Raw genomic sequence first — 48,403 nt, 5'->3', positions numbered from 1 at the left:
CGGCGGCAGCAGGCACTGAGACGCGGGGGGTTCGTCGCTCAGAAGGAGCCCTGCCGCACACATAGAGGGTGAAAGCACCCCTCTGAACAAGGACCGAGAATGCCTAAAGCCCCCGCCCTTCCTCCCCAGCCGCGCAAGGCTGCAGGAGCAGCGGCTTCCACCGGCGGACAGTTCGATAACCGCACCCACGCCGAACCCGGACTGACCCTCACCGGCCCGGCCGTCACAGCCGAAAACTACGAGGAATCGGTCGCCCGCGCCCTCTCCGCAGCACGCGCGTACGAGACCACCGACGTCGAAGAAATGACCGACGCGGAGTTCGACCGCCTCCAGGCAAACATCCTCAGCTACGAGGAAACCAACGGCATCAGCGCCGACCACGGGCTGCACACCGCTGTTGGCCACGGCGGCGCCGCGGGCGGAGACATCGAGCACGCGACCCTGGCCGGCTCCCTGGAGAAGCCCGGCGAAGAGAAGGTCATCGAGTTCGCCGCGAAGCACCCCAATGCGGTCATCGAGCCGAAGATCGACGGCATGGCCATCATCGTCCGCTACGAGAACGGCCGAATGGTCTCCGCTGCCAAGCGCGGTGACGGCTACACGGGCGAGAACGTCACGGAGAAGGTTCGCGGTGTTGAAGGCCTGCCCGAGGTGGCCGGCGACGGTGATTACGAAGTCCGCGGCGAGCTGTACCTGAACGACGAGAACAAGGACAAGGCCAACGCGATCCGCGTCGCCGCCGGCAAGGCGCCGTTCAAGAACGCCCGCAACGGCGTGGCCGGAATGCTCAACAAGGACGATTCGACCTACGCCGGGCTCTTTAGCTTTGCTGCTTATTCAACAACCATCAGCAGCGGTGCCGACCACCTTGAAACGATGGACGAACTGGCCGGCATGGGCTTCACCACCGCCCGGTCGCTGCTTCCCCAGTCGGTGCTGGACGCTGAAGATCCGATGTCCGCCATCGCAGCCCTGGGCGCTGAGCGCAAGGGACTGGACTTCCTGATGGACGGTGCCGTGCTGAAGGTTCCGACCGCCGCCGAGCGTGAAGAACTGGGTGAGGGAACCCGGGCGCCGAAATGGGCTGTGGCCTACAAGTATCCGCCGGTGGAAGAGCCGACCGTCATCGAGGACATCGAATACGAGATCGGCAAGACAGGCCGCCTCTCCATCCGGGCGCGGTACACCCCCGTGGATGTTGACGGATCCACCATCGAGTACGCCTCCCTGCATAACGTGCAGGACCTCCTGAAGAAGGACATCCGCATCGGGGACACCGTCATGGCCTACAAGGCGAACGACATCATCCCCCAGGTCCACCTTCCGCGAGCCGATCTGCGTGATGCCTCCTCCCAGCCGTGGCAGCCGCCCGCGGCCTGCCCCAAGTGCGGCGGCGAGTTCGATAAGTCCACGGAGCTGTGGCGCTGCACGAACCCCGAATGCTCCGTCTCGGGTCGCATCTCCTACGCCGTCTCCCGCGACGCCGGCCTGGACATTGAAGGTTTCGGCGGCTCCACCGGTGACGCCCTCATCGAAGCGGACCTGGTCCAGGACGTCTCGGACATCTTCCACCTGACCGAGGACCAGCTGGCCAACCTGAAGCTGGGCACCACCGATTCCGGCGCCGACCGCGTCCTGGGCGAGAAGAACGCCAGGAAGATCATGGCGGAGATCGAGAAGGCGAAGGCCCAGCCGCTGAACCGGGTCATCACCGCCCTGTCCATGCGCTTCACCGGACGCACCTTTGGCCGCCGCCTCGCCGCCCAGTTCGAGACCATGGAAGCCCTGCAGTCCGCCACGGTCACCCAGCTGGCCAACGTAGAAGGCATCGGCGAGAAGAAGGCCCAGGTCATCCACGCCGAGCTGGCCAAGAACGCCCCGGTCATTGAACGCCTCCGCTCCGCCGGCGTGAACATGGGTGCCCCGAAGCCCAAGCCGGAGAAGGGCGCGAAGGCTCCCAAGCTCGTCACCGCGGACGGCGGGGCCATGAACGTGGTCATCACCGGTTCCCTGAAGGGCAGCGCACTGGGATCCCTGACCCGCACCGGCGCCCAGGAACTGATCGAAGCCAACGGCGGCCGCGCAGCCGGCTCTGTCTCCAAGTCCACGTCCCTGCTGGTGTGCGGCGAGCCCGGCTCATCGAAGTTCCTCAAGGCGCAGGAGCTGGGCATCCGGATCGTAACCCCCGACGAGTTCGCCAGGATGCTCGAAGACGGCGAGGCGTAACCACCCCGCAAGGCATCAAGGAAGGGTCTCCCGGCTGGGAGGCCCTTCCTTCGTCTGCGGGGAGATTCCGGTGCCCTCCCGCACACATGGAAGGCAGCACACCTATCACGCCCACGGCCGGCGCAGCCGGCCAGCCAGGAGACCTATGCCTTCCCGGAAAGACCTTCCCTGCGCCGTCTGCGGAACCGCCCTTGGGCCGGTCGAATCAGACCTGCCCGACCAGCCGTACGGCGCCAACATCTTCATCAGCACCGGCCACTACGGCGCAACAGCCTTCGACTCCCCCGGCGGGGACCGGCTTGAGCTGCTCATCTGCACCCCCTGCATGAAGGCAATGGCTGAGCGTCAGGCCATCCACCGGATCCTGGACCCCACGGAGCAGATCCCCGAGCAGACACTCATCTGGGGCAGCGAGGAGGAACAGGCGGTCAGCGACACCCCGATGAATGCCCTCCGCCTGGCCAACATGTACCGCCTTGAAGCTGCCGAGGAGATACCCGGGATGACGGCCGAGAAGTACCACGACCTGTTCCAGGCCTGCGCTGCTGCCTCCACAGCGGGAAAGGAATTCCACTTCTGACCTGCCGGTATGCTGATTCCCGCACCATTTCACAGCACTATCCGGCATGAGCCGGCGAAGGACATCATGAAGAAGCACCTGGCAGCCGCAGCGCTGCTCTCCCTCCTGCTCACAGGCTGCTCGGGCTCTGCGGATCCAGGAGCACCCGGGCTGTCCTCAGCGGCCAAGCCATCTGCCTCAGCATCACCAACTCCAGTCTCAGCGGCAGCACCGGAGCCGGAGACTCTGGAGGAAGCCATCCTGGCTGCCAAGGCAGACCACACCGAGGAGTCGAAAGCAATGTCGGCACTGGCTGACTTGCGGCGGTTTGCCGAGGCGGAATTGAAACCGGTGATGCCCAGCGAAGCCTGGAGCGAAATCATGGTTTTCGAGATGGGCGTCGAACTGGACATGCTCTCGGACCGCAGCACTGACCGTGAATTCTTCGTCGGCGTTCAGAAGTACGCCCTGATGGTTGAGGATGCTGCGCTCGAAGCAGACCTGATCCGCTGACCCGGCCGGAGAGAGTCTGGATCTCTGCCGCGCACATGAGGAACATGAGCACAGTGACCAGCGCATCCAGCCGCCGCCCGTTCCGCCTGCACCGCACCCTGGCGGCAGCAGTGCTGCTGGTCGCCGCCCTTTCCGGCTGCTCCGCGGAGGGCTCCTCCCAGGCCACCAATGCCCCCTCTGCACCAGCCGTGACCCAGGCTGCTTCGACGACCTCTCTTGAAGAAGCCATCGAAGCGGCCTTGGCCGATCACGCTGACGCTGAAGCAGCGATCGAAGCGATGCTCGGGCTGGGCAACGCCTGGCACACGGGTCCCGTTGAGGACCAGATGTCAGCTAACTGGTCAGAACTCCGCGGCATGGAGATCGACATCGTCGAAGGCTTCGTGGACGGCACGGCCACGGACCGCGAGACTGAGCTCGCGGTCAAGATGTACGCAATGGCGGTCCACAAATCAGCGGTCATCCACGGAGTACTGGATTACCTCTAACCCAGGCTAAATGGATGATGCCCGGGTTACGGAGCAAGCCGCCCTGCAGCAGGATTCACGTTCAGTAGGCCATCATTGATGGGGCCCTGCCGAACAACTGCTTGGCCCTGAATCCAGGCCGCCGGCGTTGAGACTCTCCCGGAGTGCCGCACACGGCTCGACGACATGGATGCCATGATCTATGGCGGAAGGATGTCAGGCGCTGCCGAAGAGGAGGACACCCTGAAGGCAGTAAAGAACTACGCTCTGACCGTGCAGGAGGCCGCCGTCGTGAACGGTGTTCTGGACGCGCCCGACCAGTAGACAGAGTGCCGGGCCCCACGAAGGGGCCCGGTCTCTTGCTTATACCTCGCGGATGATGCCCGAGTTCTGGATCAGTGCCAGAGCCGCGAGGGTGATCCCGCAGGTGATTTTGCCATTGCTGACCAGTCCCATGACCTCACCGACGCCGTACCAGCGGACGGTAGCCCCGGTGTCGCCCTCCCGGTGGAGGCTCTCCAGTGACTCGAGGGTATGGAAGGTGCACCAGACGGCGATCTGTGTGTCCATCAGCCCGGTGTCCGGGCGAATGACACCGAGCTGCCGTCCCCGCCCGCAGTCCAGTCCGGTCTCTTCCACCAGCTCCCGTGCCGTTTCGGCCAGGCTCAGGTCATCGGATCCGCCGCGCGGGAACTCCAGGGTGAACTCACCGGTCGGGTACCGGAACTGGCGGACCAGTCCCAGGTAGGGCAGCCCGCGGAAGTTCGTGTAGGGCACCGCGACGACCCCCAGGCCTGTGCCGCTGGTGATGCGTGTGTAGCGCCCCGTCGCCCCGTTGGGAAAGACGACGTCGTCGAAGTTCACGGTCACGAAAGGGTTGGAGTAGGCGATGCGCTCTTCGATCAGCCGGATCGTATCGTCATCCGGCGGGCCGGCGCCCTTCGGTGGTTTGTCTACGTTGAAGGTGGCGGCGGTGTCCTGCTGGGACATGGTTCTCCCGGGTTTGTCGGTTGCTTACGCTCGGGGACATGCGCAGAGGGGTGCTGGGGCCTTCCCGCCTGGGGGGGGGCAAGAGACACCGAGCATGCCGCACACATAGGGAATATGAACAAGATGCGACTGCTCCCCCTCCTTGCCGCCGGTGCTCTGCTCTGTACCGGGTGCGCGGCTGAAGAACCGAAACCCGGTCCGGGATGGGGCCCTAATCCTGCATGTGCCGTCACTGCCGACGACGGGTACGTCGTGGAAGTCCCCTGTCCGCCGGCCTCAGCTGACGAGAACCCGATCCGGCACCTCGGTGAGAGCGTGGAAGCCACCCTCGAAGACGCCGAGGCTGCTCAGAAGCTGCTGGACGCGGCCAACGCCCTCTGCGCCCAGGCCGGCAGCGCCGAATGCGACGTCGAAGCGCTGCTGAACGAGAAGCTGCCCTACCTTCAGGTCCCCTGAACGGAAGCGCGAGTGCCTCGGCACCGTCGAGGTGCTGCCATGGTGCCGCACACATAGGAGCCATGAACACACCGCTGCTCGCTGTCATCCTGAGTGTTGAACCGGAGAAGAACGGTCGTGCGCTGGTCACCTTCCGGACCTCCATCAGCCCGGAGAACCCCTCCGGGCGGGCCAGTGCGTACACGCCCCTGCTCGCAACAGGTCCCGGGGCCGCCATGGCATCGGAGCTTCGTTCCAGGATCAACCACGGTCCGGTCCGGCGCCGCAACACCGCCCTGATTCTGGGGGCGGCCGCGGACGCTGAGGGCGCGGCCCTGAAGGTCATCACTGCCATCCGGTAGCACCCATGCGCAGCCGGCACGAGCGGGGACAAGCCGGTGCCCTGCCGCACACATGGATGCCATGAGCACAGATCACAGCATTCTCATTTACGGCGCATCGGATGACCTCGTGGAGGTTGAAGGTGCCATCAGCGACGAATACGACTGCTGGGACAAGACTTGGCAGGGGCGGCTGAAGGCTCCCGACGGCACGTTCCTCGTTGTCACCGCCCGCTTCGGACACGACGGCTGGGACCTGAACGTCTCAGCGCCCGAAGGATCCGGATTCCCTTCCTGGGCCGTGACGTTCTGCCCGCGCCCGGACCGGCCCGAAGATCCTGCCATCCGGATTGCAGCGCCTGCAGGAACCATCATCGAGGTGTTCGGGGAATGCGCGCCGGAGCCTGGCGAGGACGACTGATGACCGTCATCCCGCTGGCTTGCCACCCGGACGAGACCTTTGAATCACCGCACGACTACGGGGGTATCTATACCCAGGGCGGCAACGGGATCGTCATCGGGTTCAAGGACCCGGTACCGGCGCGCCGGACATCGTTCGTAGAGTGCTTTCCCGAGGGTGCCTTCATCCGCGGAGAAGGCTCGAGCGTCGCCGAAGCCGATGAGCAGTGCTGGGCGAAGCTGCGCGCCTACCTTGACTGCCCCGGGCATCAGTGGACCCCGGTGCGGCCGGACGGCCCCGCAGGCACCTGCAGCAACTGCCTGACCCGTCGCGGCGACGCTTTCACCGCGGGGGAACTCGGGCTCTTTTGTACCGGATGCCAGGAACCCACGTTCGAGCGTGCCATCGGCGATCCGGGCCACGCGCTGCTGTGCACCCCCTGCGATCCCAAGAGGGCCTACTCGGAAGCGGCCGTCCTGGCCATGTTCAGCTTCGAGCCGGAGTCACAGGTCTACATGAAGCGCCTGGATGACGTCTGCGAAGGCGTCATGACCGAAGACCCCGAGGCTCTGGCCTGGGCTTACCGCCATCTGGAGATGAAGCAGCCGCCGCCGGGGGACGACCTCCCGCAGGACTAAAAGAAAACACCGCCGGATCATCCGGCGGTGTTTTCTTTTCTCTAGCTGAGGCCAGGATCCACGTGGATGCCCAGCACAGCGCCTGTTTCCTCGAAGGCAGTTCCCCTGGCTCCGGTGACCAGGGAGGCAAGTTCCGTGTGGGGAATCCGGGACAGCACCCCTCCCACCGTTCCGCCGCGGATGGCTTCAGCTGCAAGCGGGCCCCCCGCGCGCAGGACAAGCCCTGTTTCATCCACGAGTTCCTCGACCTCCCACTCCCCCTCCCGGTGACGGACGTAGAGCATGTAGGCACCCGGGTCGACCGTCAGCAGGCCTGCCCTGAGCGTTTCGAGGTTCCGGGAGTCTTCAGAGACCAGGTTTTCAAGGGCGGCAACCGCAGCCGTGGCGGGGTTGGCCGAGGGTACGGGCAGGTTGGCTGTTTTGGCGAGAAGGATGCTGAACTCAGTTTTGTGGGACCGGTACGGGTCCTCGAAGTCCGTGTCGACGTCGGGAAGTTCGTCGACCTGGTTGATCCACGAAACGTCGCTGCCCCGGGAGATTTCGCCAAGCAGCTCGCCCAGGAGCCATCCCTGAATATGGAGCTGGTCCAGGACCCTCCCCGAGGAGATCAGTTCCCGTTCAGGAAGCGCCAGGTCCGTCTGTCCGTCCGCCGGCATGTTCTTGCCCAGGAGCTGAAGGGGAACTGCGATGCCGTCCCGGATCTCGACCTTCAGCGAGACAGCGTCAGGGAAGGCCTGCAGCACGCCCTTGGCCAGGATGATCAGCTCCAGGGTGCGCTGCTTTTCCTTGATGTCCGTAATGGTGCAGCGCAGGTTCCCTTCGAGGATGGTGAGGCCTTCATGGATGTCGTCGAGCTGTTCCAGCTCTGTCTTGGTTGTCATGGCCACCATGTGTGCGGCATCCGGGTTCTCTTCCTCCGCCCGCGGTGAGATGCAGGCCGGCCTCCGCACACATGGGCAGCATGGCCGCCCTGCGCCGGGAAGTTCCGGCCCGCAATCATGGGCCGGGGCGGCTTTGCCGTCACGCCACCCGCTCAGCCGTCGAGCCGGAGAGCATCCTGCGGTGAGCGTTCGTCCACCCTCCGCACACATTTAACGTGAACAGCCCTGACCGGGGCTACCAACGACAGGAGCAACCCTTGAGTGAAACAGACCAGGATCTCGAAGTCACCGCCGATGAGCTGACCGGAGCCCTTGCAGCGAAAGGCATCGACGCCTTCGTCCACCAGACCGGCGGCAACACTGCCACCATCTACGCCACCCTGCCCCGGAACATCATCATCGTCGGCCCCGGCGTCTTCAACTACGAGAACCCCGGCGCCTCGGTGTTCACCTCGCAGGACCTCTACGTCGGCACCCTCGCAGAAGAAGACCCGGGCATCGCTGTTACACCGGGCGCAACGGCAGAGAAGATTGCCGAAGCTGTCATCGCAGCAGACCGCTAACCCGCACGAGATTACGGAAACCCGAATGATTGACTGGAACAAGTACCAGGCTGAAGCCCTCACGACCGCTGTCTTCCCCCTTGACCGGGGATTGGACTACACCGTGCTGGGTCTGGTCTCCGAGGTCGGCGAAGTCGTTGATCTTGCCGCCCGTGAAGAGATTCCCAGCCGCAGGCTGTGGGAGAAGTGGATCAAGGCGGAGATCGGTGACTGCTTCTGGTACGCGGCCGCTGTCGCCGACGCGCTGGGCACGACCCTGCAGGCAGTATGGGATGCCCGCGCAGCGGAAGAGGAGTACGCCTCCTACACGTTTACAGCAGCTGCCGCCGTTATCCAGGCAGGGCTGATGGCCGGCCACCTCAAGAAGGCAATCCGCGACGATGGCGGCGTCCTCCTTCCTGCGCGCAGGGCCGCGATGATCCAGACACTCGGAAAGGTCGTCACGGAGCTGACAGCGCTCTGCAGCTCGCTCGACACCACTGTCCATGCAGTCACCCAGGCGAACCTGAACAAGCTGGCGGACCGCAAGCAGCGCGGTGTCCTTCAGGGCAGCGGAGACAACAGGTGAACCGCGCATGAGCCGCAAAGCTATCGCTGAGATCGAAGCCGCCGGCGGCACCTTCGAGGAGTACGGTGCCCGGCGGGAGCTGCGCGGCTACGCTGCCCTGCCGCCGGGGAAGGCCTGGGTATCCACCGGCTGCCACAGCATTGCCGTCAACTATTATTCGGACCGCCCTGCCGGATGGAAGTCCCTGCTGGAAGGTGTGCGCCTCGGCACCGAACCGTGCACTGTCCAGGAGTGCGACATCTGCGCCGAAGACGGGGCCTGCGTAGAGGAGGAGAGCCGGTGAGCATTTCAGTCCACGACGTCGCCACCCGGATCGTGAGTCTTCAGCTGGCGCAGAACAAGACCCGCCGCGGTCTGGCCGGCCTGGCTTCGAGCAAACTGCACAAGCTCGCCTACCTCTGCCAGGCCTATCACCTGGCCTGGCACGGCGAGCCCCTGTTCTCCGAGGAAGTCCGCGCCGCCAATTCCGGGCCCGTGGTCCTTGAGCTTTTTCCGCACCACCGCGACATCCACACGATCGAATTCTGGCCGCTCGGAGATCCCGGGAAGCTCGACGAGGCGCAGGCCGCAACCATCCGCTCCCTGTTCGAGTTCCATGACCACGACACCGGCCTGATGCTTGGCCGGTGGACGAGCACCCACGTCCCGTGGCTCCGTGCCCGGGAAAAGATGACTGCACACGATGAACGCCCGGTTATCACCCATGCTGACATGGGCGCCTACTACCGGGCTCTGATGGATGCGCCGTCCACGCACAAGGAATACGCAGCCCGGTTTATGGACCGCTACGCCGAGGTCGGAGCGAAGCTGTGACCGTGTCGCTGAAGGTGACCGAGGATTCCACAGGCCATGCCATCTCGACGTCGTGGCAGCCGCCGTCCGGCCTCTCAGTAGATACCGCCGCTGGACTCATGACCCCTGACCGGGTTGATGTCTCCTGGATTCTCGGCCCGTCCGGCCGCGGCCCGGACCGGGGTAAGGTCATGTGCTGGGGTTCACCCAAGCAGGGTCCGGTCTCCCACACGTTTTGGGGGTACGGCGGCGTCATGGCAGCCTCGCCCGGCTGGGCCGGTGATCTCGGTAGCGCCGTCTACAGCGAAGCATCCGGGCAGGGCGCCGCGGAGAGCGATGGATTCGTCCTGACCGCCTCGTCCAGGTCGCGCTGGCTGGAGCGCCGCTTCACCCTCGCAGACGCCCCTGCCACGCCGACCTACCTCGTGCCCGGACGGACGTTCGTGCCGATGAGCGGCATGATCACCTGCTCGTCCGGCAGCGGGGAGCACGGCACTGCTTCCTTGTGGCTCTGGGGTGCGGGACACGACTCTGCCCAGCACGGCAACACCGACACTATGCCTGCCTGGATCATGGACGAGGTCGCTGCCGTCCGGGAAGCGCTGGAGAGCGCAGACCTGCCTCCGGGATGGGAGACCCACGTGCCGCTGATCCGCCCTGAGCGCCGCCGGCTGGCCGGTTAGGCTATCCCGATGACATACGAGGAGCGCCTGGCAGCAGCCATCATCGTCCAGCTGCGGGTGGAGATGGCTGCACGCGACTGGAACCAGCAGGTGCTCAGCGAACGGCTGAACATCTTCCCGGCCACCCTGAACCGGTACCTGAAAGGCCACAGGCAGGTCCCCATGGTGACGTTCATCCAGATGGCACGGGTCTTCGGTATGAAGGCGGCAGAACTGCTCGGCGCGGCCGAGGATCGGATGGAACCCGCCAACCCTGAAACCGCGGCGGCCGGGTGAACCGCACGGAGGCACTGTCCGCAGCGGTGGTCGCCCAGCTGCGCGTAGCGCTCGTTGAAGGAGACGCCGCCTAGGCCTGCACTCCAGTCGTCATCCTGACGGGTAGCGTGTCGGCATGGGGAAACGAGAAACCGCCATGGGCGGACTGCTGACCAATGCCGGATACCGGATCACGGACAAGCCGCCGAACGCCAGCACCGCCAATATGGGAGGCCACGCCCGGGCAGAGGCACTGGGGCTCTACCAGCGCCTGCAGGGCATCCGGGAGCTCGAACGGATCTCTTCCGGTACCTGGGACGTCGCCGTGCAGGGCAACCTGCTCATCGAAGTGGACGAGGAGAACCATTTCAACCGGCACCGGGCCGCCACACTGGACGGAACCGACTACCCGTGGACGGCCGACTATCTTCGCTACTGCGCAGAGTACGAGTCCCGCTGCCGGACCAACGGCGGGTTCTGGACGTCCACATCTTCCGAGTGCATGTTCGGCCCGGCCAGCCCACGGGGAGACCACACCGGTGTCGGTGCACCGCGGTGGCGGCAGCGGGCGCTCTACGACGCCGTCCGCGACGTCTGGGCCCAGGGCAACCCGGGCTGGAGTCTCGCGCGGCTGTCCATCTACGACGTCGTAGACGGTGTCAGCTTCAATGACGTCCTCAAGGGCAGGCAGCAGATAGCACCGGACCGCCTCCGGGAACTGATCGAGGCCCGGACCCTGGGATAGCAGCCCGGCCGGACACCTCCGTCGAGGGAAGTGGCTTCGTCCGCACACATAGGTGACATGACCATCACCGCCGAAGCTACTGACCGCACGCTCGCCACATTGGAGCGCGTCACTGCCCTGACACCGATAGAGAACGCCGACGCCATTGAATCCGCCACTGTGCGCGGCTGGAACGTCGTCGTGAAGAAGGGCGAGTTCGCTCTCGGTGACCTGGTCATCTACTTCGAGATCGACTCCCTGCTGCCGCTGGACGATGAGCGCTTCGCGTTCCTGGCCCCGCGCGGTGACAAGACCGTCGACGGTGTCCGCGGCCACGTTCTGAAGACGGTGCGGCTGCGCGGCACCTACTCACAGGGCCTGGTGCTGCCTGCCGCCCTGTTCCCCGAAGTGGACGAGTGCCTGGACGGGATCACCTTCGCCGAGCGCCTGGGAATCAGCAAATATGAGGAACCGGTCCCGGCCGAAATGGAAGGCAAGGCAGCCGGTCCGTTCCCGCGCGCATTCGCTCCGAAGACCACCCTCGAACGGGTCCAGAACCTTACCCCCGTCTGGGACGCGGTGCACCGGCACCCGTTCTACGCCACCGAGAAGATCGACGGCACCTCCACCACCTACGTCAACGACGGCGGCACACTGCGCGCAGCCGGGCGCAACTGGGAATACACCGACGACGGCAGTGTCCCGTGGCTGATGGCTGAGACCTACAGGATCCTGGAACGGCTGCCCGAGGGCTGGGCTGTCCAGGGTGAAATCTACGGCGCCGGAGTCACCGCCAAGAACCGGCTGAAAATCGACGGCAAGCGCTTCGCGGCGTTCAACGTCACGGACAACGGCAAGGTCGTGCCCCGCGCGGAATGGCCTGCGGCGCTGGCCGAGATCGGAGCACCGTTACTGGATCTGGAACTGCCGGACACCGTCGAAGCTGCCGTAGCGCAGGCCGAAGGTTTGAAGTCCTCCATCACCCCCGGCGCATCGGCCGAAGGCATCGTCTGGCACTCAGCCACCGGCACCGGCCTGCAGGAACTCGGCGGCCGCACCGGCATGAAGGTCATCAACAACAAGTGGCTGCTGAAGAACTCCTGACGCCTCCCCGAACCGACCCCTTACCTATAGGAGAAACCTTGGAATCAGCCCTGATCACCGCCGGCATTCTTGTCGCGGTCATTGCCGTAACCGTTCCCGTGTACCGGATCGTCAAGCGGAACTCGGACAAGTCGAGGCAGCGCGGCGCCTACGCCCCGGGTCCGTCTGCCGGCACAGCACGGAACTCACCGTCCTCCTCCGGGGCCGACAACGATGCCTGGTTTGCGGCGATGATCGCAGGCTTCGGCACCTCGGCAGCGTCCTATAACCAGGACAGCGGCACCCGCTCCTCAGACCATCACTCCAGCGGGCACAGCAGCTACGACTCAGGTTCCAGCTGGTCTGACTCAGGCTCCGTCTCCGTTGACTGAAAACCCCGCCAGCAGACAGGAAGAGAGGGCACATGCCCGCCAGCATTTCCGTTGATAACGCCACCGGAAGCCAGGTCACCATCAATAAGCTCGTGCAGCTGACCGTCGAGGACTCCTCGACTGTCACCGCGGATCTCGGAGCGGCTGTCAGTGTCCGCGTCCTGGAAGGCGGCCGGGTCGTCTTCATCCGCGACGACGTCCTCCTGCTTCCCCGTCTGGACTCCGTCCTTGAGGCCATGATCATGCGCGCAGCACCGCGCGGCGCAGCGGCAGTTCACCGCCTTCGCGGAACCCTGAACGGCATACTCGCCCGCCACCCCGAAGCAGTTGCCTCGAACACAGTCACCGGAGACCATCGGGCACCGTACTGGGCCGGCCCGCTGACCCCGGCCAGCACGGACGTGCCGGACGAACCTCTCCCGGATACCTACCCGGCTTCCCCGCTGGGTTCAGTCTTCTGGCTCGAGGACGGGATCCGTATGAGGGCGGAATTCAATATGGCGGGCATGATCACCGGCACCGCCCGCTACCGGATCCAGCCTGAACCGCGGTCATAACCTCCAGCAGGAGGCAGCGGTGAGAGAGACGGGCCTGTCCGCACACATGGGGGATGCAGGACCACTGAAGGACCTGCACTTCACTCCACCGAAAGCAGGCACCACTTGTTCAGCGTTATCGCCTCCGCCGTCTTCCTGATTGGCGGACTGGCCGTCCTCTCCCTGGGCTTGAAACTCAAGAAGTCCCGCACCGGTGCCCTGGGCCCCGGCGGGCTGGACGTCCCCTCCATCGCCCCCATCGGTGTCGGCGTCATCGCCCTCGTGATCTCCGCAGCCATCCTGGCCTCCAGCATTTTCGTACAGGTCTCCGCCAAGAACGCCGGCGTCCTTGTATCCTTCGGCAAGGTCTCCGAGAAGACCCTCTCCCCCGGCCTGCACGCTAAGCTCCCGTGGCAGAAGGTCGTCGAGATCGACGGCACCATCCAGACCGACGAGTACCGCGGCGATTCCTGTATCCAGGTCCGTATCGGCGACGGCTCCCAGGCCTGCGTTTCCATCACCAACCGCTGGAGCGTCGTAGAGGCAGAAGCCAACCGGGTATTCCAGGACTTCAAGTCCGACGACCCGACCCTGTCCTTCCGTGACGCTGTCATCAGCACACAGCTGAAGGCTTCCCTGCAGAAGGCCCTGAGCGACTACAACCCGGTCGCCGAGTTCAACGGCGCAGACAAGGACGCCTCCTCGGCTGATATGTCCTTCTCCCCCGACTACGACACCATTTCCAATCTCGTGGAAGATGACATGAAGGCCCGGCTGGGCTCCGAAGCCATGGCGCAGATCGAGAGCATCACGATCTCCTACATGCAGCTCTCTGACAACACGCAGAAGAAGCTTGACGACTACGTGGCCGCCATTGGCGAGACCCGCATCGCCGAGCAGAAGCAGCAGACCGCCGCAGCACAGGCCGAAGCCAACCGCCAGCTCTCCTCCTCGGTGAGCAACGACCCGAACGTTCTGGTTTCCAAGTGCATGGACACGCTGGCCGAGTCCGCCGAGAGCGGCTACCAGCTCCCGGCAGGCTTCAGCTGCTGGCCCGGCACCGGCGGCAGCGTCGTTATCCCCGGCACCCGCTAAAACCGGCTGCTGACAGCCCCGGTCCTCCACCCAGTGTGGACGGGCCGGGGCTGTTCCCGTCCCCGGGAAGGTTTCGGCCCGCCTCCGCACACATAGGGGTTGAGGGCGGAGCAGATGCCGGCCCCGGGACGATGAAGGAGCACCGCAATGACTACTTTGCCGCACGATGTAGCCCCGGCACCTGAGCAGGACTACCCGGACGAATGGGCGGAGTACCGGAAGCAGCTCGACTCACGCGTTCCCCAGCAAACCGGCAGCGCCGGAAGCTGCGATGCATGCGGCCGCTTTCTGAGCAAGGACATCTGGGACAACACCGGCTACGGTCCGATGCTTTTCGGCGGTGTCGTTAGTTTCGATCCCGGGTACATCAGCATCACGTACAAGTGCTCCAACGACGATTGTTCCCCTGACATGCTGTGGTGACTTCCACGGCGCCAACCAACCCTGAAAGCAGATTCATGACCAAGCACGCCGACAACATCGCGTGGCTCGACTTCGAAGCCACCGGACTCATGGACAACCCCGATGTCGTCCCGCTGGAAATTGCAGCCGTCATCACCGACGCGAACCTGAATGAACTCGCGTCCTTCGGCCCGTTCGCCATTCACGCCACCGACGACGAGCTGGCCGTCATGAACGACTTCGTGACCAACATGCACACTGTCACCGGCCTCATTGACCGGGTCCGGACCTCGGCCGTCACCATCGAGCAGGTCGACGCCGCCCTGGCTGCCTTCGCTGCCCCCTTCTTCCCCTCCAAGGGAGAACTGGTCGACGGCACCAAGTACCGCGGCATGGTGATCGGCGGGAACAGCGTCAAGTTCGACTTCGCTGTCATCGAAAAGTTCTTCCCGGCCACCAAGGCGAACATGGATTACCGTGTCATCGACATTTCCTCCGTGGGTGAGCTCGTGCGCCGCTGGAACCACAAGGCCTGGGCCGCCATGCCGCCCAAGGCCAGCGACCACACGGCCATGACGGACATCCGCGCCGGCATTGACGAACTGCGCTACTACCGCAGCGTCGGCCTCACACCGGCAAGCTAGGCCACTCTCCGACACGGCCCCGGCTGCAGCACCCCTGCATCCGGGGCCTTGCCATGCCCGGATACGGGAACAGCTCCCGGAGCCGCCGCACACATGGAACCCATGCAGACACTCGACCGTAATTACCTGGCCAGCCATCCCGAAGGCGACGAGAAGGCCAGGATCACCATGTCCGTGCCCGTCGGCCCTGAATTCGGAATTCCGGCGAACCCGGACGGCACACCCGCGACAATCAGCATCGGGGTGACTGCCGAGAACTACCTGAGCGCTCTGGCAGCCCTGGCCCACCACCATGAGCGCGTCGACGAACTGATCCTGGTCTGGCTCTGTGAGCTGCTGACACCGGAACAGATCGAAGCCGTGAACCAGCTTCCGGACGACGCCGAGGACGTCCCGTACGTCGAAGAGGCATCAAACCGGATCCACCATGAGTACCTGACCTTTGCAACCACCGCCGAGATCACCCGCCCCGGCACGGAGGAGAAGGAAGAGGTCCTCATCGCCATCAAGGCCCCTTCGCTGACCACCGGGCTCATGGCCTTCACGGAGGCGACAACTCCCAGGGCCCTGACGAACCTCGCCATCGGACTGTGCCCGGAGACAGGCGAACCCGCCGGCAGCAGTGAAGTCCTCGTCCGGAACGCCTAGCCACAGCCGGCAGGACGGGCGGTGAGAGACCCTGAGCCCTCCGCACACATGGGAGGCATGAGAACACTTGATGCGGCTTACCTTTCCACCCACCCCGAGGGCGATACCAAGGCGGAGTTCACGCTCAGTGCCGAAGTCCCCGGCAGTGTGGATGTGAAGCCGAACCCGGACGGAACCCGTCCCTCCATCTCCGTCAAGGTCAGCTCGGAAACCTACATGGCTGCCCTGCTCATCCTGACGCAGATGCACGATGACCCCTCCGAGCTGTACGCCAACTGGATCACCAGCGTCCTGTCTCCGGAGCAGCTTGAACAGCTCGAGAACACCCCTGAAGGCGAAGGCGCCCCGCAGGCCATCAAGGACGCCGTCAACGCGGTCCACGATGACTTCCTGACCATCGGGCTCACCGCCACGGCCATTTTCGCTGACGCCACCGGCAAGGAGGTCACCCAGGAGGCGCACATCGACATCACGGCTCCCTCAGTTGCCAGCGGCCTGTCTGCCTTCGACTACCTGACCTCCCCGCGGCTGCTCACCAACGCAGCCATCAGCTTCTCCCCCGAAACCGAAGATGACGAAGACTGGGGAGACTCCAACGAGGTCCTCGTCCGTTAGCCCAAGCCACCTTCTGAACCGCCCCGGCACGAACCTGTGCCGGGGCTTTCCCCTTCCCGCAGGACAGGACACCGGCCCGATGCCGTTCACCCACCTCACCGTCGTATCCACGGCAGCCTGGATCGCCCGGGATCTCGCAGCTGCCGGCACCATCCCTGTCCGCGCAGTGCTGGGGTTCGACGTACCCAATCTGACCGGCAGCGCCCTTTGGTGTCCGGGTCCGTGGGCGACCAGGCTCATGAAAACCGGTGCGTCCCGGTCCTTCACCTCGGCCGGACCGGACTGGCTGGCCCGCGTCCCCGGCCGTTATCTCCGCCGGAAGGTCTGGTGCGGCACACTCGGTGAACTTGAGCGGCGGGAGGACTTCGGTCCGGGCTTCTACAAGCTCAGCGAGCACAAGCACTCCCTCGTGCCCGCAGAAGTGCACGCCAGCAGCCATGACTTCACCGAACACGTCCACGCAGCCTTCGACGCCTGGCCCGGGGCCGGGAGTGATGTCCTGGACCTGAACTGCACCGTCTCGGGCCTGATGGACTACCGGCATGAATACCGCTGCTTCATCGCCCACGGCGCGGTCACGGCCGCATCGCAGTACCTGAGCCGGCTTCCCGGAATCCACGGCGGGGACGTTACGGTCACCTGGGATGCGTACCAGGAGGACCGCTGCCCGGATCCGTCCGAGGCCTCAGCCTTCGCCCAGGAGGTTGCCAATGCCATGGAATCAGACCAGCCGCCCGGCTACACCCTGGACGTCGGATGCGATGCTGAGGGCCGCTGGAGCGTCATTGAAGCCAACGCCGCCTGGAGCTCCGGGATCTACCATGCACCGCGCAGCGGAGTCATCGAATCCGTCCTCGCATCCCAGGAACCGGGACATGACGAATGGCTCTGGAGCCCGGACCATCTCTTCCTCTCCCGCGCCTGGGCACTGCCTGCCGGGTAGGGCGGCTGATTCCCGTCGCGGGCCGGCACGCATAGAAACAGAAGTGACCAACCCACAGGAAAAGAAGAAGTCCACCCGCAACGCCCTGATCGTGCGCTTCGGTGCCCTCGCCGCGGTGGTCCTTGCCGTGGTCCTGCTCATTGGCTTCTGCACCGGTCCCAACACGGCCGAGCGGAATAACTCCGACAGTCCTGCAGCGTCGGGGGAAAAGGTGAAGACCTCCCACGGTTCCTATCTGCAGAGCAGCATCGGCAGCGACGACCCCGCCTGGGACCTTCCCGACGCGGCCGTCGCCACTGAGGTCCTGGCACAGTACACCCGGGACGAAGTCCATGACGCGTACCGGTTCGCCCTGACCTTCACGGCACAGGAAGGCATCGACTCCGCCCTGAACGGAGAGGGTGTCAGCGTCGCCGACTGGTGGAAGGGACACTCGAAGTTCTTCCACCCCGACAACCGCCCCGAGATGCTTACCTCCCTTGAACAGGGCAAGGCAGTCGTGCAGCGCGAGCCCTGGCAGGAGAAGGACTACGAAGGGTACTCCTACATCTACGACGGCTCCCCGCGGGTCCTTGAGCGGACGATCACCCCGGATGCAGTGTGGCTGACCGGAGACGGAGGCATTGCCTTCCGCATGAGCGTGAACTACACCATGGCTGTCGTGCCCGGCATCGGCGAGGCCGGGGACGGGCGCCAGGTCACCCATGGATACATGACCTACTCGGTACGCGAAACCGGCCCCGGGGACTGGGCGATCACGAGCTTCATGCACGACCTGCGCACCTTCCCCGGATAACCGGTGAGAGACCGTACCTCCGCCGCACACATGTCGGATATGACCCCACAGGAAGATCATGGCGGCGCCGCCCTTGCTGCCCAGCCCCTGGACGTCCGGCAGCTCGACGCGCTGCCGGTCCTCTCTGTCGTGCTGAACACAGAGCTGAACCCCCATGCCTGGCAGAAGCGCCTCGTCTTCACCGAAGGCGGAGCACGCAGGCACCAGTGGTTCTGCACCACGGATTCCGACTGGGGCGAAAACTCCGAACAGCTCGTCTCCGACTGGGGAAAAATTATCTTGCTCTGGCTGCCTTCGGGCGCCGATATAGCAGCCACCGAACGCCGGGCCGAGCTGGCCGGAATCTGACCAACACCCTCAAGGACAACGCAGCGCATGACTACACCGACAGAGACACCGGCAGGAACCACTGCCCCGGCAGCACCCACCGCGCGCCACCGGCGCATCTGGAGCGGCGTGTTCAGCGACCTGGACCTCTGGGTCAAGGACCGCGGCACCGTGCCCCGGCGGCGGACAGCGGACCCGGAGGAGTACCGTCTGGCCAACTGGCTGAACGTCCAGCGCACCAACCACCGTGCAGGCAAACTCCACCAGGATTACATCGACCAGCTTCAGGAGATCCATGGAGCACTCGAAACCCGCCGGACCCGCACCCATCGCGAGTGGGCCGAAGACATTGCCGCTTTCCACAAGGCGCATGGGCGCATGCCCAGCAGCACCGCAGCAGACCCCGCCGAGCGCTCCCTCGGGCACTACGTGGCAGACCGCCTGCGCCCCGGTATCCGTTCCGGCGACATCACCAACTACGACTGCGAGCCGCTGGCAGGCATCCCCGGTGCCATTGGCCGGCTGAACCGCACCCACCGCCAGTGGGCTGAAGCCATCGCAGCGTTCCATGAGGCGAACGGCCGCATGCCCAGCAGCAAGACCAGCGATGCCGCCGAACGTTCCCTGGGAAACTACATCATCCGCCGCCTGCGCCCGGGAATCCGTTCCGGTGCCATCACGCAGAATGACTATGCACCTGTTGCGGACCTCCCCGGCGCGGTCAGCCGTGCCCGCAAGTCCTCCTCGGACTATTTCCAGGACCTGCTGGCGTTCGCCGCCGCCCACGGCCGCATGCCCGGCTGGAAGGACGCACGCCCCCTGGCCGCATGGGTTCGCCGCGTGCGCAACGCAGGCCCGGCCGACAGCAGTGCAGCCCAGTACCTCGCCAGGGTCGAAGCCGTCGCGGAGAATCTGAAGGCCGGGCAGTCCTGACCGGCCGCCCGGAGAGGAACAGCACCGGCGCCGCACACATGGCACGTATGACCGACACAAACCCTCTCCCCGCGCCCGGGACTGATGACTTCACGGCAGTGCTCGCTGCCATCCACGAGACAGCCGTATCCTCACCGGCCGCAGCTGGAGAGACCGCGGACTACCAGCGGGGCTGGGACGAGGCCATGGCAGCTGTTGCAGCGATCGCCGGAACCTACGAGCCGTCCTTCGCCTACGAGGGCGACGACGGGCACATCACCTTCGAGGCCCAGGCGTCCAGCCTCACTGCCATACACCGCCTCGGTTTCACAGTCCGGCGCCGGGCCGTCGGCCCCTGGGAGCCTGTGCCGCACGGTGCGGTGATCTGACCGTGTACCCGCTGAGCAGCGATGAGCAGCCCGAAGTTCCGAACCACCACCGGATCTTCGCTGCAGCCGCCGAACTGGAAGCCGCCTACACCGCCGGAGAGGAGTTCACGAAGGGACAGCCGCTCTCAGAGGCCATGGTCCTGCTGACCCTCACCGCCGTAGACGACATTGTCGATGACCTGATCGAAGCCTGGCGGACCGGGCCCACCCGGCCGTCCCATCTGCCGCCGGGCTACCAGCCCATCGCACCGTTCCCCGGCATTGACGACCTCAAGCGGGCCATGCTCGTCATGGTCACCCGTGAAGACCGTGCCGAACGCGGCCTGCCGCCGGAAAGGACACCCGATGAGTAACCCCTCCGAGGAAGCAAACGAGACACGCTCCCGGGGCCTCAGCCAGCATTTCCCGCCGGCCCCGGCCTCACCGGAAGCGCAGCGCGCCCGGCTGCGGATGGAGGAGCTGTGTGCCGCTGCTTCCCGCACAGGCCTTTCCCAGCCTGCCATCTTCAACGGGCTGGACCCCCAGGCCGGTGAAATGACCGCGGTCTGGCAGTACAGCACCTGCAGGATCACCGCCTACCTGGCCAACGACGTCTTCGAAGTCGAGCTGGTCCCCATGGGCCCGCCGGAACCCTTCACCACATCCAGCACCGAGGCTGCTGCAGCGTTCGCCGCCGGAATCCATGCCAGCCTGGGAGGACCCGCCCGTGACCGCTGAGACCCAGCCCGACCCGAAGCCGCACATCGGAGCCGTTTACCGGGAAACCGCCACGGGCGTTGAGTACACGCTCGCCGGGCTGCGCTCCCACCGGCAGGTGTTCATGGCAGAGAAGCCCACGGGCAGCGGGCGGATCATTGACCGACTTTCCCTGGACGAGCTGGCCGGGCGGTTCATCTTCGTGCGCTGCAACCACGAGGACTTCTGCTGCACGGAGCACCGCACCCACACCGCACCCCACCGCGGGTGCCTCATGCGCTAGCGCGCCCCCGCATCATTTCGTCATCTGCCAGAAAGTGCCCCCTTGAATTTCATCCTCTTCACCGCAGTCTGCCTCGCCGCCGTCATTCCGCTTTCCCTGCTGGCAGTCCTCCCGGCAGGAATCCCCGGCCGCCGGCGCACCCTGGAAGCCCTGGCCCGGGCCGAGGAAGGTGCTGCTGACAGGGACGATCTGGCCCTGCTCGTCCATGGACACGCCCACCCGGTCTTCTTCAGGCTCCGGCGCTTCCGGGGCCGTATTGCCGCGCAGTGCGAACGCCTCTTCGATGATCTGGGTGTGCCCCGCGAGGATATGGGATGGGTGCCTTCCCGGTCTCTGGTAACCCTGCGCTGACCTGCACGGACTCTTTTTGGGAACGATTGCCCAAACAGACGCTCGGGTATTGTCCGAAATAGTGTCCGAAACATAGGGTCGTGGTTGTGGACACTACAGCGCACTGGGGGACGAAAGCTCAGCAGGAGCGGCGCCTGGCAGAAAGAGCCGCTCAGCTCGCTGCATTCTGTGCAGACGCAGGAAGGCTTCCGTCCGCCCGAACACAGGACATGAACGAACTCGGGCTCTACCTTTTCCTGGAGCTCACTATCCGCCCGCAGTTCCGCTGCGGCACCCTCAGCACAGCTGTCACAGGCATGCTGGAGAACATCCCCGGGGCACTGACCCGCCCTGGCCCGGCATCAGACGACGGCGGATGTGAACTCTCAGCAGTCCGCCGGGCGGCCTTTGAGCGCTGGCTCATCCGGGCTGAGACCTTCACGGCACGCCATGGCTACCGCCCCTCGTCCGAGGACGACAACGGCCTCTACCAGTGGCTGAACCGGGCACGGCGGAAGCTCGCAGCCGGCCAGATCGAAGAGCCGTTCGCCGGGCGCGTCAAGGCCGTGCTTGAGTACCCGGACGTGCGCACCCACCGGTACCGGAGCGCGCGCGGCCTCGCCGAGTCAGGCAATGGCCGCGGACAGGAACGCACCGGGTCCTGAACGCGGGAAGATCCATGCTCCCCTCCGTACACATAGGGAGCATGGACACAATGCCTTCCGCAGCCGGACTCAGCCTCGAAGAATTCAAGGCACGCAACCGCGCACTGGCCGCTGCTTCCGGACAGCCGCTGCCGGACCTCGATGACCAGCAGTGGCAGTGGATGCAGGACCGGATCCCGGACGAACTTGAAAGCGCCCTGGCTGAGAGCAGGGACCTCGAAGCGAAGCTGGCCTGGCAGGGCATCATCCGCAGCAACGTGGCGAACCTGTCCTACCTCGCCGGGAGAACAGACACCCACCCCGACGTGCACGGAAAGCCTGAGACCCTGCGCGCCGATGAGCTGTGCGGCAGGCACCTGGGCATCACCGTGCGCAGCCTGACCTACCGGAGCCGCAAAGGAGGATCGCTGCCAGACCCCGGAGAGCGCATCTACGTCGTGTGCAACATCCAGCACCTGAAGAACGGCTCCGTGCTCATCAACGGGTCCTGGCCGTACCTCACCGCTGACACCGTCCTCACCGTCGTGGAGGCTGCCGGCACCAAGGCCGCCTGAGCACCGGGGAGGAACTTGCCTGGTGCCGCACACATAGGGGACATGAACGCACAAGCACACGCTCCCCGGCCCCGGTTCGCCATCCGATACTCCTTCGTCTTCCGCTACCAGCACGAGCGGGTTTTCTCGATCGACATCCCCGTCGAGGACCTCCGGGACCTGGACCTCTCCGTCAGTGCCGTCCGCAACCATGTCGAGGATGACTGGCTCCTGAAGATGAACCTGCTGGGCGACTACCTCAAGAAGTACGAGGAGATGGCAGCGAACTGGGAGTACTGGTCCAAGAATCTGGAACGCAAGCAGGAGTCCATCCGCATCGTCGCCCTGGAAGACGCCTAAACCCGTGACGACCGCGTCCCTTGCCGCTGCCCTCCACGCCCGGTCCAGCCCCGCACCGCTCGAAGAACTGACCCGCACGCTGGCGCTGAGCTCCCAGGACTGGGCCGCCAGCCCGGACTTCGCCTGGATCTACGGCATCACCGTCGGCTGGGACGGGCGCGCCATGCTCGAACTGGCTGCCCGCTTCGGCTGGGACGGGAACCGGATCCTTGAGCTGCGCCGCCTGAGGCGCGAATACCGCAAACTCCAGCTGGCCGAAGAGCGCCGCCGCCAGCCGGCCAACCACGAACGGAACACAGCATGAGCACCCGCGAAAGCATCGCCGCCACCCTGCAGGCCCCGCTGCCAATCGTCTGCGTTGAAGGGGACGGAGTCCTTGCGCCGTACAGCGGTCACCTGCGTGTCCGGTGTTCCCTGAAGGCCGACCCGGACTGGTATGCAAGCCGGGCGGCTGAGCTGCTGGAGCAGCTGGAGTATCTGACCGGAGAGTACATGGCCACCCTGGCTATCGAACGCTGGGCCCGCAAAGCCATCGACGATGAGATCACGGCAATCGCCCACGAGTACTACGGGCCTGACCTCAGCTCCATGACCGAAGGCGCCTGGGAAATCGTCCGGGAGCTCCACCGCACCCGGAAAAAGGTCGCCGAACTGACCCGTCCCCGCAGCCGCTGACGGCGGCAGCTGTACGGTCCGGCGGGGAAGCTGCAGGTCCTGTCCGCACACATGGGGAGCATGAAGAGCATCCTCACCCAGGACGAATGGGACAGGCTTCCGGTCAACACCTATGCCCGGCTGACAGCCTCCGGCCCCGAGGGATACACGGATACCTATGTGACCCGGGTGTACCGCGAAACCGGACCGGCCGAAGGTGAGCACCTGTCCCTGGGCGGGCAGGCCTGGCGGGACGCGTTCCAGAAATCCGATATCACCTATGCCCTCTACATCCCTCCAGCCTCGAAGGACACCGATGACTAAGCAGCAGCTGAAAGAGTTCCGGGAACGCCGCCTCGCCGTCCAGGCTGCCCGCGGGGAAACCGGACTGACATCGGACATGCCGGAGAAGATCTGGACCTTCCTCCTGGGCCGGGCGCTGCAGGAGGTGGATTCGCGCCGTAAAACCGTTGCCATGCTGGAGGAGCGCGCCGCACTGCTCCGGCCCGGCCGCGACCGGCTCGCAGACCTCCTGTACTGCACCGGGGAAACAGAGACTCATCCCCTCCTGCACGGCACCACCGAGACCATCCAGGCAGTGGACCTTTGCGGCCGCCACATCGGCATGACCGCCCGCAGCATCACCTACTCCGACTCCGGGCATTTCACGAAACCGGGCCCGGAGGAGGAGTACCCGCTGAGGTCCGTGCAGCACATGGTCAACGGCATGATCCACGTCAACTGGGGATTCCGCCTGCGCCCGGATACCCCGGTGACGCTCGTCATTCCGCCTGCGGTGAGAGAGGCCTAAGCGTCCGCACACATAGCGGAAGAACACGGTTCCCGCCTCCGCGGGGCCACCTGCAATCGAAGGACGCTCTTGGAAACCATCCCGTACATCGGTGCGCACAGCGCTGCTCAGTCACCGATGGGCATCATTCTCCCCCTGGCCCTTGCAGCGTCCATCCTGCTGCTGCTCTCTGCCTACAAGCCCGCGGACGACAGTGCCCGGCTGGCCAGGACGGCCATGAAGACCCTCGTCATCGCAGCCGCTGCATCCTGGGCCGTAATCTGGGCGTTCCTCACCGCCGGATACAACTCTGACTCGGCCGACGCCGCAGGCACTGCCGCCCTGAACCTCAGTGCCGCCTACGGGCTGGCCATTGACGAAGAAGCAGCCCTGGCCATCGTCCAGGACGACCTTGAAGGCTACGAATTCCTCGGCACCACCTCAGAGGGCGTCATGATCCTCTCCGCAGCATGGGAAGAAAACCAGCTGCACCTCTACTCCAGGGGCTTCGAAGCTGCCGTCCTCAGCCAGTCCGGAACCGAACGCTAAATGGACACTGAAGAGGAAGAGACCTCCCCCGTGCGGCCCACCCGGATGATGGTCCTGGGCCCGTTTGCGATCTGCCTCATCGTGGCGAACGCCTCCATCGGAAACTGGGCTTCCGCTGCAGGAGCGATAATCCTCACCGCGGCGGCCGCTTTCGGTCCGGCGGTCCTGCGTGCCGTGGCCCTCAGCCTCGCCGCCGAGGAGCACACCCCGTCCATGACTTCCAGTGAAGCCGGGCTGCGCATGAGCGCGATAGCGTGTGTCGTCCTCGCCGTCGGCATTGACAGCCCCGTGGTGACCGTCGGGGTATCCATGATTCTTCTCGTCGCCTCGGTCATGCCCGCACTGACGGGTTACCTGATCGACGGGCAACAGGAACGCAACCGCACCGCCGCGCCCTCTCCCGCCGCTGACATGCCCGCCGCCCCGCCGGCTCCCGCTGTCTTCCATATCTCGTCAGTGAGGTTCTAGCCGATGGCAGCACGTAGGGACGTCAAGGCCATCACTGCCGCCCTGGCTGACGTGAAAGCCGGTATCCGGGTCCGGGCAGGGTTCCGGACGCCGCGCTACGGAGACTTTACTGTCACCGCTGAAGCCGTCGCAGGCCTTGAACGCGGCCAGCTCACTGCCGGGTCCTGGCTGCTGGGAACCGCGGGCAAACCGTCCAAGCACCTCCAGAGCCTGGAGATCATCACCGTCGACTCCGCGGCCGGCGCCCCCGAGACTATGGAAGGAGACTCATGAGCACCTGCAGGGTCAGCAGAATGAACTCCTCCCCCGCACCGGAGACCATGCCAGCGCCAGCCCCGGCTGCTGCCCCGCCTTCGGCAGAACTGGAACCTGCCCTCATCTTCCACACCGATTACGAGTGGAACAGCTCCGGTACCCGCATCCGCTGCGCACATTCCCAGTGCCGGGCAGTGTTCACGGTCCCCGAGGCGGGCGACGTCGAGGCAGGCGAAGCGGTCTTCGCAGCACACCAGCGCGAAGTCCTGGGGTCAGTGCCCGTTGAGCTGGCGGCACTGCGCCGCCTGTGGGCAGCCATGCCGGACATGCTCACCTCACTGGCCCACGGGGTCCCGGCCCTGCGCATCGAAGCCGCCCTTTCCCGGATCATCAGCGAAACTGAACACGCCATCAGCGGCGCCCGGGACCTGATCATCGACCAGCCGGCCCCGGCCGCAGAAACACAGACTGAGGAAGCAACCACGGAGCCGGACCCTGAGCCCGGGACCGCCCCCGAACCGGAACCTTCCAGGGGTCCCGCGCCCGCCGACCCTGAACCGGTATCCGGGCCCAAACCTGAACTCCCTGCACCGGCAGAGGATGCAGCGGCGCGCCCCCGGGCCGACGTCACCGGCGTGAAAGCAGGCGACAGGGTCCATGCCGTCTTCAGCACCGCCAAGCAGGGCGTCTTCGACATGGAAGCCACCGTCATCGAAGGCCTCGGCAAGGACCAGCTCGTCGTAGGCTCCTGGCTGCTCTCCTCAGACGGGACAGCCTCAGCACATCTGCAGGAAGTCACCGTCATCGCGGAAGCCGGCAGCCATGACAAGCGGGTTGCCCCGGGCTCGTCCGCACCTGAGCACTTCGGAACGGGGATCTAGGAAATGGGCCGCGAACACACGGCAGGACCTGATCTTGCGCAGCGTGTACCGCGCACTGACCGCCGCGCCGTCCTGTACCAGCTGGCAGATGACGGCGCCTCCGGCGAAGCAGCTGTCTCCCTGACCGCTCATGTCCTGGAGCACGGTTATCACCGCCGTGTGGAGACGGCAGCCCCCGTCACTTCCGCCGACGTCATCATGTTCCTTGGCGAGCTGGGCCTGGACAAGCCTGCGAACCCCCGGCAGACCGTTGACAGCCAGGTTGGATCAGTGCGATTCCATGCCAGCCGGTCAGGGACCAGGGCGCTCAACATCGTCTTCCGGCACCTCCGGCACATCCAGCGGGCTATCGAACCCGAAGAGGGAACCAATGACTAGCAGACCGCTGCCGGCACACCTGGCCAACGCCGCCATCGAGTACCCGGCAATTACCACCCTTGCTGAACTGGATGCACTCCCTGACGGCTCAATCGTCATGATGGACCCGGAGACGACTACCAACCCGGTCCCGTGGGCGAGGGTCGGAAAGCTCTGGGTGGCACTGGATCCCCTGGCGGCCCTGGGAGCACGCGATGAGGCCTGGTCAGTCCAGCTCTTCCGGCGCACCCTCACCGCAGCCCGGCCCCGGAAGCTCGTGCTTCTCTGGATGCCGCCCCGTGACTGAAACCGGACACACCAATCCCGGACCCATCGAAGCACTGCAGCCAAGGAACCAGACATGCCCATAGTCCATATCGACTCAACGTACGAGAAGTTCCCCGCCTACAGCATCATCAGCGAGGGCACCCTCACCGACCAGGCACTGCTCAGCGATGAGGAGCTTGCCTTCATCCGGGAGGCACGCCTCCGCGAATCGTACGCCGACGCACTGATCAGCCACCGGATCGGTCCAGATGACACGACTCCGCTGCGCCTGGACCGCCTGGCCGCGGCCCTGCGTGCCGCCGGCATTGAAGTACCTGCCATCCCCAGCCCGGAGGAGCTTGAAGCCCATGTCCGGTAAGGCAACTGAACGTTCCATGCTTGATGCGCTGCTCGAGCGCTACACGGACATCCGGCGCGGCACCATCACCGACCGGTGGGTGCGGGCAGAGCACGTGCAGTCCGGTCTCGGTTACCGCGACGGCGCCCGGGTAGCCGACTTCGTGGCTGCTGACCGGCATTCGTCCACGATGGCCCTGCACGGGCACGAGGTCAAAGTCAGCCGGTCCGACTGGCTCACTGAGCTGAAGGACCCCTCCAAGGCCGATGCCATCAAGAGGTACATGACCCATTGGTGGCTTGTCGTCCCCGACGCGGACATCGTCAAGCCCGGCGAGCTGCCGGCAGACTGGGGCCTGATGGTCCTCAGGGACGGAAAGCTGAGGGCGAAAAAGTCCGCGCCGCGGCTGGATGCTGAACCGATCCCGCTGGACTTCACCATCGCACTCATGACCGCCGCCGCCCGCACCGGCCAAAGGGAAGTACTCCACCGGGATGCACCGACAATTCACCTGAACCGGCGGTACAGCTGCGGCCTGTGCGGAACACCGGTCCCCTGCGCCCATCACCAGCCACGCCAGGTCCAGCCCCGCCCGCTGGCAGCCTGAACCACCAAGGAGAGATATGAACAGGAAACAGAACCAGGCCAAGGAACGCACCGGATCCGGTGCCGACTGGCCGACGATAGTCTTCTGGGCCGTTGTCGGCATCGCCGCGGTCTCTGTGCTGGCCATGCCCATCGGCCGCTGGGTGACCGGAATCCTGGAGATGCTGGCCGGCTGACCGGCGCAGCTGAGCTTTCCATGGTCCGCCGCACACAGGTGGGCATGAAGCTGAACAGGATTTTCAAACGTAAACCCGCCGGTGTCCCCGACGGCGGCCAATTCGCCCAGGACCAGAAGGCAGAAGCAGCAGTCACGCTCGGTCCATCCACCGCCGAGCACGAGTTCAAACTGCACTTCGACGGCTGGACCCCGTACGGGGCCGCGCAGCCGTACAAGATCGAGGCGGAAGGCGTCCAGCGATTCACGACCCCCTTCGACGACAGGCATTTCGTCCGCCTGTCGGAGGAGCGCAACGCAGCCATTCCGGAGCAGTACCGGAACGAGAACCGCTACTACGCCTCCGACGACAGCTACGCACGGCAGCACAAGGCGGACGAATTGGACGTCGTCATTGCCACCCACCCTGAAGCGTTCGAAGAGGAAGAGGTCGAATGGGCCCGCCAGCGCATCGCCCTCCACGACGCCCCGCAGGACCTGCAGGCAGACCTCTCCGAGGTCCAGGCACGTGCTTCGGTCGCCCGGTCAAAGACCGAGCGGATCCGTGCCGAACTGGCTGCCCACGAAAAGGCTGAACAGAAGTGGATCGCCTCCACGGTCGCCGCCGGCGCCCTGGAGCACTTCCCGGACGCAGACTCACTGGACTTCATGCGGTACGGTGACGGCCTGATAGGCAGCATTCGGGTAACCGACCGCAGAGGCAAGATCCTGGGCATGATGTCCGTCATGCAGAACGGACGGGTCATCGGCGACGGTGGCGAAGAAGGCCAGCAGTACCTTGTTGCCGCCATGCACTCCCTGGAAGCTGTGCCCGATGATCTGCTTCGGGAACAGGGCGCCGGCGTCGGACCGGGCGACGAAGCCGGTGACAGGGCAGTCGTCATCCATATCGCCCCGGTCCTCGGCAAAGCGGCTGAGCGCTGCCGTTAAAACCCGGCCTCCTTGGAAAGAAGGCCCGCACCAATCCACACCGGTGCGGGCCTTCTCCATGTCCGGGGGCTGTGAGCAGGAACCGGACCGGCTCCGCACACATAGGGAACGCCGGCACATTCCCGGCACTCCCTGACGAAAGGCTTACCGTGTTCACTGCTCCGGCCCGCAAGCTCGCCAACGCCCTGGCCAACGCCCTGATCTTCGCCGACACCAAAGCGGCCGACCACCGTCAGCACCTCGCCGCGGTGCGGGTCAGGGTCCGCACGAACACCTTCGATGCCATGGCCACGGACGCATACATTATCGGCCACGGCCGTGCTGGTGGAAGCAGCCCGGGAGACACCTGGACTGCCCTCCTGCCGGTCAGCGAGCTGAAGCAGGCTGCAACCGCCCTGAAGCGCTCCAAGGGGGAAGCGTCAGTGGACTTTGACGGGACCGCGGTGACGTTCATCGTCGGCGACAGCAAATACCTGGTCACCGGCATCGACGGCGCAGAGAGATTCGATGCCATCGAGTCGCTGTTCCCCGCCCTCATGAACTATGAGGCAAGCCCCGGATACCTCGTCATCGACCCGGACATTACAGCGAGACTGGGGAAGCTGAAGGACTACGACTCCGCCAACACCGTGGTGGACGCCCACCGTCCGCACGCACTCATTCTGGGCCTGAACCCGGATCCGTCCTCTCCCGCAGTCGGCGCCTTCGGCCCTGACTTCCGGCTGCTGATCGCTGCCCGCCGCGCCAAGTACACCCCGAACGAGCTGGCCTACGCCGGCTGGAACTCCTGGGAACCCTGACCCGGATCCGGCGGGGGTGGGGAGGGACACCTGAGCGTCCGCACACATCTGGGACATGAACCAGAACCACCCCGCCGCAGCTCCCGTCTCCTCCGAGGCCGCCACCCCCGCCTGCGAAGGACCGGTGTCGCCGGGCCGGACACAGTACCGGGACGATGACGTCAATACCTATATGCAGGCCGCCGGCCGTTACGAGCTCCTGAGCGCCGACGAAGAGGTTGAACTTGGCCAGGCGATCGAGGCCGGACTCTACGCCCAGCAGATCCTGGACAGCGCCGACCACCCGCTGACAGTCCCGGAGCGCCGCGACCTGCAGGAGCTTGCAGCATCCGGACGCAAAGCCACCGACGCCCTCTTCCACGCCAACCTGCGCCTGGTCATCTCCATCGCCAGCCGCTTCAACGGCCGCGGGCTGGACCTGCTGGACATCATCCAGGAAGGGAACATCGGTCTCATGACCGCCGTCCGGCGCTTCGACTACGCCAAGGGGTTCCGCTTCTCCACCTACGCCACATGGTGGATCCGCCAGGCCGTAAGCCGTGCCGTCGCCGACCAGAGCCGCACCATACGCTTCCCCGTCCACTACCACGACGTCATAACCAAGTTCATTGCAGTCACCACCCGGCTCGGCGCCGAACTCGAACGCGAACCCACTGCCGGGGAAATCGCCGAAGCTGCCGGAATGACCACTGAATCCGTGCTGCTGGCCCAGCGCCGCACCCAGACCATCCTGTCCCTGGATTCACAGCTCGGCGACGGTGTCGAAGGCGACGACGGCCGGATGGGCTTCGATGCCCGCTGCAACACCATCTCCGATGACTTCTCGCCTGAACCGTTCGACCACGCAGCCCACCACGCCCTGGGCCAGGCTCTTTCAGCTGTGCTGGACAAGCTTTCACCGCGTGAAGCAAGGATCCTGGCCCTGCGCCACGGACTCGAAGGCGGACGGGAGCACACGCTGGAGGAGGTCGGGTCCCTGCTCGGCCTTACCCGGGAACGCATCCGCCAGCTCGAGGCCCAGAGCATTGACTTCCTCCGCCGCCCCAAAAACTCCGAAGCACTGATCGACTTCTTCGAACCCGATCAGGGGTACAGCATTCCGGTCCGCACCGTCCGCGGGCGGAAGACAGGGTCCCGGTCCTCGGTCGCAGGCGGAGCCGCACCCGTCCTCCAGGCCGCCTGACCGGCGGTGACCGACCCTGCGGTGTCCGCACACATAGGGGATATGAACACCAACCTCGAGCACATCACGGAGATGGCAGCTGGCGCCGGCAACCCTGACTGGCATGTCAGTGACGGCCACGACGCCTTGAAATACTTCCACCTCATCGCAGATGCCGTGGATTCCCCTTACGGGCGCAATGCCCTCAACTTCGACGCCGACGCGCCGACCGCCTACTTCGCAGCCGCTGCCGTCAACACAGCCGGTGCGATGGCCGCGTCGCTGATCAGTCTCTCCGCGCTGGCCGAGTCCATCCCTGACGATGCCCCCGAGTCGCTGCGCGAAATGGCTGCCGCCATTCTGGACGCTGCAGCTTCCGTGCCCGAGGTCCGCCCGATGCCTTCCCAGTTCGCAGCCAAGCAGTCAGGAGCAGCAGCATGAGCCTTTACCGCCTCATGACCATCAACGGCACCGAATACCGTGCACGCCGGGCGATCATCGAGAGAACCCATTTCGGTACCGCCGATCACGGCGGCGTCATGACCATTGAACTCGGCCTCTCCTACCCTGACGGCGGCGCCGGGATCACCCGGTTCGGCGGGCATGCCCTCGATGCCCCCACCGGACGGGCCGAACGCCTCAGCACCGCCTACGGCATGGATACCGCAGTGAAGGTCATGGCAGCCGCCGGGGCCTCACACTGGGAAGCGGTCCAGGGCAGCGAATGCCTCGCGCTCTTCCCCGCGGCCACGGAAGGCAACCCCGACGATTTCTGGGCCGCCCATCCTGCAGGCATCACGGCCACCGGCGGAGCACACCCCTACATTCCCGAAGCCCATGCCGCCTTCTGGGCCGAATCCGAAGCACCGGCTCCGCTGCCCTCCCAGGATCTGGCCGGACACCAGCTGCCGCTGCTGCCCGCAGGTTCCGCCGTCGCCTTCATCGACAGGAATGACAACACCGCCGGGGTAGCTATCTGCGGCCGTGACGGCCGCTGGTCGGCCACCGGATTCAGCAAGAGCTTCGACGACTTCGGGCTGTGGACCCGCTCCGCACGCCTCACATTCCTGGGCTCAGCCCCGGAATCAGCATGATCGGCGGCGCGCGGGCAGGAAACATTCTCCTCCGCCCGGACAAGACGGAAGAATGGAAGGGCAGCACCCCCTCCCCCGTTTTCAGGACCGCAGGAAGGAAGCCGGCCATAGCAACCCCCGTAGAGAGCCTGGATGCCCTGATGGCCCTCGAACCCGGCACCTCTGTGCGCTTCGTGGGGCGCAGCGGACCCGGACTGGCGCTGCGCAACGATGACCTCAGCTGGTCCGCGACCGGTATCAGCACGCCCCTGTGCGCCGAGGAGCTCTGGGGCCACTTCAGCGCGATCACTGTCCTTTCCCGTCCCCGGAGCGGATCCGGAGGCCACGACTATGACTAGCCAGGCACCCGACCTGTCCCGCCTCATGGAAGCCGCCGTCGCCGAGCACCGGTTCACGCATTCCCAGGAAGGCGACGGGTATATCGAACGCCGGGAGGAAAGCTACGACTGCTCGTGCGGTGACAGCCACTACGCCTTCTGGGTACAGATCGACCCCGAGCAGACGGGGCTGAACGCATTCCGCAGCGACCTCGGAACGTTCATCACCCGGCATACGGTCCACCTCGCCCAGGTACTCCGGCCGGTCCTTGCCGACGCGTGGGAAGCCGGCCGGGCCGCCCTGCCGTCAGCGGCTAACCCGTACCTCACCGATGCCGAACCGGAAATCAGCATGGCAGTGATCTACCCGCCCGAAGCCGCTCCCCGCTGACGAGAGATCGCCGGTCTTCCGCACACATGAATTCCATAGGGCGCCCGAACGGAGCGTGCCTTTGGACTACAGGGAGCACGGTCTTCGTGCCGACCCGTGAGAGCTGAACGGATGGATCAGGCGTGCTTGAGGGACCCAAGGAACTGGTGGAGATCAACCCGACCCCTGAAGGCCTGCGGATCGGGCTGATGGACGGCACCGCATACTCCGCAGCGTTCACCTTCCCCGTGCCGATTGAGTCCCGCACCTGCATCGACGGCCGCCAGGGCAGGGCCTACCCCGACGTCGTAGTCGCCGACCCGCAGGGCAAGGCCATCCACTGGCACGTCGGAGGCAGAGCGCAGCTGCCGGCCATCGTCAACGCAACAGTCGCAGAGCACTTCGGGAAACTGGTTGCATCCGAGCACGCCGCCGCAGTGCGCCTGCGCCTGGAACCCGTGCCTGAAGCTGTCGTCGAACAGTTCCGCGGCATCGACCCGGACGCCACCGTGGCAGAGATCCGGCTGGCCGACCGCGCACGGACATCCCTCATCGCAGACCTCGGCATCGGATCGCGCAGCACCGCTCTCTGGATTGCCCGGAACTTCGTCTCGAACGAGGACCACCAGGAGGCTGTAGCTGATCTTGAATATGAGGTCAGCCGCCAGAGAGACAAGGTCTCCGAACTGCAGGACACCGCCGGGCGGCTGGCAGACTGCTCCTGCGAAAAGGACATGAAAGAGTCAGCCCGCGCGACCGCACTGGAGGCGGCTGTGGAACTGCTGCGTACCCACGGCGCCAAGGTCCTGGAATTCCGTGCCGGACGCGACGATGTCGAGAAGGTCATCGACCTGCTGGACGCCGCTTAGCCCGCCGCCTGCGAGCATGCGGGGAGAGAGTCACCTGCGTCCGCACACATAGAGGAATACCCGGCCTCTGCGCCGGATCCGCCTGTCCGGAAAGGACCCATGGACGAACACCCGCCTGCGCCGTCCTGCCTGCTGGCCATCAACCGGTTCACCGAGCTCCGGGAAGCCCTTGACCACCTGAACTATGACCTCGGCGCGTCCTCCACAGCCATCACGTCCGACGAAGGCCGGTCCTTCTGGTTCGCGTTCTGCACCGATCCCGACGGGCAATGGTGCCTGGAATCCGGCGACCCCCGCGAACGGATGACCGACAGCGGATACGAGGCGCTGCCCGTTGAAGCCATCGCAGCCCGCGGGCCCTGGAGGATCCTGTGGGCGCCCGGGACCTGACCCCTCACATGAAAGAACCTATGATCCGCTTACATCTGCATTCCCTGCGCTCTGCCTTGGGCAATTCCCGCGGCTTCACCATCGTGGACATCCTGGTCGCCATGATCGCCTGCAGCGCCCTCTCCCTCCTTACCGCCGGCGCCTTCGCAGTCATGCGGACCGACGACGGATACAGCAACACCGAAGGGCTCGCAACGTACCTGCTCTCGGCACTGACCGTCACCTTTGCGGCCGGCGCAGCGTTCTACTTCTACCGGCTGCGCAAGAAGGTTGCGTCCGTAAGCGGCCCCTCTGCCGACATGGCAGGCACTCGTTGAGCGCGCGGAGGACGGCCCGGGCTGCCCTGGGTAATACCCGCGGGAGTGTGAGCGTCGTTGAGGTCCTCATGATGTTCGCCGTCGTGGGATGCCTGGCGATGGTTGTTTTCAGCATGGTTGGCAGATTCTCAGACATCGAGGGCATGGCCGCCGAATCAGCTGGAGACGGTGCACCGGCCCCCACCCTTCCGGACTTCACCGGTGCCCTTGATTTCCTTTCCGCTGCCGGAATCATTGCCGTTGCCGCAGCGATGGGCATCTACGTTTTCATGCTCCGCCGGAAGGCAGCGAACGCCTCCAAGATGTGACACCGCGTCAGCGTACGATGGGCCCGGATTATCACTGCGGGCCCATCCGCGTATCCCAGGCACCAGGAGAAGCCATGCACCGGAAATCAACCCTGACGCTGGCCCTGGCCTTCGCCGCGGCGATCAGCGCCTGCTCAGGCGGGTCAACGGCTGAAGCAGAACCCGAAGCAGCCGTCGAGATGCCGTGCATGGATTCCGAGCCTGTAAAGGACTGCACCGACCGGCTGACGGACATCGTGCTGGCCTCCATGGACGACTATGACGCGCTGGCCAGCCCGACACCTGTGCAGTCAGAGGCATACACATCCCTGACGGAGGCGTCCTCGGAATGGTCAGGTGACTGCAGGCAAATTGTGGGGACGGTCGCATCCCTGCCCTCGCCCTGCAAGGACACCATGGAGGATATTGCCAGCGCTGCGCTCACCATCAATCCGGCATTCCTGGACTAGGCCCCCGGGGCCGGTGAGACGCCCGGGTCAGTCCGCACACATGGGTGCTATGGATACCAATCCCGGCCCCGGGCCGCAGAAGATCACCGCCGACGAGTACCGGTCCCTCCTTACCGAGGTTCAGAAGCGCAGCCCGACGCTGCAGGAACTCGCAGCCATGGAAACCTTCGACCCCAGCATCTTCTGGCGCCTGGGATGCGGTGACCACCGGAACCTCCTGGACGCAGCGCTGGGGGAGATCGAACGGCTCACGAAGATCATCGACGCCGGCCTCACAGACGGAGACACCAAATGACGATCACTGCCGGTCCCGGACAGTACCGGCCCAAGCCACCGCCCGGATCCCCCGAACGCGTCCCCGTGGACAGTGATGCGTACAAGACCATTGCCTCCCTGATCGCCGACACGATCTCGCAGCACCGTCCCGTTCCGCGCGGCGAAGGTCTCGTCGGCAATCACTGCCGGCACCACCAGTGCGGCGGCCGGGTCTTTTTCCTGACCCTCCGGCAGGGCTACATGCACCAGGCGCAGGAAATCATTCGGGCCATCCGCATGGAGGCCGCCTTCACCCTCACCGATGGTGAAGACCCGGCTGAGGACGCCGCGTACATCCAGTCCATCGTCGAGCTGTTCAACCTTGGCAGCCAGGAGGAGCCCGGTGGCGAATCCCCTGAATAAGCAGGTGAATACCGACTTCGCGGCTGTGATGGGCTGGTTTCTTCTGGCTCTCGCGGTCGTCTTTGTTGTCGTGCAGGCGACCGCACAGAGCATGGGGCGGTCTGCTGTCGGCGTCGAGAAGCAGGTTGTCCGGCAGGCACAGGAGCGTGCCGAGGCCTTCGAACGCTGGAGATCCAACGATGCCTTCGCGGGCTTCATCGCCGACCCTGTCTGGGAAAGCGACGAATGGGCCTCGATCGTGGCCGCCGAGGAATCGCAGAACACCGCAGTGTGGGATGAGCGGTTCGCGGAAGGTGAGTCACGGGCAAAAGCGCACTGGGTCCCCACGAACCTCATCAGCCCGGACAAGCACTATCCCGCTGCCATCGAGCCTATGGAGACGCAGCTGCCCCTGACGGAGCGCTCCATGCGCCCGCCGCTGCTGGCCATCCTGAAGGACGGTGCCGAGGCATGCCGGTCCGGCAATGTCGAAACCTGGCTCACCGGATGGGACGGACCGGCCTCAGCGGCCAGTGTCACCGACGATCCCGGTTATACCGCGGTCTGGGTCGAGAACGCCCCGGCGATCATCCGTGTCGCCGCAAACCACTACTGCTAAGGAAACCTCATGCCCCTGCCCCTGGAAGAGTTCAGAACGCGCAACAAGCTGCTGAGCCCGGAATACGATTTCGATGACAGAACGCTGGCCGCCCTGCAGCGTATGGTCCTCCCGCAGCTCAAACGCATGCGGGAAAGCATCGAGGAGATCGGCGAGGACGTCGTCAAGGGACTTCGGGGGCTGCCTGAGCGGCGTGCGGAACTGGCCAGGATGCAGTACCTGAACGGGGATACGGACACTCTCCCTGGGCGCACGGCGCCGGAGGGCGCAGTGACTGCGATGGCTGAGATCATCAGGGCGTTCGGTGACGCCGGGCCGGAAGAGGTCGCTGCAGCGCTGGTCGAGGCCGGGTACGGCAGCCGGCACACCTCCTGGGAGGAAGGCCGGGCATCGGCGGCACAGGACTTCCTGCGCCCGGTCGTAGACGGCTTCCGCGACGCCACCCCCAACCCTCACCCGGCCACCGCGTAGCAGTTCCGGGCCTCAGGGCAGGCGAAGGTGCCTCCAGGCTGCTGAGATCAGGGCCTGTGCGGCTGGAACCGAAGTGGCCAGCACGCCGCGGCGCATCAGCTTTACCCGATGACCCGTCTGGTCATCCGCTGTATTGACGGCCAGGACGTAGAAGTCGTCGAATTCGTCCTGCATCGCAGCATGAAGCTCAGCTTCACCGAAGGTGCCGAGAATGCGGAGCATCTCGCTCGAGATCAGGTCCTGCTGTTCCTGGGGGATCGGATCCAGTGCCGGGTCTCCAAGTTCGAACGAGACGGCAGGCCATCCGTTGGACGCAGCGTAGGCGGCGAAGCGAATGAGGTCCTGGCTGCCCAGGGAGAAACGGTGTTCAGGCTGGCCGTCGATGTGCGGACTGAGTGTGCCGCCTGCTCCGAGTTTCAGCTGCACCTGCGGGAGTCCTTCTTCGCGCGCGTTCATGGTTCCCATGTGTGCGGACGCCCGCAGGGAGGTTCCCGGTGGGGTCGGCTGTTGGGCGCGTGCTGGATCCTGTCCATCCGCTGACATGAGCCCCGGGTGCCCGGTACGCTGGCCGGACCGAGTCAGCGATCAGGAGGACGTCATGCCCAAGGGAGACATCGAGACCTATCACGAGAACGGCCAGTGGCACTCACGGCGGGAAGGCACCGGGGAAGCACCGTTCGGATCCTCTGCCACCAAGGATGACGCTGTCCGTATTGGAAGGGACCGTGCCCGCGAGCTGAAGGTCGAGCACCTCATCAAGAACATGGACGGGACCATCGCGGAGAAGAACAGCTACGGAAACGACCCGCGGAACATTCCCGGCTGATTCGTGGAACCGTACGCGCTGCAGCCGCCGGTTCCCCTGGCCCTGGCCAAGCCGGTGGAGTCCATCCCGCCAAAGGCAGCGCTGCCGGGCGGGTGCGTGTACGAACCGAAATGGGACGGTTTCCGGACGGCGGTCTACACCGGAGGATCCGGGGCCGTCATCTACTCCCGGGCCGGTAAGGACCTCACGGCACGGTTCCCTGACCTGGCAGCTGCCGTTGATGAGCAGGTCCCGCCCGGGTACGTCCTGGATGCCGAGGCGGTCATCTGGTCGGAAGAGCGTCTGGACTTCGCTGCCCTGCAGTCGCGGATGAGCGCCGGGAAGAAGACCCTTCCGGCCATGGTCCGCGCGGCGCCGGCGTCCCTGGCAGTGTTTGACCTGCTGGCCGTGGCCGGCAACGACATCCGGGGCCTGCCACTGCATATCCGGAGGGAACTGCTCGAGGAACTGGCCTCCGGCTGGGAGCCGCCGCTGAACCTCTCCCCCGCCACTGATGACCGTGGCATCGCTGCAGCCTGGTTCACGGATATGGCCGCGGCCGGTATCGAAGGGCTCGTCGTCAAGGGGGCCGGGCAGAGCTACAGCGGGGACCGGCAGTGGCTGAAGGTCCGTCACCGGCACCCGGTCGACGTCGTGGCCGCGGCTGTCACCGGCAGCATCCGGCGCCCGTCATCGCTCATCCTGGGATTGTCCGTGCATGGACGGCTGCGAATCGTCGGGCGAACCGTGCCGCTGCGCAGGGAAGTATCCCTGCAGGCAGGCCACCTGCTGGAGCCGGCCGGGGAGGATCATCCGTGGCCTGAGGAGATCAGCCCGCGGGTCCTGGACCGGTTCACTGACCGTACGGACCCGGTCCGCCTGGTGAGGGTCAAACCGGTGGCCGCCGAAGTCTCAGCAGACACGGCATTCGAGAACGGCTCGTTCCGGCACCCGGTGCGGCTGATCCGGCTGCGTCCGGACCTTGACCCCGAAGAGCTTTAGGGCAGGCTGCATTCGATGGTCGCCAACGTGCGATGCTCCCCCGGGCAGAGCCTCCGGCCTGTCCGCACACATTGAAGGCATGAAGATCACCGGCAAAGGCATCCCCGTCAACGACGAGCACGTCTCACTGGAGTACGACGTCCGTGAGGTGTCGGGTGCAGACGCCCCGGTCGCCGCACGATTTGATGCATGTCCGGAATACCCCGGACTCAGTCTCGAAGGCGTCATCGACCTGCGCATCCACGAAGGCCGGTTCTATTCTCGGGTCCCGCAGACCGTCTTCGACGGAACCACCATGGACTTCGGTGTCCGCTGGGCGAGCGTTGCCCAGGTGGAGGAAATCGTCCAGACCGGACTGGCGGCACTGCGGCTGATCGACGGCGAGCTGTGGGAACCGACCGTTGAACCGTCCCTCTACGTTCCCCGCCTGGGCCGCGAAATCCACATCCTCCACAGCAACAGCACCCTGGCCAACAACCAGTGGGTGCCATTCAGCTCACCCAACAGCTACCGGCTCACGCAGCTGGACGAGGCCCTTGCCCACGCCCGCGAAATCCGCGATGGCGGTGCGCAGACCGTGCCGTTCCTCGAGGTGCTGATCCCGGAGGTGTTCGCCCCGGCGCCCTAGCCGTGACAGACAGAAACCCCCGCCACAAGTGACGGGGGCTTCTTCGTTGCTGTTCAGTACTCTTCCGGCTCCGGCAGTCCGGCGGCCTGTTCCTTCACCGCGCTGACCGCTTCGATGATTTGCTCCGGCGCCGGATCGGCGCCCACGTTCTCCGAAATGTAGATTTGCTCGTCAACCTCGGCCTCCACGGCGATAACGGTCGTGCCGTCTTCGAGCACCCCGATGACCAGTTCCCGGGTCATATCCTCACGCCGGAAGCGCAGGGCGCCGTCGTTGACCGGGTAGTCGCCGTTGTAGGGCTCCAGAGTCCCGTCCAGGCCCGCCTCGTACAGTGAAGCCGGGAAGGTGCGGCCGTCTTCGTCCCACCAGGTCAGGTCGTGCTCGGGTGCCGTGAGTTCGACACCGGTTGCTTCGCTGTGGTCCCTGCCTGCGAACTGCCCTCCGTTGCCGGCCTGACCCACATCCTTCTTGCGTGTATTCGTCATGCCCTGACTGTGTGCGGCCGCGGGCTGGTTCGACCGCACACAGTGCACCGGCCAGCGGAACCTAGGGAGCCGGCGTGAGCTTGTGGTCAGGGGCGTTGAAGCCCGGTGCGTTCCAGTCCATGGTTACGCCGTTGACCTTCAGTGCAAAGAATTCATCCAACGCCTGGTCACAGTAGAAAGACATCATGGGTACCAGCGGGCTCTTCACGCCCTGCTCCATGACCAAAGTCGCGTTGTCGAGCGGATCGGAGTGCCCGTCGTAAAGCCACTGGCACTCGAGGGCAGCCCGGAGAAGATCCGTTTCCGTGTCGTAGTCATACCCGGGCCATTTCTCAGCCAGATACGCGTAGACCGCTGCGTCCTTCTCGGGACTGCGCCAGCTGGCTACCAGGGCCTCCGCCTCTTCATCAAGATCAACGAGCGTATTCCAGTCTCCGGAGTAATGCTGGTGCCCGTCGAAGTCACCCCGGTAGAGATACTCGGGCGACTCGATTTCAGGGACCACGTTGGTTTCCTGGCTGAGTTCCACCGACTTCGGGATGCTCTGAACGGTGGGTACCGGCTCCGACTCTTCGGCCTGGCTGCAGGCTGCGGTGCTGAACGCGAGGGCGCCCGCAAGGATGAGGGCAGGGATCCTGCCCGTGCTGTTCTTCAATTTGTCCCCCATTTTGTACTTGGTAGAGAAAAGACTAAGCCACCTGTCAGGGCCCGGCCCGATTATGTCTAGCCGTCCTTAACCGGGGTGTCGCTGAGGTCGACCACGGTTCCGAGCCGGCCGGCCAGGTCAGCAGCCCACTGCTCCTCGTTGCCTTCACCGACCTCGAACTCCCAGTGCCGGCGCTCCTGGCTGACCATGACGGTCCCGTCGTCGGGCACGATCCGCTGGATGCTTTCCGCGTTGAAGTACTTTCCGCGGATCTTGATCATGGTGGGCATGGTTACTCCTCATCCTTGTGCTTGCTGCGTGCCAGGGCGGCGTCGAAGGCCTGCTCGAAGTCGATGCGTTCACGGACCGTCCGCAGCTTGATGTCCGGGTGCAGCCGGCAGGCCACGGTCCCGTTCCGGAGTTTCTCTCCGCACCGGCACGGCGGGTCTGCTTCGGCCAGGTCCAGGAGGGCCAGGACGGTCTCCGGATCCATGGCCGCAATGAAGGCAGTGACGTCCCGGCCGTAGTCGTCGAAGCGTTTGCTCACTTCGCAGATGGCGAAGGTTCCGCGGCCGCCGGCTTCCACGACGACGGGGTCGCAGTGCGTGTTTTCCCAGACGACCCAGCTGCGGTTCCCGGCAGGAATTGATTCAGCCAGGCCCCGAAGATGCCCCAGGTTCAGCGCGGCACCGGTCATGCGGGGATCCAGATCTTGGTCAGGTCACCGTAGTAGCGGACGGCGGCACCGGTGGGGATGAGGTCGGAGGGATCGTGATCCGGGTTGAGGCCTTCGAAGCCTCCCCGGACGCGGCGAAGCACGTTCGGCCAGTGCGGGTTTGCCAAGGGGCGGACTCCGCGCAGCAGGGACCCGTACGGGAGGGCGTCCAGGTCGCCTTCCGTCAGTGTGGACTGCTCCATGGCGTCAAGGGCGCCGCGGGTGTCTGCCCGGGCGTCCCAGAGCACCACGGCCCGCTGTCCCATGGTCATGACGATGTCGGACCCCAGGCTTTCAGACCCGCGCCACCCGGGCACCATTTCGGTCCAGCCTGCCCCGTAGCGGAGCAGGACATCCGGGAACTGGTCGGTCTCCGAGGAGAAGACGGCGATCAGCGATCCGGACCCCAGGGCGTCGGCGGCATCGGCTGTAGCCAGCTCACGGGCGGCGGTGCTATCCATCGGTAGTTCCTGTCTGCGGTTCGTCCGCGGGTTTCATGGGTTCGTTCTTCAGCAGCTCGAAGGACCCGTTATCCGTTTCGGCCAGTTCCATGCGGACCTTGCCGTCCGGGGTCTCGGCCCAGAAAAGCTGCTCCGCATACGCCCGTCCGCGGCGGGCCTCGTTTGATGCCCACGCAGCCATCACCTGCTCGGCCTGCTCGTCGGTCACGGTGATCCCGTATGCCGGTTCAGCCCAGGTCTTCAGGACCTTTGCGTTCACGGTTTTAGCATCGGCGGCCGCCATCTCGGTCTGCTTCGGAAACCAGACGGCTCCGGCACCGGCTGCAACCAGCATGACGATGACTGTGACGGCCGTGAGATTCATGGTGTAGCGGCCCTGCATCGGGTCCGGGGGGCCGAACGCCTTGGACAGGTAAACCAGCAGGCCGATGAAGCCGACGGCTGCGACGACGAGGAAGATGTAGTCGGTTGCGGCACTGTAGGTGACGAGGTCTGCGGCGTTCACGCTCGGGCCCTGGTTAGTAGGTCACAGCCGGGAGGGCGTGGTAGTTGGCCCAGAATCCGTGGGTGTCATCCGGGCTGTAGGGCTTGTCGCGCAGGGCGATCATCTCGATGTCCTTGCCGTCTGCCTTGGTGAAAAGACGTTCGATGGTGGCGGTGCCAAGCTCCGCACCCGGATAGCGCTGTCCGGCGTGGTAGATGCGCTGCCCGACAGTGAAGCCGCCGGCCTCGGTCACTTCGGTGTAGCCGTTGGCGAGAAGATCGGCAGCCTGTTCTTCGGCGCGGGTCGGTTCTGCCGCAGGCGGGGCAGAGGTGGTCAGGGATTCTTCACTGGTGGTCATGGCCTCCATGTGTGCGGAGACTCTTCTTGCTCTCACCACCCTTCCGCGGCAGTCCGGGCGAGACTCCTGCACCAGTCCGCACACATGGAGGGCATGACTAAGAATTCCGATTCCGGATACGAACGCGATGACTTCATCCGTTTCCTGGGCGAGTCCCTGGCAGAGCTCGATGTGCCGGTCGATGACCGCGTGCGTGAAGCTGTTCTGGACGCCCGCCGGAAGCTCGCCGACCTTGAGGCTGCACGCTATGTCCGCGCCGCCCGCGAGAAGCCCAAAGGCCTGGGCCAGAAGCTCATCGCCGAAATGGCGGACCGCGGACACTCCCCCAGCCTGTCCGAGTTCCGTGAGATGGAAGCAGCTGACTCCAACATCTTCTGGCGCCTGGAATCCGGCGATCACCAGAACCTCCTCGATGAGGCGATGGAGGAAATCGACGGGCTGCACGAAGCGCTTCGCAGGGTGACACCGGTCCGCGGCCGGAACGGGCTCACCAACGCCGCTGCCCTCATGCGCGCCGCCCGGGCAGCGACCAGCGGGGACCTTCCCTTCAATGCCGACCGCGGTGAGCTGGCCTCCTGGCTGAAGTCCCGCGCCCTGTGGTGCCTGAACCCGAACACCGACATGGATTCCCTCCTGACCATCACCAGCCGCCGGGAGATCGACGACCTGCCCTACGGCACCGCGGTCTTCACCGGGGACAACCGGCTGGCCATGAACCTGCCCGCAGACCCTGCCCGGAACACGGGCCGCCCGGAATGGGTGGACTGCCTTACCGGCCGGCGCCTGGTCAACTTCTCCACCCCCGTGCGCGTCATCCCCTCCTATGAGGAAGACCGGTGAGCACCGGCTAACCGTCCGCACACATAGGGGGCATGGAACAGAGCATTCTTACCGGCACCGCCACCTTCACTTCGTACCGCGCCCCGCTCTCCGGCGAGGGGCAGCACATCGAGCGCACCGTTGAGCAGCGCGTACCCGTCCCGCACGCTACTGCCCTGCAGGCACCGGTCGCAGCCCACGTGCCGGAGAGCCTGCACTTCCGGGCACCCTCCCCCGGAGGCGCTGCGGAGATCCGCACCCTCAACGGCATGCTCTACCGCCTTGCCGTGAACCCCCGCACTGACTTCGGCCAGCACCTCAACTCCCTTCAGGCACGGTCAGCGATCCGTGCAGGACTCGAACGGTTCATTCAGATCGGCGACGAGCTGTGGGAGCAGATCGCCGAGCCCGTACTCGAGGTGGGACTGAATGAGACCGTCGTGACCCCGGGTGCCTCCGACCGCGGTGCGTGGCAGGTCTTCGCCCTGACCGAACCTGAGGCTGCAGCAGCGGCAGGCAAGGCCATGGACGCTGGCCTGCACCGCGGTAACCGCCCGGTGCCGCAGGTGGAGGTCTTCATCCCCTCGGTCTTCACCATGACCACCAGCGCCGAACGCGTCACCCGTGCACGCGAGGCCGCCGAATCTGAGGTTGCGCGCGCCGAGCGGATCCTGCGCACCAGGACACCTGCTGCAATGAGCGATGCATCCCGGATCCTCATGGAGGCTGCGAAGGCACTGGCCTGGCATACCGGTGACAACTCATTCAACGACAACTGACGCCCCGTTGCGGTGAGCAGCAGCCGCCTCTCCGCACACATAGGGATCAGCAGCCATGTGCCCCGCTCCCGATCTAAGGAAAGACCATGACCACCATTACCCGTGAACGCTTCCGCGTGGAGCTTCGCAGCCTCCCTGCCCCCTCTGCGGCCACCCCGTCTCCCCGCCCCGAATACCGCACGTACACCGGCACCCTGTCCTGGGACACCGAAAACCATGCACTGGACCTGATCACTGCCGACGGCGAGATCCTGAACCTCACCGGCAGCACCGAAGGCCTGGAAGCCAACGAAGTGCGCGTCCTTGACGTCCTCTACCCCGACCTCGTGGAAGGAGTGACGCCGGTGGCCGCCGGAGCGCTGGAGGCACTTCGTGTCCTGGGCGCCACCGAAGGACACGTCCGCAGTTCCGCTGAAGGCAGGAGCAGCGTGGTCGCACTCTCGGCAGACCTGGGCGCTGCAGCGCAGGAGAACTCCCGCCGGACCGCGGCCGTCACCCTGTTCAAGGCCAGCGGCAAGTACTACACCGTTGAAGCATGGCGGGTACCGGTCAATGCCATCCACCCGACCGACATGCTGCTGAGCCCTGACTTCCGGCGCATCTCAGACGGTGCCGTGCTCGTCAATGGTGAAGAACCCATGGAATTTCCGGACGCAGTGAGCTGGGGCTTCCCGCACCTGCTCGGTCCCGAAACGAGTGCAGCATGACCGCCGGCGCAGTCCCCGCCTACCCGTGCTCTGCGTCTTATCACAGCACCGAGGACCATCCCCGCGGGAAGACCACCATCCGGGCAGAGATCACCGTGCTGGTACCGCTCCGGACAGCAAGCCGCGACGAGGCGCCCGTCGCCGCACAGATTCCCGAAGGCCACCGGCTCCTGCCTAACTGGCAGAGCGCGCTGGTCGACATCCGTGTCCTGGACGGTGTCTTCTACAACCTGGCCCGGACCGCCGAAGGCTATGGAATTCATCCCTGGAACGACAAGGACGGTGCTCAGCCCGGAAGGCACTTCGGGGACTACCCGAATCAGGCTTCGGCACTCCAGGCGATTGCCGACGGAGCTAGTTCACTCCTTTGGATTGACGGTGACCTCTGGGCCCGCATCCCCGAACCGCTCGCCTACACCAGGTACGAAGGTTCCGGCGTGCACGTCAGCGTGGGAGGAGACCTCGGTGAAGATCCGGGCAAGGAGTATTCACTGACCGAAGTCGCCGAGGCCAACAGGGCCGCCCGCGCTGAAGCTCTTGCACACGGACGGACTGCCCCGCTCGATGCAACGGTCAACGTTCTGATTCCCGAGGCATTCATGCCTTCCCTCCGCAGCACCCGCGCAACACATAAGGAACCCGCATGACCTTCATCTCCATCACCGCAGGGATCGTCCTGATCGCACTCGTAGGCCTTGCTCTCAGCCGCCTGACCGCAGCCGAGGCGGCATGGTTCAGTGCGGTTGTGCAGGCCACGGACGAGGAGCTGTTCGAGCGCGGGATCCGGCAGCTGAAGAGGGATGTGCTGCGCATGGACCAGATCCTTCAGGACATCAGCCAGCAGTCAGGCATCACCCGCTCCCATGTGACCCGCACGCTCGCACTCGAGCAGCGCGGCAGGCTGGAGGCAGCACTGGCCGCGGTCGCTGAGAGGCGGGAGCTGGATCTGACGGAGTCGGCGCGCCAGTACCATTCCGCACCGGCTGCCGGCTACCGGATGGAGCCCTAGCGGAGCCGTACCGCTCGACCCTGGAGCTTCCGGCTGCCGACACGGAGGTGTGTGCCATAACCGCCACCATGACACGGGTACGATGATCCGGGTCAGGACGGGTTGCAGCACACGAACTGCGTGACTCCGGCGGGGCGAACCATTGGAAAACAGGTCCGGAGCACGCCGGCCGGAGAGCAGCTTGAAGGAGCCGTCATGACAGTTGATCAGTTCGCCCAGCCAGGGATATCCGAACCCCGGCATGCCTCTTCCCCTGTCACCTATGGGGTGGCGGTGGGGCTCTTCGACCGGATGGACGGCTCCTACTTTCACCCGGCACCGTCAGCGACCGCAGAGCACTGCATCACCTTCTGGGGAACCGTCCACATCCCCGACGAAATCATCACCCAGGTCGAGAACGCCTACTACCGTGACCGCCAGCAGGAAATTGAGGAAGACATGGAAGAGACCATGCGCCTCTGGACGGTCGAATGGATGAAGGCCAACCCCGAACCGGGTAATTGGGCAAGCGCCAGCAAGGTTGAAGAGTACAACCAGCGCTGGCGGGATGAACACGAAGTCCACCGCCTGAAGGTGCTTCCCTCAGTCGAAGCGAAGCGCCCCCTTGCACTCGGATCCTACGACGCACCGCAGATCATCCGCGCTGCCCAGATGAATTCAAACCGACCGGACCCGAAGCGGTGGCCCGGCGAGGCGACCAAGGTCATGCTGCACCCCGTCGAACTCTTTGAGGGCGAGATGACGGTCGGAGACATTGGCGAGAAATACCGGCTTGCCCGGATCCTCTCCTACATCCAGAAGCCGATCAAGACTGACATTGAGGCGCGGATCCTTGAGGCCATCGGGGAGACCAACCAGTTGCTGCACGCCTGGCAGTTCGAGCGCGGCGAAGACCGGGTTGCAGCGAGGGAGGAGCGCTACCGGTAACGCCGGGTGTGACGGCAGGTAGGAATTACGCTGGCATGGAATCCCCGGTACACGGATACGGTGTAACAAGACATCACTTCACCGGGGGAACCATGAGAAAAACTGCTGCCTTCCTGGCGCTTGCGCTACTGTCCGTTACCGGCTGCTCCGCGATCCTGGGAGTCGAGGAAGGCCAGCCGCTCTCTGCTGCATCGGAGTCGGCTGAGCCGGTCACGCAGCTCACCAAGAAGGAAGCCTGCGTCGAGCTCTTCGGAATGAAGCAGGACGGCCCGCTGTTCGAATCCATCGAGTTCATCAGCGTTACTATGTCGTCCGACACCAGCGACGACATCCTCGAGAACACGGCTATCCGTCTCCTGAATGAGCTGAACGTCATCCACCGCCAGGCACCCGATGAATTCGTTCCCCTGCTGGATGACTACATCGCACCTCTCGACGAAATGGTTTCGGCATTCAACGGCACCCTTTACGACGGTCCTTCTGCCGACATTGAAGCGTTCAAGGCTGCCGGTGTGGAACTGCTCGAAACCTGCGAAGTGTACGACCAGAGCGGACTGTAGCTCCGGTGTGCGGACGGCGGCGTAGAGAAGCCGGCTCCGCTCCGCACACATAGGGGGTATGAACGACGACACCGCCAAGGCCCGACGCCGGCCAGAGTCCACCCGCCTCTTCGCAGGAGCAGCATCATGATGCAGCAGGCGGTGGAAGCCGCGGCGGTGATCTGCATCCTCGTGCTGATGGTCCTGGTCATCACCTCGTCCGGGCCCCGTGCTGCACGCAGGGCAGCGAAGATTGCTGCCCGTGCCGCCGCGGAAGCAGCCGAACCGAAATACCAGATCGTCAGCCTGCGCACAGGCGAAGTCCTCCAGGAAGTCTCCGGCACCTACCCTGCGCAGTCCGCCCAGGAAGACTGGCACTACCTCTGGCTCGCCGGCAAAGGTCCGCGGACGGAGATCAAGCCCAAGCCCACCGGCCTGTCCGACAGCCGGGACACCCTGGATGCGCTGATCCTTGAGGTGGTCCCCGAGGCACAGCGGGACGCGAGCCGTGCCGCCCTGCAGGCAGTCATCAAGGCGCAGGTGCCGCCGGAAGATCTCCTCTGGCTTGCCAGCGAAGGCCGCCGGTAAAAAACGAAGCCTGTTCACAGATCAGGGAGCGTCCGCACACATGGTCTCCAGCGCGGGGACCAGCCTGCGCCGAACCCCGGAGGACCGATGACACCCGCTTTGCTTGCCCGGCTGCAGGAGCTTGCCGCCACGCTTACCGCTGAGAAAGACCCTGACTACAAGGACAACTGGGAGCGGGGGCACGACGCCGGCATGATCGCTGCCGGACGCCTCCTGCAGGACATCCTCAGCGCACCCGAGGCCGCCGCAACGAAGGCAGGTGCCTGATGGCCGTCCAGGATGAAACCGGGCCGGTTCTCGTCACGGTCTACTGCGACCGCTGCGGCACCGAAGAAACCCACGACTACCTGGTGCCTGCCGGTAAAGACAGCATCGACGTCGCCCGCCGCCACCTCGCAGAGCACCGCAGCTGGGTGACGGGAGCATTCGACCTTTGCCCCGACTGTGTCACCGCCACGACCCGCGAAGGCACCACCGAAAGGACCCGTTCTTGATCACTGCTCCCCGCCGGCCCGCACGCCGTCTGGCCCGGTTCGCGTTTGCCGCCGCCCTGACTCCGCTGCTGCTCACAGCGTGCACCGCACCTGCACCGCAGTCCCCGTCTGTGTCGAAGAGTGCAGGCTCCATCGAGAAGCCGCTGCCCAAGTTCAAGGG

Annotated in this window: 89 protein-coding genes (1 of these 89 only partly in view); 79 read left to right on the top strand and 10 right to left on the bottom strand. The window is 65.2% G+C overall.

Annotation, left to right across the window (positions count from 1 at the left end):
- Positions 1–99 precede the first annotated feature (99 nt).
- The 5 genes from ligA (at position 100) to ACSLGO_RS05290 (ending at position 4,089) form a co-directional block, all read left to right on the top strand.
- Positions 100–2,226, top strand: coding sequence for an NAD-dependent DNA ligase LigA (gene ligA, locus ACSLGO_RS05310; protein ID WP_436400409.1), 2,127 nt, complete (start codon positions 100–102; stop codon positions 2,224–2,226).
- Positions 2,227–2,371: 145 nt separating this feature from the next.
- A complete protein-coding gene (locus ACSLGO_RS05305) occupies positions 2,372–2,806 on the top strand; it encodes a hypothetical protein (protein ID WP_436400407.1) in 435 nt (144 codons plus the stop codon).
- 66 nt (positions 2,807–2,872) lie between these two features.
- The gene (locus tag ACSLGO_RS05300; protein WP_436400405.1) at positions 2,873–3,298 is read left to right on the top strand and encodes a hypothetical protein; all 426 of its coding nucleotides are present in this window, start codon (positions 2,873–2,875) and stop codon (positions 3,296–3,298) included.
- A gap of 44 nt (positions 3,299–3,342) precedes the next feature.
- Positions 3,343–3,786, top strand: coding sequence for a hypothetical protein (locus ACSLGO_RS05295; protein WP_436400403.1), 444 nt, complete (start codon positions 3,343–3,345; stop codon positions 3,784–3,786).
- A 165-nt stretch (positions 3,787–3,951) separates the two neighbouring features.
- Positions 3,952–4,089, top strand: a complete 138-nt coding sequence (locus tag ACSLGO_RS05290; RefSeq protein WP_436400402.1) for a hypothetical protein — start codon at positions 3,952–3,954, stop codon at positions 4,087–4,089.
- A gap of 39 nt (positions 4,090–4,128) precedes the next feature.
- On the opposite strand, the gene ACSLGO_RS05285 is transcribed toward ACSLGO_RS05290, so the two are convergent.
- The gene (locus tag ACSLGO_RS05285) at positions 4,129–4,755 is read right to left on the bottom strand and encodes an NUDIX hydrolase (RefSeq protein WP_436400400.1); all 627 of its coding nucleotides are present in this window, start codon (positions 4,753–4,755) and stop codon (positions 4,129–4,131) included.
- A 114-nt stretch (positions 4,756–4,869) separates the two neighbouring features.
- On the opposite strand from ACSLGO_RS05285, the gene ACSLGO_RS05280 reads away from it, so the two are divergent.
- From ACSLGO_RS05280 to ACSLGO_RS05265, 4 genes are all read left to right on the top strand, one after another.
- The gene (locus tag ACSLGO_RS05280; RefSeq protein ID WP_436400398.1) at positions 4,870–5,211 is read left to right on the top strand and encodes a hypothetical protein; all 342 of its coding nucleotides are present in this window, start codon (positions 4,870–4,872) and stop codon (positions 5,209–5,211) included.
- Positions 5,212–5,273: 62 nt separating this feature from the next.
- Entirely contained in the window at positions 5,274–5,552 is a 279-nt protein-coding gene (locus ACSLGO_RS05275) for a hypothetical protein (RefSeq protein ID WP_436400397.1), read from the top strand.
- Between the two features lie 61 nt (positions 5,553–5,613).
- A complete protein-coding gene (locus ACSLGO_RS05270) occupies positions 5,614–5,952 on the top strand; it encodes a hypothetical protein (protein ID WP_436400395.1) in 339 nt (112 codons plus the stop codon).
- Positions 5,952–6,569, top strand: a complete 618-nt coding sequence (locus ACSLGO_RS05265; RefSeq protein WP_436400393.1) for a hypothetical protein — start codon at positions 5,952–5,954, stop codon at positions 6,567–6,569. Before ACSLGO_RS05270 ends, ACSLGO_RS05265 begins: the two co-directional genes overlap by 1 nt.
- A 41-nt stretch (positions 6,570–6,610) precedes the next feature.
- Here the strand turns inward: ACSLGO_RS05265 and ACSLGO_RS05260 are convergent, their stop codons facing one another.
- Positions 6,611–7,450: a hypothetical protein gene (locus ACSLGO_RS05260; protein ID WP_436400390.1), complete on the bottom strand. Its 840-nt coding sequence runs from the start codon at positions 7,448–7,450 to the stop codon at positions 6,611–6,613.
- Positions 7,451–7,707: 257 nt separating this feature from the next.
- Here ACSLGO_RS05260 and ACSLGO_RS05255 point away from each other — a divergent pair, with 257 nt between their 5' ends.
- The 56 genes from ACSLGO_RS05255 to ACSLGO_RS04980 all read left to right on the top strand — a co-directional run bounded on the left by ACSLGO_RS05255 (position 7,708) and on the right by ACSLGO_RS04980 (position 36,797).
- Complete coding sequence (locus ACSLGO_RS05255) at positions 7,708–8,013, top strand: hypothetical protein (RefSeq protein WP_436400388.1); 306 nt, start codon at positions 7,708–7,710, stop codon at positions 8,011–8,013.
- A gap of 25 nt (positions 8,014–8,038) precedes the next feature.
- Positions 8,039–8,581 (top strand): hypothetical protein, encoded by a 543-nt coding sequence (locus tag ACSLGO_RS05250; protein WP_436400386.1) that lies wholly within the window; start codon positions 8,039–8,041, stop codon positions 8,579–8,581.
- Positions 8,582–8,588: 7 nt separating this feature from the next.
- On the top strand, positions 8,589–8,864 hold the full coding sequence (locus tag ACSLGO_RS05245; RefSeq protein WP_436400385.1) for a hypothetical protein: 276 nt from the start codon (positions 8,589–8,591) through the stop codon (positions 8,862–8,864).
- Positions 8,861–9,394, top strand: coding sequence for a Panacea domain-containing protein (locus ACSLGO_RS05240; protein ID WP_436400383.1), 534 nt, complete (start codon positions 8,861–8,863; stop codon positions 9,392–9,394). The genes ACSLGO_RS05245 and ACSLGO_RS05240 overlap by 4 nt, the downstream gene beginning before the upstream one ends.
- 2 nt (positions 9,395–9,396) lie before the next feature.
- Positions 9,397–10,056, top strand: coding sequence for a hypothetical protein (locus ACSLGO_RS05235; protein ID WP_436400381.1), 660 nt, complete (start codon positions 9,397–9,399; stop codon positions 10,054–10,056).
- A gap of 9 nt (positions 10,057–10,065) precedes the next feature.
- Positions 10,066–10,332, top strand: coding sequence for a helix-turn-helix domain-containing protein (locus tag ACSLGO_RS05230; protein WP_436400380.1), 267 nt, complete (start codon positions 10,066–10,068; stop codon positions 10,330–10,332).
- A gap of 115 nt (positions 10,333–10,447) precedes the next feature.
- Positions 10,448–11,056 carry a DUF7255 family protein gene (locus ACSLGO_RS05225; RefSeq protein ID WP_436400378.1) on the top strand — a complete coding sequence of 203 codons (609 nt, stop codon included), beginning with the start codon at positions 10,448–10,450 and terminating at the stop codon, positions 11,054–11,056.
- Between the two features lie 57 nt (positions 11,057–11,113).
- On the top strand, positions 11,114–12,139 hold the full coding sequence (locus tag ACSLGO_RS05220; RefSeq protein WP_436400376.1) for an RNA ligase (ATP): 1,026 nt from the start codon (positions 11,114–11,116) through the stop codon (positions 12,137–12,139).
- A 38-nt stretch (positions 12,140–12,177) separates the two neighbouring features.
- Entirely contained in the window at positions 12,178–12,510 is a 333-nt protein-coding gene (locus tag ACSLGO_RS05215) for a hypothetical protein (protein WP_436400375.1), read from the top strand.
- Positions 12,511–12,542: 32 nt separating this feature from the next.
- Positions 12,543–13,067, top strand: a complete 525-nt coding sequence (locus ACSLGO_RS05210; protein WP_436400373.1) for a hypothetical protein — start codon at positions 12,543–12,545, stop codon at positions 13,065–13,067.
- A gap of 105 nt (positions 13,068–13,172) precedes the next feature.
- Complete coding sequence (locus ACSLGO_RS05205) at positions 13,173–14,141, top strand: SPFH domain-containing protein (protein WP_436400371.1); 969 nt, start codon at positions 13,173–13,175, stop codon at positions 14,139–14,141.
- A gap of 147 nt (positions 14,142–14,288) precedes the next feature.
- The gene (locus ACSLGO_RS05200; RefSeq protein ID WP_436400369.1) at positions 14,289–14,564 is read left to right on the top strand and encodes a hypothetical protein; all 276 of its coding nucleotides are present in this window, start codon (positions 14,289–14,291) and stop codon (positions 14,562–14,564) included.
- Between the two features lie 35 nt (positions 14,565–14,599).
- Positions 14,600–15,187 (top strand): oligoribonuclease, encoded by a 588-nt coding sequence (gene orn, locus ACSLGO_RS05195; protein ID WP_436400367.1) that lies wholly within the window; start codon positions 14,600–14,602, stop codon positions 15,185–15,187.
- 102 nt (positions 15,188–15,289) lie between these two features.
- Positions 15,290–15,835 carry a hypothetical protein gene (locus ACSLGO_RS05190; RefSeq protein ID WP_436400365.1) on the top strand — a complete coding sequence of 182 codons (546 nt, stop codon included), beginning with the start codon at positions 15,290–15,292 and terminating at the stop codon, positions 15,833–15,835.
- A gap of 57 nt (positions 15,836–15,892) precedes the next feature.
- The gene (locus ACSLGO_RS05185; RefSeq protein WP_436400363.1) at positions 15,893–16,450 is read left to right on the top strand and encodes a hypothetical protein; all 558 of its coding nucleotides are present in this window, start codon (positions 15,893–15,895) and stop codon (positions 16,448–16,450) included.
- 79 nt (positions 16,451–16,529) lie between these two features.
- Entirely contained in the window at positions 16,530–17,393 is an 864-nt protein-coding gene (locus ACSLGO_RS05180) for an ATP-grasp domain-containing protein (protein ID WP_436400361.1), read from the top strand.
- Between the two features lie 43 nt (positions 17,394–17,436).
- The gene (locus ACSLGO_RS05175) at positions 17,437–18,189 is read left to right on the top strand and encodes a hypothetical protein (protein ID WP_436400360.1); all 753 of its coding nucleotides are present in this window, start codon (positions 17,437–17,439) and stop codon (positions 18,187–18,189) included.
- A 39-nt stretch (positions 18,190–18,228) separates the two neighbouring features.
- Positions 18,229–18,537 carry a hypothetical protein gene (locus tag ACSLGO_RS05170; protein WP_436400358.1) on the top strand — a complete coding sequence of 103 codons (309 nt, stop codon included), beginning with the start codon at positions 18,229–18,231 and terminating at the stop codon, positions 18,535–18,537.
- Between the two features lie 27 nt (positions 18,538–18,564).
- Positions 18,565–19,449 (top strand): helicase associated domain-containing protein, encoded by an 885-nt coding sequence (locus ACSLGO_RS05165; RefSeq protein WP_436400357.1) that lies wholly within the window; start codon positions 18,565–18,567, stop codon positions 19,447–19,449.
- A gap of 47 nt (positions 19,450–19,496) precedes the next feature.
- A complete protein-coding gene (locus tag ACSLGO_RS05160; RefSeq protein WP_436400355.1) occupies positions 19,497–19,817 on the top strand; it encodes a hypothetical protein in 321 nt (106 codons plus the stop codon).
- A 2-nt stretch (positions 19,818–19,819) separates the two neighbouring features.
- Positions 19,820–20,170: a hypothetical protein gene (locus ACSLGO_RS05155; protein WP_436400353.1), complete on the top strand. Its 351-nt coding sequence runs from the start codon at positions 19,820–19,822 to the stop codon at positions 20,168–20,170.
- The gene (locus tag ACSLGO_RS05150) at positions 20,163–20,534 is read left to right on the top strand and encodes a hypothetical protein (protein WP_436400351.1); all 372 of its coding nucleotides are present in this window, start codon (positions 20,163–20,165) and stop codon (positions 20,532–20,534) included. The genes ACSLGO_RS05155 and ACSLGO_RS05150 overlap by 8 nt, the downstream gene beginning before the upstream one ends.
- Positions 20,524–20,796: a hypothetical protein gene (locus tag ACSLGO_RS05145; protein WP_436400349.1), complete on the top strand. Its 273-nt coding sequence runs from the start codon at positions 20,524–20,526 to the stop codon at positions 20,794–20,796. Before ACSLGO_RS05150 ends, ACSLGO_RS05145 begins: the two co-directional genes overlap by 11 nt.
- 42 nt (positions 20,797–20,838) lie before the next feature.
- Positions 20,839–21,147: a hypothetical protein gene (locus ACSLGO_RS05140; protein WP_436400347.1), complete on the top strand. Its 309-nt coding sequence runs from the start codon at positions 20,839–20,841 to the stop codon at positions 21,145–21,147.
- Between the two features lie 209 nt (positions 21,148–21,356).
- On the top strand, positions 21,357–21,791 hold the full coding sequence (locus ACSLGO_RS05135) for a hypothetical protein (RefSeq protein ID WP_436400346.1): 435 nt from the start codon (positions 21,357–21,359) through the stop codon (positions 21,789–21,791).
- 41 nt (positions 21,792–21,832) lie between these two features.
- Entirely contained in the window at positions 21,833–22,345 is a 513-nt protein-coding gene (locus ACSLGO_RS05130) for a hypothetical protein (RefSeq protein WP_436400344.1), read from the top strand.
- Between the two features lie 42 nt (positions 22,346–22,387).
- Positions 22,388–22,684, top strand: coding sequence for a hypothetical protein (locus ACSLGO_RS05125; protein ID WP_436400342.1), 297 nt, complete (start codon positions 22,388–22,390; stop codon positions 22,682–22,684).
- A gap of 4 nt (positions 22,685–22,688) precedes the next feature.
- Complete coding sequence (locus ACSLGO_RS05120) at positions 22,689–22,988, top strand: hypothetical protein (RefSeq protein ID WP_436400340.1); 300 nt, start codon at positions 22,689–22,691, stop codon at positions 22,986–22,988.
- Positions 22,985–23,359 (top strand): hypothetical protein, encoded by a 375-nt coding sequence (locus ACSLGO_RS05115; RefSeq protein ID WP_436400339.1) that lies wholly within the window; start codon positions 22,985–22,987, stop codon positions 23,357–23,359. Before ACSLGO_RS05120 ends, ACSLGO_RS05115 begins: the two co-directional genes overlap by 4 nt.
- 60 nt (positions 23,360–23,419) lie before the next feature.
- Complete coding sequence (locus ACSLGO_RS05110; protein WP_436400337.1) at positions 23,420–23,662, top strand: hypothetical protein; 243 nt, start codon at positions 23,420–23,422, stop codon at positions 23,660–23,662.
- On the top strand, positions 23,655–24,149 hold the full coding sequence (locus tag ACSLGO_RS05105) for a hypothetical protein (RefSeq protein ID WP_436400334.1): 495 nt from the start codon (positions 23,655–23,657) through the stop codon (positions 24,147–24,149). The genes ACSLGO_RS05110 and ACSLGO_RS05105 overlap by 8 nt, the downstream gene beginning before the upstream one ends.
- A 69-nt stretch (positions 24,150–24,218) precedes the next feature.
- Positions 24,219–24,677 carry a hypothetical protein gene (locus ACSLGO_RS05100; RefSeq protein ID WP_436400333.1) on the top strand — a complete coding sequence of 153 codons (459 nt, stop codon included), beginning with the start codon at positions 24,219–24,221 and terminating at the stop codon, positions 24,675–24,677.
- A complete protein-coding gene (locus tag ACSLGO_RS05095; protein ID WP_436400331.1) occupies positions 24,678–25,145 on the top strand; it encodes a hypothetical protein in 468 nt (155 codons plus the stop codon).
- Between the two features lie 3 nt (positions 25,146–25,148).
- A complete protein-coding gene (locus ACSLGO_RS05090) occupies positions 25,149–25,418 on the top strand; it encodes a hypothetical protein (RefSeq protein WP_436400329.1) in 270 nt (89 codons plus the stop codon).
- Positions 25,415–26,281, top strand: coding sequence for a hypothetical protein (locus ACSLGO_RS05085; RefSeq protein ID WP_436400327.1), 867 nt, complete (start codon positions 25,415–25,417; stop codon positions 26,279–26,281). The genes ACSLGO_RS05090 and ACSLGO_RS05085 overlap by 4 nt, the downstream gene beginning before the upstream one ends.
- 3 nt (positions 26,282–26,284) lie before the next feature.
- Positions 26,285–26,659 (top strand): hypothetical protein, encoded by a 375-nt coding sequence (locus tag ACSLGO_RS05080; protein WP_436400326.1) that lies wholly within the window; start codon positions 26,285–26,287, stop codon positions 26,657–26,659.
- The gene (locus tag ACSLGO_RS05075) at positions 26,652–26,945 is read left to right on the top strand and encodes a hypothetical protein (RefSeq protein ID WP_436400324.1); all 294 of its coding nucleotides are present in this window, start codon (positions 26,652–26,654) and stop codon (positions 26,943–26,945) included. The genes ACSLGO_RS05080 and ACSLGO_RS05075 overlap by 8 nt, the downstream gene beginning before the upstream one ends.
- 54 nt (positions 26,946–26,999) lie before the next feature.
- A complete protein-coding gene (locus ACSLGO_RS05070; protein WP_436400322.1) occupies positions 27,000–27,284 on the top strand; it encodes a hypothetical protein in 285 nt (94 codons plus the stop codon).
- Positions 27,274–27,870, top strand: a complete 597-nt coding sequence (locus tag ACSLGO_RS05065) for a hypothetical protein (protein WP_436400320.1) — start codon at positions 27,274–27,276, stop codon at positions 27,868–27,870. The genes ACSLGO_RS05070 and ACSLGO_RS05065 overlap by 11 nt, the downstream gene beginning before the upstream one ends.
- A gap of 16 nt (positions 27,871–27,886) precedes the next feature.
- Entirely contained in the window at positions 27,887–28,045 is a 159-nt protein-coding gene (locus ACSLGO_RS05060; RefSeq protein WP_436400318.1) for a hypothetical protein, read from the top strand.
- 44 nt (positions 28,046–28,089) lie between these two features.
- Positions 28,090–28,974 (top strand): hypothetical protein, encoded by an 885-nt coding sequence (locus tag ACSLGO_RS05055; RefSeq protein ID WP_436400316.1) that lies wholly within the window; start codon positions 28,090–28,092, stop codon positions 28,972–28,974.
- A gap of 149 nt (positions 28,975–29,123) precedes the next feature.
- Positions 29,124–29,774, top strand: a complete 651-nt coding sequence (locus ACSLGO_RS05050) for a hypothetical protein (protein WP_436400315.1) — start codon at positions 29,124–29,126, stop codon at positions 29,772–29,774.
- Between the two features lie 55 nt (positions 29,775–29,829).
- Positions 29,830–30,957 (top strand): sigma-70 family RNA polymerase sigma factor, encoded by a 1,128-nt coding sequence (locus ACSLGO_RS05045; RefSeq protein WP_436400313.1) that lies wholly within the window; start codon positions 29,830–29,832, stop codon positions 30,955–30,957.
- A 42-nt stretch (positions 30,958–30,999) separates the two neighbouring features.
- The gene (locus ACSLGO_RS05040) at positions 31,000–31,377 is read left to right on the top strand and encodes a hypothetical protein (protein ID WP_436400311.1); all 378 of its coding nucleotides are present in this window, start codon (positions 31,000–31,002) and stop codon (positions 31,375–31,377) included.
- Positions 31,374–32,030: a hypothetical protein gene (locus ACSLGO_RS05035; protein ID WP_436400309.1), complete on the top strand. Its 657-nt coding sequence runs from the start codon at positions 31,374–31,376 to the stop codon at positions 32,028–32,030. The genes ACSLGO_RS05040 and ACSLGO_RS05035 overlap by 4 nt, the downstream gene beginning before the upstream one ends.
- Positions 32,031–32,170: 140 nt before the next feature.
- Positions 32,171–32,368: a hypothetical protein gene (locus ACSLGO_RS05030; RefSeq protein WP_436400307.1), complete on the top strand. Its 198-nt coding sequence runs from the start codon at positions 32,171–32,173 to the stop codon at positions 32,366–32,368.
- Positions 32,361–32,738, top strand: coding sequence for a hypothetical protein (locus tag ACSLGO_RS05025; protein ID WP_436400305.1), 378 nt, complete (start codon positions 32,361–32,363; stop codon positions 32,736–32,738). The genes ACSLGO_RS05030 and ACSLGO_RS05025 overlap by 8 nt, the downstream gene beginning before the upstream one ends.
- A gap of 122 nt (positions 32,739–32,860) precedes the next feature.
- On the top strand, positions 32,861–33,586 hold the full coding sequence (locus tag ACSLGO_RS05020) for a hypothetical protein (protein WP_436400303.1): 726 nt from the start codon (positions 32,861–32,863) through the stop codon (positions 33,584–33,586).
- A gap of 99 nt (positions 33,587–33,685) precedes the next feature.
- On the top strand, positions 33,686–33,976 hold the full coding sequence (locus ACSLGO_RS05015) for a hypothetical protein (protein WP_436400302.1): 291 nt from the start codon (positions 33,686–33,688) through the stop codon (positions 33,974–33,976).
- A gap of 20 nt (positions 33,977–33,996) precedes the next feature.
- Positions 33,997–34,293 (top strand): hypothetical protein, encoded by a 297-nt coding sequence (locus ACSLGO_RS05010; RefSeq protein WP_436400300.1) that lies wholly within the window; start codon positions 33,997–33,999, stop codon positions 34,291–34,293.
- 47 nt (positions 34,294–34,340) lie between these two features.
- Positions 34,341–34,601: a hypothetical protein gene (locus tag ACSLGO_RS05005; protein ID WP_436400298.1), complete on the top strand. Its 261-nt coding sequence runs from the start codon at positions 34,341–34,343 to the stop codon at positions 34,599–34,601.
- 74 nt (positions 34,602–34,675) lie between these two features.
- A complete protein-coding gene (locus ACSLGO_RS05000; protein WP_436400296.1) occupies positions 34,676–35,050 on the top strand; it encodes a hypothetical protein in 375 nt (124 codons plus the stop codon).
- A gap of 49 nt (positions 35,051–35,099) precedes the next feature.
- Positions 35,100–35,345 (top strand): hypothetical protein, encoded by a 246-nt coding sequence (locus ACSLGO_RS04995; RefSeq protein ID WP_436400294.1) that lies wholly within the window; start codon positions 35,100–35,102, stop codon positions 35,343–35,345.
- Entirely contained in the window at positions 35,342–35,728 is a 387-nt protein-coding gene (locus ACSLGO_RS04990) for a hypothetical protein (RefSeq protein ID WP_436400292.1), read from the top strand. The genes ACSLGO_RS04995 and ACSLGO_RS04990 overlap by 4 nt, the downstream gene beginning before the upstream one ends.
- Positions 35,709–36,326: a hypothetical protein gene (locus ACSLGO_RS04985; protein WP_436400291.1), complete on the top strand. Its 618-nt coding sequence runs from the start codon at positions 35,709–35,711 to the stop codon at positions 36,324–36,326. The genes ACSLGO_RS04990 and ACSLGO_RS04985 overlap by 20 nt, the downstream gene beginning before the upstream one ends.
- 9 nt (positions 36,327–36,335) lie before the next feature.
- The gene (locus tag ACSLGO_RS04980; RefSeq protein WP_436400289.1) at positions 36,336–36,797 is read left to right on the top strand and encodes a hypothetical protein; all 462 of its coding nucleotides are present in this window, start codon (positions 36,336–36,338) and stop codon (positions 36,795–36,797) included.
- Between the two features lie 12 nt (positions 36,798–36,809).
- On the opposite strand, the gene ACSLGO_RS04975 is transcribed toward ACSLGO_RS04980, so the two are convergent.
- The gene (locus ACSLGO_RS04975) at positions 36,810–37,253 is read right to left on the bottom strand and encodes a hypothetical protein (RefSeq protein WP_436400287.1); all 444 of its coding nucleotides are present in this window, start codon (positions 37,251–37,253) and stop codon (positions 36,810–36,812) included.
- A gap of 142 nt (positions 37,254–37,395) precedes the next feature.
- Between ACSLGO_RS04975 and ACSLGO_RS04970 the strand changes: the two genes are divergently transcribed.
- From ACSLGO_RS04970 to ACSLGO_RS04960, 3 genes are all read left to right on the top strand, one after another.
- On the top strand, positions 37,396–37,623 hold the full coding sequence (locus ACSLGO_RS04970) for a DUF2188 domain-containing protein (protein ID WP_436400285.1): 228 nt from the start codon (positions 37,396–37,398) through the stop codon (positions 37,621–37,623).
- A gap of 3 nt (positions 37,624–37,626) precedes the next feature.
- Positions 37,627–38,604 (top strand): ATP-dependent DNA ligase, encoded by a 978-nt coding sequence (locus tag ACSLGO_RS04965; RefSeq protein ID WP_436400283.1) that lies wholly within the window; start codon positions 37,627–37,629, stop codon positions 38,602–38,604.
- A 79-nt stretch (positions 38,605–38,683) separates the two neighbouring features.
- Positions 38,684–39,232, top strand: a complete 549-nt coding sequence (locus ACSLGO_RS04960) for a hypothetical protein (RefSeq protein ID WP_436400281.1) — start codon at positions 38,684–38,686, stop codon at positions 39,230–39,232.
- 53 nt (positions 39,233–39,285) lie between these two features.
- Here ACSLGO_RS04960 and ACSLGO_RS04955 read toward each other — a convergent pair whose 3' ends face one another.
- The 7 genes from ACSLGO_RS04955 to ACSLGO_RS04925 all read right to left on the bottom strand — a co-directional run bounded on the left by ACSLGO_RS04955 (position 39,286) and on the right by ACSLGO_RS04925 (position 42,381).
- Entirely contained in the window at positions 39,286–39,717 is a 432-nt protein-coding gene (locus ACSLGO_RS04955; protein WP_436400279.1) for a hypothetical protein, read from the bottom strand.
- A 61-nt stretch (positions 39,718–39,778) separates the two neighbouring features.
- Positions 39,779–40,384 carry a hypothetical protein gene (locus ACSLGO_RS04950; RefSeq protein ID WP_436400277.1) on the bottom strand — a complete coding sequence of 202 codons (606 nt, stop codon included), beginning with the start codon at positions 40,382–40,384 and terminating at the stop codon, positions 39,779–39,781.
- A gap of 56 nt (positions 40,385–40,440) precedes the next feature.
- Positions 40,441–40,653, bottom strand: coding sequence for a hypothetical protein (locus ACSLGO_RS04945; RefSeq protein WP_436400275.1), 213 nt, complete (start codon positions 40,651–40,653; stop codon positions 40,441–40,443).
- 2 nt (positions 40,654–40,655) lie between these two features.
- Positions 40,656–41,060: a hypothetical protein gene (locus ACSLGO_RS04940; RefSeq protein ID WP_436400273.1), complete on the bottom strand. Its 405-nt coding sequence runs from the start codon at positions 41,058–41,060 to the stop codon at positions 40,656–40,658.
- Positions 41,057–41,539: a hypothetical protein gene (locus ACSLGO_RS04935; RefSeq protein WP_436400271.1), complete on the bottom strand. Its 483-nt coding sequence runs from the start codon at positions 41,537–41,539 to the stop codon at positions 41,057–41,059. The genes ACSLGO_RS04940 and ACSLGO_RS04935 overlap by 4 nt, the downstream gene beginning before the upstream one ends.
- Complete coding sequence (locus ACSLGO_RS04930; RefSeq protein WP_436400270.1) at positions 41,532–42,044, bottom strand: hypothetical protein; 513 nt, start codon at positions 42,042–42,044, stop codon at positions 41,532–41,534. Before ACSLGO_RS04930 ends, ACSLGO_RS04935 begins: the two co-directional genes overlap by 8 nt.
- A 13-nt stretch (positions 42,045–42,057) precedes the next feature.
- Positions 42,058–42,381 carry a hypothetical protein gene (locus tag ACSLGO_RS04925; protein ID WP_436400269.1) on the bottom strand — a complete coding sequence of 108 codons (324 nt, stop codon included), beginning with the start codon at positions 42,379–42,381 and terminating at the stop codon, positions 42,058–42,060.
- Between the two features lie 93 nt (positions 42,382–42,474).
- Between ACSLGO_RS04925 and ACSLGO_RS04920 the strand changes: the two genes are divergently transcribed.
- The 11 genes from ACSLGO_RS04920 to ACSLGO_RS04870 all read left to right on the top strand — a co-directional run.
- Positions 42,475–43,221, top strand: a complete 747-nt coding sequence (locus ACSLGO_RS04920) for a hypothetical protein (RefSeq protein WP_436400268.1) — start codon at positions 42,475–42,477, stop codon at positions 43,219–43,221.
- A 32-nt stretch (positions 43,222–43,253) separates the two neighbouring features.
- The gene (locus ACSLGO_RS04915) at positions 43,254–43,979 is read left to right on the top strand and encodes a hypothetical protein (RefSeq protein ID WP_436400267.1); all 726 of its coding nucleotides are present in this window, start codon (positions 43,254–43,256) and stop codon (positions 43,977–43,979) included.
- Positions 43,980–44,065: 86 nt separating this feature from the next.
- Positions 44,066–44,686 carry a hypothetical protein gene (locus ACSLGO_RS04910; protein WP_436400265.1) on the top strand — a complete coding sequence of 207 codons (621 nt, stop codon included), beginning with the start codon at positions 44,066–44,068 and terminating at the stop codon, positions 44,684–44,686.
- Positions 44,683–45,333, top strand: a complete 651-nt coding sequence (locus ACSLGO_RS04905) for a hypothetical protein (RefSeq protein ID WP_436400263.1) — start codon at positions 44,683–44,685, stop codon at positions 45,331–45,333. Before ACSLGO_RS04910 ends, ACSLGO_RS04905 begins: the two co-directional genes overlap by 4 nt.
- Positions 45,330–45,695, top strand: coding sequence for a hypothetical protein (locus tag ACSLGO_RS04900; protein WP_436400261.1), 366 nt, complete (start codon positions 45,330–45,332; stop codon positions 45,693–45,695). The genes ACSLGO_RS04905 and ACSLGO_RS04900 overlap by 4 nt, the downstream gene beginning before the upstream one ends.
- 195 nt (positions 45,696–45,890) lie before the next feature.
- On the top strand, positions 45,891–46,622 hold the full coding sequence (locus ACSLGO_RS04895) for a hypothetical protein (protein ID WP_436400259.1): 732 nt from the start codon (positions 45,891–45,893) through the stop codon (positions 46,620–46,622).
- 92 nt (positions 46,623–46,714) lie between these two features.
- A complete protein-coding gene (locus ACSLGO_RS04890; protein ID WP_436400257.1) occupies positions 46,715–47,182 on the top strand; it encodes a hypothetical protein in 468 nt (155 codons plus the stop codon).
- A gap of 126 nt (positions 47,183–47,308) precedes the next feature.
- The gene (locus tag ACSLGO_RS04885; RefSeq protein WP_436400255.1) at positions 47,309–47,749 is read left to right on the top strand and encodes a hypothetical protein; all 441 of its coding nucleotides are present in this window, start codon (positions 47,309–47,311) and stop codon (positions 47,747–47,749) included.
- 87 nt (positions 47,750–47,836) lie between these two features.
- Positions 47,837–48,016, top strand: coding sequence for a hypothetical protein (locus tag ACSLGO_RS04880; RefSeq protein ID WP_436400252.1), 180 nt, complete (start codon positions 47,837–47,839; stop codon positions 48,014–48,016).
- Complete coding sequence (locus ACSLGO_RS04875; RefSeq protein ID WP_436400251.1) at positions 48,016–48,243, top strand: hypothetical protein; 228 nt, start codon at positions 48,016–48,018, stop codon at positions 48,241–48,243. Before ACSLGO_RS04880 ends, ACSLGO_RS04875 begins: the two co-directional genes overlap by 1 nt.
- On the top strand, positions 48,240–48,403 hold the 5' portion of the coding sequence (locus ACSLGO_RS04870) for a hypothetical protein (protein ID WP_436400249.1). Its footprint extends 28 nt past the window's final position; only the first 164 of its 192 coding nucleotides appear in the window; it begins with the start codon at positions 48,240–48,242; its stop codon lies off the right edge, out of view. The genes ACSLGO_RS04875 and ACSLGO_RS04870 overlap by 4 nt, the downstream gene beginning before the upstream one ends.

Source organism: Arthrobacter sp. IK3 (genome assembly GCF_051337705.1).
Lineage (GTDB): Bacteria > Actinomycetota > Actinomycetes > Actinomycetales > Micrococcaceae > Arthrobacter_B > Arthrobacter_B koreensis.
This window is presented reverse-complemented; position numbering and strand designations above follow the sequence as displayed.

What these genes read in the sequence shown, in the direction of transcription:
- ACSLGO_RS04970 (WP_436400285.1), top strand. Translation starts at nt 37,396, where the DNA reads ATGCCCAAGGGAGACATCGAGACCTATCACGAGAACGGCCAGTGGCAC.
- ACSLGO_RS04905 (WP_436400263.1), top strand. Translation starts at nt 44,683, where the DNA reads ATGACCGCCGGCGCAGTCCCCGCCTACCCGTGCTCTGCGTCTTATCAC.
- ACSLGO_RS05220 (WP_436400376.1), top strand. Translation starts at nt 11,114, where the DNA reads ATGACCATCACCGCCGAAGCTACTGACCGCACGCTCGCCACATTGGAG.
- ACSLGO_RS05200 (WP_436400369.1), top strand. Translation starts at nt 14,289, where the DNA reads ATGACTACTTTGCCGCACGATGTAGCCCCGGCACCTGAGCAGGACTAC.
- ACSLGO_RS05085 (WP_436400327.1), top strand. Translation starts at nt 25,415, where the DNA reads ATGAGCACCTGCAGGGTCAGCAGAATGAACTCCTCCCCCGCACCGGAG.
- ACSLGO_RS04940 (WP_436400273.1), bottom strand. Translation starts at nt 41,060, where the DNA reads ATGACCGGTGCCGCGCTGAACCTGGGGCATCTTCGGGGCCTGGCTGAA.
- ACSLGO_RS04915 (WP_436400267.1), top strand. Translation starts at nt 43,254, where the DNA reads ATGGAACAGAGCATTCTTACCGGCACCGCCACCTTCACTTCGTACCGC.
- ACSLGO_RS05135 (WP_436400346.1), top strand. Translation starts at nt 21,357, where the DNA reads ATGAACGAACTCGGGCTCTACCTTTTCCTGGAGCTCACTATCCGCCCG.
- ACSLGO_RS05095 (WP_436400331.1), top strand. Translation starts at nt 24,678, where the DNA reads ATGGACACTGAAGAGGAAGAGACCTCCCCCGTGCGGCCCACCCGGATG.
- ACSLGO_RS05060 (WP_436400318.1), top strand. Translation starts at nt 27,887, where the DNA reads ATGAACAGGAAACAGAACCAGGCCAAGGAACGCACCGGATCCGGTGCC.
- ACSLGO_RS05040 (WP_436400311.1), top strand. Translation starts at nt 31,000, where the DNA reads ATGAACACCAACCTCGAGCACATCACGGAGATGGCAGCTGGCGCCGGC.
- ACSLGO_RS05230 (WP_436400380.1), top strand. Translation starts at nt 10,066, where the DNA reads ATGACATACGAGGAGCGCCTGGCAGCAGCCATCATCGTCCAGCTGCGG.
- ACSLGO_RS04875 (WP_436400251.1), top strand. Translation starts at nt 48,016, where the DNA reads ATGGCCGTCCAGGATGAAACCGGGCCGGTTCTCGTCACGGTCTACTGC.
- ACSLGO_RS05290 (WP_436400402.1), top strand. Translation starts at nt 3,952, where the DNA reads ATGGATGCCATGATCTATGGCGGAAGGATGTCAGGCGCTGCCGAAGAG.
- ACSLGO_RS04920 (WP_436400268.1), top strand. Translation starts at nt 42,475, where the DNA reads ATGACTAAGAATTCCGATTCCGGATACGAACGCGATGACTTCATCCGT.
- ACSLGO_RS05015 (WP_436400302.1), top strand. Translation starts at nt 33,686, where the DNA reads ATGGACGAACACCCGCCTGCGCCGTCCTGCCTGCTGGCCATCAACCGG.
- ACSLGO_RS05115 (WP_436400339.1), top strand. Translation starts at nt 22,985, where the DNA reads ATGAGCACCCGCGAAAGCATCGCCGCCACCCTGCAGGCCCCGCTGCCA.
- ACSLGO_RS05280 (WP_436400398.1), top strand. Translation starts at nt 4,870, where the DNA reads ATGAACAAGATGCGACTGCTCCCCCTCCTTGCCGCCGGTGCTCTGCTC.
- ACSLGO_RS04895 (WP_436400259.1), top strand. Translation starts at nt 45,891, where the DNA reads ATGACAGTTGATCAGTTCGCCCAGCCAGGGATATCCGAACCCCGGCAT.
- ACSLGO_RS05110 (WP_436400337.1), top strand. Translation starts at nt 23,420, where the DNA reads ATGAAGAGCATCCTCACCCAGGACGAATGGGACAGGCTTCCGGTCAAC.
- ACSLGO_RS04950 (WP_436400277.1), bottom strand. Translation starts at nt 40,384, where the DNA reads ATGGGGGACAAATTGAAGAACAGCACGGGCAGGATCCCTGCCCTCATC.
- ACSLGO_RS05270 (WP_436400395.1), top strand. Translation starts at nt 5,614, where the DNA reads ATGAGCACAGATCACAGCATTCTCATTTACGGCGCATCGGATGACCTC.
- ACSLGO_RS05010 (WP_436400300.1), top strand. Translation starts at nt 33,997, where the DNA reads ATGATCCGCTTACATCTGCATTCCCTGCGCTCTGCCTTGGGCAATTCC.
- ACSLGO_RS05065 (WP_436400320.1), top strand. Translation starts at nt 27,274, where the DNA reads ATGTCCGGTAAGGCAACTGAACGTTCCATGCTTGATGCGCTGCTCGAG.
- ACSLGO_RS05090 (WP_436400329.1), top strand. Translation starts at nt 25,149, where the DNA reads ATGGCAGCACGTAGGGACGTCAAGGCCATCACTGCCGCCCTGGCTGAC.
- ACSLGO_RS05245 (WP_436400385.1), top strand. Translation starts at nt 8,589, where the DNA reads ATGAGCCGCAAAGCTATCGCTGAGATCGAAGCCGCCGGCGGCACCTTC.
- ACSLGO_RS05025 (WP_436400305.1), top strand. Translation starts at nt 32,361, where the DNA reads ATGACTAGCCAGGCACCCGACCTGTCCCGCCTCATGGAAGCCGCCGTC.
- ACSLGO_RS05295 (WP_436400403.1), top strand. Translation starts at nt 3,343, where the DNA reads ATGAGCACAGTGACCAGCGCATCCAGCCGCCGCCCGTTCCGCCTGCAC.
- ACSLGO_RS04900 (WP_436400261.1), top strand. Translation starts at nt 45,330, where the DNA reads ATGACCTTCATCTCCATCACCGCAGGGATCGTCCTGATCGCACTCGTA.
- ACSLGO_RS04890 (WP_436400257.1), top strand. Translation starts at nt 46,715, where the DNA reads ATGAGAAAAACTGCTGCCTTCCTGGCGCTTGCGCTACTGTCCGTTACC.
- ACSLGO_RS04980 (WP_436400289.1), top strand. Translation starts at nt 36,336, where the DNA reads ATGCCCCTGCCCCTGGAAGAGTTCAGAACGCGCAACAAGCTGCTGAGC.
- ACSLGO_RS05160 (WP_436400355.1), top strand. Translation starts at nt 19,497, where the DNA reads ATGACCGACACAAACCCTCTCCCCGCGCCCGGGACTGATGACTTCACG.
- ACSLGO_RS05130 (WP_436400344.1), top strand. Translation starts at nt 21,833, where the DNA reads ATGGACACAATGCCTTCCGCAGCCGGACTCAGCCTCGAAGAATTCAAG.
- ACSLGO_RS05045 (WP_436400313.1), top strand. Translation starts at nt 29,830, where the DNA reads ATGAACCAGAACCACCCCGCCGCAGCTCCCGTCTCCTCCGAGGCCGCC.
- ACSLGO_RS05260 (WP_436400390.1), bottom strand. Translation starts at nt 7,450, where the DNA reads ATGACAACCAAGACAGAGCTGGAACAGCTCGACGACATCCATGAAGGC.
- ACSLGO_RS05275 (WP_436400397.1), top strand. Translation starts at nt 5,274, where the DNA reads ATGAACACACCGCTGCTCGCTGTCATCCTGAGTGTTGAACCGGAGAAG.
- ACSLGO_RS05190 (WP_436400365.1), top strand. Translation starts at nt 15,290, where the DNA reads ATGCAGACACTCGACCGTAATTACCTGGCCAGCCATCCCGAAGGCGAC.
- ACSLGO_RS05030 (WP_436400307.1), top strand. Translation starts at nt 32,171, where the DNA reads ATGGCCCTCGAACCCGGCACCTCTGTGCGCTTCGTGGGGCGCAGCGGA.
- ACSLGO_RS05125 (WP_436400342.1), top strand. Translation starts at nt 22,388, where the DNA reads ATGAACGCACAAGCACACGCTCCCCGGCCCCGGTTCGCCATCCGATAC.
- ACSLGO_RS04995 (WP_436400294.1), top strand. Translation starts at nt 35,100, where the DNA reads ATGGATACCAATCCCGGCCCCGGGCCGCAGAAGATCACCGCCGACGAG.
- ACSLGO_RS05165 (WP_436400357.1), top strand. Translation starts at nt 18,565, where the DNA reads ATGACTACACCGACAGAGACACCGGCAGGAACCACTGCCCCGGCAGCA.
- ACSLGO_RS05000 (WP_436400296.1), top strand. Translation starts at nt 34,676, where the DNA reads ATGCACCGGAAATCAACCCTGACGCTGGCCCTGGCCTTCGCCGCGGCG.
- ACSLGO_RS05265 (WP_436400393.1), top strand. Translation starts at nt 5,952, where the DNA reads ATGACCGTCATCCCGCTGGCTTGCCACCCGGACGAGACCTTTGAATCA.
- ACSLGO_RS05250 (WP_436400386.1), top strand. Translation starts at nt 8,039, where the DNA reads ATGATTGACTGGAACAAGTACCAGGCTGAAGCCCTCACGACCGCTGTC.
- ACSLGO_RS05055 (WP_436400316.1), top strand. Translation starts at nt 28,090, where the DNA reads ATGAAGCTGAACAGGATTTTCAAACGTAAACCCGCCGGTGTCCCCGAC.
- ACSLGO_RS05305 (WP_436400407.1), top strand. Translation starts at nt 2,372, where the DNA reads ATGCCTTCCCGGAAAGACCTTCCCTGCGCCGTCTGCGGAACCGCCCTT.
- ACSLGO_RS05225 (WP_436400378.1), top strand. Translation starts at nt 10,448, where the DNA reads ATGGGGAAACGAGAAACCGCCATGGGCGGACTGCTGACCAATGCCGGA.
- ACSLGO_RS04910 (WP_436400265.1), top strand. Translation starts at nt 44,066, where the DNA reads ATGACCACCATTACCCGTGAACGCTTCCGCGTGGAGCTTCGCAGCCTC.
- orn (WP_436400367.1), top strand. Translation starts at nt 14,600, where the DNA reads ATGACCAAGCACGCCGACAACATCGCGTGGCTCGACTTCGAAGCCACC.
- ACSLGO_RS05105 (WP_436400334.1), top strand. Translation starts at nt 23,655, where the DNA reads ATGACTAAGCAGCAGCTGAAAGAGTTCCGGGAACGCCGCCTCGCCGTC.
- ACSLGO_RS04880 (WP_436400252.1), top strand. Translation starts at nt 47,837, where the DNA reads ATGACACCCGCTTTGCTTGCCCGGCTGCAGGAGCTTGCCGCCACGCTT.
- ACSLGO_RS05300 (WP_436400405.1), top strand. Translation starts at nt 2,873, where the DNA reads ATGAAGAAGCACCTGGCAGCCGCAGCGCTGCTCTCCCTCCTGCTCACA.
- ACSLGO_RS04990 (WP_436400292.1), top strand. Translation starts at nt 35,342, where the DNA reads ATGACGATCACTGCCGGTCCCGGACAGTACCGGCCCAAGCCACCGCCC.
- ACSLGO_RS05150 (WP_436400351.1), top strand. Translation starts at nt 20,163, where the DNA reads ATGAGTAACCCCTCCGAGGAAGCAAACGAGACACGCTCCCGGGGCCTC.
- ACSLGO_RS04945 (WP_436400275.1), bottom strand. Translation starts at nt 40,653, where the DNA reads ATGCCCACCATGATCAAGATCCGCGGAAAGTACTTCAACGCGGAAAGC.
- ACSLGO_RS05285 (WP_436400400.1), bottom strand. Translation starts at nt 4,755, where the DNA reads ATGTCCCAGCAGGACACCGCCGCCACCTTCAACGTAGACAAACCACCG.
- ACSLGO_RS05075 (WP_436400324.1), top strand. Translation starts at nt 26,652, where the DNA reads ATGACTAGCAGACCGCTGCCGGCACACCTGGCCAACGCCGCCATCGAG.
- ACSLGO_RS05180 (WP_436400361.1), top strand. Translation starts at nt 16,530, where the DNA reads ATGCCGTTCACCCACCTCACCGTCGTATCCACGGCAGCCTGGATCGCC.
- ACSLGO_RS04935 (WP_436400271.1), bottom strand. Translation starts at nt 41,539, where the DNA reads ATGGATAGCACCGCCGCCCGTGAGCTGGCTACAGCCGATGCCGCCGAC.
- ACSLGO_RS05035 (WP_436400309.1), top strand. Translation starts at nt 31,374, where the DNA reads ATGAGCCTTTACCGCCTCATGACCATCAACGGCACCGAATACCGTGCA.
- ACSLGO_RS04955 (WP_436400279.1), bottom strand. Translation starts at nt 39,717, where the DNA reads ATGACGAATACACGCAAGAAGGATGTGGGTCAGGCCGGCAACGGAGGG.
- ACSLGO_RS05080 (WP_436400326.1), top strand. Translation starts at nt 26,285, where the DNA reads ATGGGCCGCGAACACACGGCAGGACCTGATCTTGCGCAGCGTGTACCG.
- ACSLGO_RS05170 (WP_436400358.1), top strand. Translation starts at nt 18,229, where the DNA reads ATGACCCCACAGGAAGATCATGGCGGCGCCGCCCTTGCTGCCCAGCCC.
- ACSLGO_RS04975 (WP_436400287.1), bottom strand. Translation starts at nt 37,253, where the DNA reads ATGAACGCGCGCGAAGAAGGACTCCCGCAGGTGCAGCTGAAACTCGGA.
- ACSLGO_RS04925 (WP_436400269.1), bottom strand. Translation starts at nt 42,381, where the DNA reads ATGACCACCAGTGAAGAATCCCTGACCACCTCTGCCCCGCCTGCGGCA.
- ACSLGO_RS04885 (WP_436400255.1), top strand. Translation starts at nt 47,309, where the DNA reads ATGATGCAGCAGGCGGTGGAAGCCGCGGCGGTGATCTGCATCCTCGTG.
- ACSLGO_RS05185 (WP_436400363.1), top strand. Translation starts at nt 15,893, where the DNA reads ATGAGAACACTTGATGCGGCTTACCTTTCCACCCACCCCGAGGGCGAT.
- ligA (WP_436400409.1), top strand. Translation starts at nt 100, where the DNA reads ATGCCTAAAGCCCCCGCCCTTCCTCCCCAGCCGCGCAAGGCTGCAGGA.
- ACSLGO_RS04960 (WP_436400281.1), top strand. Translation starts at nt 38,684, where the DNA reads ATGAAGATCACCGGCAAAGGCATCCCCGTCAACGACGAGCACGTCTCA.
- ACSLGO_RS05070 (WP_436400322.1), top strand. Translation starts at nt 27,000, where the DNA reads ATGCCCATAGTCCATATCGACTCAACGTACGAGAAGTTCCCCGCCTAC.
- ACSLGO_RS05210 (WP_436400373.1), top strand. Translation starts at nt 12,543, where the DNA reads ATGCCCGCCAGCATTTCCGTTGATAACGCCACCGGAAGCCAGGTCACC.